Origin of the sequence: Kangiella koreensis DSM 16069, from assembly GCF_000024085.1 — a bacterium.
Taxonomy (GTDB): Bacteria; Pseudomonadota; Gammaproteobacteria; order Enterobacterales; family Kangiellaceae; genus Kangiella; species Kangiella koreensis.
In genome coordinates, this window is record NC_013166.1 from 2,305,573 (window position 1) to 2,363,243 (window position 57,671).

At 44.9% G+C, this 57,671-nt stretch carries 54 protein-coding genes (2 of these 54 only partly in view); 31 read left to right on the top strand and 23 right to left on the bottom strand.

Annotation, left to right across the window (positions count from 1 at the left end; all coding sequences use genetic code 11):
• A protein-coding gene (locus KKOR_RS10665) for a hypothetical protein (RefSeq protein WP_015781137.1) crosses the window boundary here: on the top strand, positions 1 to 291 show its 3' portion. Its footprint begins 24 nt before the window's first position; the window shows 291 of its 315 coding nt (coding positions 25–315); the start codon falls outside the window, past its left edge; its stop codon occupies positions 289 to 291.
• Positions 288 to 584, top strand: coding sequence for a DUF2970 domain-containing protein (locus KKOR_RS13480; protein ID WP_015781138.1), 297 nt, complete (start codon positions 288 to 290; stop codon positions 582 to 584). Before KKOR_RS10665 ends, KKOR_RS13480 begins: the two co-directional genes overlap by 4 nt.
• A 78-nt stretch (positions 585 to 662) precedes the next feature.
• Here KKOR_RS13480 and KKOR_RS10675 read toward each other — a convergent pair whose 3' ends face one another.
• The gene (locus KKOR_RS10675; RefSeq protein WP_015781139.1) at positions 663 to 1,496 is read right to left on the bottom strand and encodes a Dam family site-specific DNA-(adenine-N6)-methyltransferase; all 834 of its coding nucleotides are present in this window, start codon (positions 1,494 to 1,496) and stop codon (positions 663 to 665) included.
• A gap of 106 nt (positions 1,497 to 1,602) precedes the next feature.
• Between KKOR_RS10675 and KKOR_RS10680 the strand changes: the two genes are divergently transcribed.
• Positions 1,603 to 2,205: an alpha/beta fold hydrolase gene (locus tag KKOR_RS10680; protein WP_015781140.1), complete on the top strand. Its 603-nt coding sequence runs from the start codon at positions 1,603 to 1,605 to the stop codon at positions 2,203 to 2,205.
• Positions 2,206 to 2,212: 7 nt separating this feature from the next.
• Here KKOR_RS10680 and KKOR_RS10685 read toward each other — a convergent pair whose 3' ends face one another.
• Positions 2,213 to 2,593, bottom strand: coding sequence for a diacylglycerol kinase (locus KKOR_RS10685; protein ID WP_015781141.1), 381 nt, complete (start codon positions 2,591 to 2,593; stop codon positions 2,213 to 2,215).
• Between the two features lie 85 nt (positions 2,594 to 2,678).
• Here KKOR_RS10685 and KKOR_RS10690 point away from each other — a divergent pair, with 85 nt between their 5' ends.
• Positions 2,679 to 3,089 (top strand): hypothetical protein, encoded by a 411-nt coding sequence (locus KKOR_RS10690; protein WP_041296239.1) that lies wholly within the window; start codon positions 2,679 to 2,681, stop codon positions 3,087 to 3,089.
• Here the strand turns inward: KKOR_RS10690 and bioD are convergent.
• Positions 3,063 to 3,764 (bottom strand): dethiobiotin synthase, encoded by a 702-nt coding sequence (gene bioD / locus KKOR_RS10695; RefSeq protein ID WP_041296049.1) that lies wholly within the window; start codon positions 3,762 to 3,764, stop codon positions 3,063 to 3,065. The genes KKOR_RS10690 and bioD overlap by 27 nt on opposite strands.
• 111 nt (positions 3,765 to 3,875) lie before the next feature.
• On the opposite strand from bioD, the gene KKOR_RS10700 reads away from it, so the two are divergent.
• Positions 3,876 to 4,589, top strand: coding sequence for a hypothetical protein (locus KKOR_RS10700; RefSeq protein ID WP_228638843.1), 714 nt, complete (start codon positions 3,876 to 3,878; stop codon positions 4,587 to 4,589).
• A 29-nt stretch (positions 4,590 to 4,618) separates the two neighbouring features.
• Here KKOR_RS10700 and bioC read toward each other — a convergent pair whose 3' ends face one another.
• Genes bioC through bioB form a run of 4 tightly spaced genes read right to left on the bottom strand, consistent with a single transcriptional unit; the run spans position 4,619 to position 8,570 of the window.
• Positions 4,619 to 5,476, bottom strand: a complete 858-nt coding sequence (gene bioC, locus KKOR_RS10705) for a malonyl-ACP O-methyltransferase BioC (protein WP_015781145.1) — start codon at positions 5,474 to 5,476, stop codon at positions 4,619 to 4,621.
• Positions 5,469 to 6,245 (bottom strand): pimeloyl-ACP methyl ester esterase BioH, encoded by a 777-nt coding sequence (gene bioH / locus KKOR_RS10710; RefSeq protein WP_015781146.1) that lies wholly within the window; start codon positions 6,243 to 6,245, stop codon positions 5,469 to 5,471. Before bioH ends, bioC begins: the two co-directional genes overlap by 8 nt.
• A gap of 15 nt (positions 6,246 to 6,260) precedes the next feature.
• Positions 6,261 to 7,430 carry an 8-amino-7-oxononanoate synthase gene (gene bioF, locus KKOR_RS10715; protein WP_015781147.1) on the bottom strand — a complete coding sequence of 390 codons (1,170 nt, stop codon included), beginning with the start codon at positions 7,428 to 7,430 and terminating at the stop codon, positions 6,261 to 6,263.
• A 15-nt stretch (positions 7,431 to 7,445) separates the two neighbouring features.
• Complete coding sequence (bioB, locus tag KKOR_RS10720) at positions 7,446 to 8,570, bottom strand: biotin synthase BioB (protein WP_015781148.1); 1,125 nt, start codon at positions 8,568 to 8,570, stop codon at positions 7,446 to 7,448.
• 107 nt (positions 8,571 to 8,677) lie between these two features.
• Here bioB and KKOR_RS10725 point away from each other — a divergent pair, with 107 nt between their 5' ends.
• From KKOR_RS10725 to KKOR_RS10740, 4 genes are all read left to right on the top strand, one after another.
• Positions 8,678 to 9,385, top strand: coding sequence for a ComF family protein (locus tag KKOR_RS10725; RefSeq protein ID WP_015781149.1), 708 nt, complete (start codon positions 8,678 to 8,680; stop codon positions 9,383 to 9,385).
• Positions 9,386 to 9,524: 139 nt separating this feature from the next.
• Positions 9,525 to 10,079 carry a cytochrome b/b6 domain-containing protein gene (locus tag KKOR_RS10730; RefSeq protein WP_015781150.1) on the top strand — a complete coding sequence of 185 codons (555 nt, stop codon included), beginning with the start codon at positions 9,525 to 9,527 and terminating at the stop codon, positions 10,077 to 10,079.
• A gap of 97 nt (positions 10,080 to 10,176) precedes the next feature.
• On the top strand, positions 10,177 to 10,608 hold the full coding sequence (locus KKOR_RS10735; protein ID WP_015781151.1) for a BLUF domain-containing protein: 432 nt from the start codon (positions 10,177 to 10,179) through the stop codon (positions 10,606 to 10,608).
• Between the two features lie 138 nt (positions 10,609 to 10,746).
• The gene (locus KKOR_RS10740; RefSeq protein ID WP_015781152.1) at positions 10,747 to 12,075 is read left to right on the top strand and encodes an MATE family efflux transporter; all 1,329 of its coding nucleotides are present in this window, start codon (positions 10,747 to 10,749) and stop codon (positions 12,073 to 12,075) included.
• Between the two features lie 29 nt (positions 12,076 to 12,104).
• Here the strand turns inward: KKOR_RS10740 and KKOR_RS10745 are convergent, their stop codons facing one another.
• Positions 12,105 to 12,578, bottom strand: a complete 474-nt coding sequence (locus KKOR_RS10745; RefSeq protein ID WP_015781153.1) for a GNAT family N-acetyltransferase — start codon at positions 12,576 to 12,578, stop codon at positions 12,105 to 12,107.
• Positions 12,579 to 12,722: 144 nt separating this feature from the next.
• Here KKOR_RS10745 and KKOR_RS10750 point away from each other — a divergent pair, with 144 nt between their 5' ends.
• Positions 12,723 to 13,259: a hypothetical protein gene (locus tag KKOR_RS10750; protein ID WP_015781154.1), complete on the top strand. Its 537-nt coding sequence runs from the start codon at positions 12,723 to 12,725 to the stop codon at positions 13,257 to 13,259.
• Positions 13,260 to 13,400: 141 nt separating this feature from the next.
• Here the strand turns inward: KKOR_RS10750 and KKOR_RS10755 are convergent, their stop codons facing one another.
• A complete protein-coding gene (locus tag KKOR_RS10755) occupies positions 13,401 to 15,800 on the bottom strand; it encodes a zinc-dependent metalloprotease (RefSeq protein WP_015781155.1) in 2,400 nt (799 codons plus the stop codon).
• A 39-nt stretch (positions 15,801 to 15,839) separates the two neighbouring features.
• The gene (locus KKOR_RS10760) at positions 15,840 to 18,374 is read right to left on the bottom strand and encodes a M14 metallopeptidase family protein (protein ID WP_015781156.1); all 2,535 of its coding nucleotides are present in this window, start codon (positions 18,372 to 18,374) and stop codon (positions 15,840 to 15,842) included.
• Between the two features lie 116 nt (positions 18,375 to 18,490).
• On the opposite strand from KKOR_RS10760, the gene nfuA reads away from it, so the two are divergent.
• Positions 18,491 to 19,069, top strand: coding sequence for a Fe-S biogenesis protein NfuA (gene nfuA, locus KKOR_RS10765; RefSeq protein ID WP_015781157.1), 579 nt, complete (start codon positions 18,491 to 18,493; stop codon positions 19,067 to 19,069).
• Positions 19,070 to 19,171: 102 nt separating this feature from the next.
• On the opposite strand, the gene KKOR_RS10770 is transcribed toward nfuA, so the two are convergent.
• The 3 genes from KKOR_RS10770 to glnE are packed head-to-tail and all read right to left on the bottom strand — an operon-like array spanning position 19,172 to position 23,760.
• The gene (locus tag KKOR_RS10770; RefSeq protein WP_015781158.1) at positions 19,172 to 20,554 is read right to left on the bottom strand and encodes an aspartate kinase; all 1,383 of its coding nucleotides are present in this window, start codon (positions 20,552 to 20,554) and stop codon (positions 19,172 to 19,174) included.
• A 47-nt stretch (positions 20,555 to 20,601) separates the two neighbouring features.
• Complete coding sequence (locus KKOR_RS10775; RefSeq protein ID WP_015781159.1) at positions 20,602 to 20,835, bottom strand: zinc-finger domain-containing protein; 234 nt, start codon at positions 20,833 to 20,835, stop codon at positions 20,602 to 20,604.
• Positions 20,836 to 20,880: 45 nt separating this feature from the next.
• Positions 20,881 to 23,760, bottom strand: coding sequence for a bifunctional [glutamate--ammonia ligase]-adenylyl-L-tyrosine phosphorylase/[glutamate--ammonia-ligase] adenylyltransferase (gene glnE / locus KKOR_RS10780; protein WP_015781160.1), 2,880 nt, complete (start codon positions 23,758 to 23,760; stop codon positions 20,881 to 20,883).
• A gap of 177 nt (positions 23,761 to 23,937) precedes the next feature.
• Here glnE and KKOR_RS10785 point away from each other — a divergent pair, with 177 nt between their 5' ends.
• From KKOR_RS10785 to KKOR_RS10800, 4 genes are read left to right on the top strand one after another with little or no spacing between them, the layout of a single operon-like run.
• Positions 23,938 to 24,525, top strand: a complete 588-nt coding sequence (locus KKOR_RS10785; protein WP_015781161.1) for a LemA family protein — start codon at positions 23,938 to 23,940, stop codon at positions 24,523 to 24,525.
• 37 nt (positions 24,526 to 24,562) lie between these two features.
• Positions 24,563 to 26,497, top strand: a complete 1,935-nt coding sequence (locus tag KKOR_RS10790) for a M48 family metallopeptidase (protein ID WP_015781162.1) — start codon at positions 24,563 to 24,565, stop codon at positions 26,495 to 26,497.
• Between the two features lie 46 nt (positions 26,498 to 26,543).
• A complete protein-coding gene (locus tag KKOR_RS10795) occupies positions 26,544 to 26,777 on the top strand; it encodes a hypothetical protein (RefSeq protein WP_015781163.1) in 234 nt (77 codons plus the stop codon).
• A 7-nt stretch (positions 26,778 to 26,784) separates the two neighbouring features.
• On the top strand, positions 26,785 to 27,204 hold the full coding sequence (locus KKOR_RS10800; protein ID WP_015781164.1) for a hypothetical protein: 420 nt from the start codon (positions 26,785 to 26,787) through the stop codon (positions 27,202 to 27,204).
• A 112-nt stretch (positions 27,205 to 27,316) separates the two neighbouring features.
• Here KKOR_RS10800 and KKOR_RS10805 read toward each other — a convergent pair whose 3' ends face one another.
• Entirely contained in the window at positions 27,317 to 28,813 is a 1,497-nt protein-coding gene (locus KKOR_RS10805; RefSeq protein ID WP_015781165.1) for a CYTH and CHAD domain-containing protein, read from the bottom strand.
• A 151-nt stretch (positions 28,814 to 28,964) separates the two neighbouring features.
• On the opposite strand from KKOR_RS10805, the gene KKOR_RS10810 reads away from it, so the two are divergent.
• From KKOR_RS10810 to KKOR_RS10835, 6 genes are all read left to right on the top strand, one after another.
• Positions 28,965 to 29,639: a TIGR00153 family protein gene (locus tag KKOR_RS10810; RefSeq protein ID WP_015781166.1), complete on the top strand. Its 675-nt coding sequence runs from the start codon at positions 28,965 to 28,967 to the stop codon at positions 29,637 to 29,639.
• Between the two features lie 13 nt (positions 29,640 to 29,652).
• The gene (locus KKOR_RS10815; RefSeq protein WP_015781167.1) at positions 29,653 to 30,933 is read left to right on the top strand and encodes an inorganic phosphate transporter; all 1,281 of its coding nucleotides are present in this window, start codon (positions 29,653 to 29,655) and stop codon (positions 30,931 to 30,933) included.
• Positions 30,934 to 31,176: 243 nt separating this feature from the next.
• Positions 31,177 to 31,767, top strand: coding sequence for a TIGR04211 family SH3 domain-containing protein (locus KKOR_RS10820; RefSeq protein ID WP_015781168.1), 591 nt, complete (start codon positions 31,177 to 31,179; stop codon positions 31,765 to 31,767).
• A gap of 67 nt (positions 31,768 to 31,834) precedes the next feature.
• A complete protein-coding gene (gene putA / locus KKOR_RS10825) occupies positions 31,835 to 34,993 on the top strand; it encodes a bifunctional proline dehydrogenase/L-glutamate gamma-semialdehyde dehydrogenase PutA (protein ID WP_015781169.1) in 3,159 nt (1,052 codons plus the stop codon).
• A 136-nt stretch (positions 34,994 to 35,129) separates the two neighbouring features.
• Positions 35,130 to 36,569: a 16S rRNA (cytosine(1407)-C(5))-methyltransferase RsmF gene (rsmF, locus tag KKOR_RS10830; RefSeq protein ID WP_015781170.1), complete on the top strand. Its 1,440-nt coding sequence runs from the start codon at positions 35,130 to 35,132 to the stop codon at positions 36,567 to 36,569.
• Positions 36,570 to 36,604: 35 nt separating this feature from the next.
• Entirely contained in the window at positions 36,605 to 39,478 is a 2,874-nt protein-coding gene (locus tag KKOR_RS10835) for a M16 family metallopeptidase (protein ID WP_015781171.1), read from the top strand.
• On the opposite strand, the gene KKOR_RS10840 is transcribed toward KKOR_RS10835, so the two are convergent.
• Positions 39,468 to 40,214, bottom strand: coding sequence for a general secretion pathway protein GspB (locus KKOR_RS10840; protein ID WP_015781172.1), 747 nt, complete (start codon positions 40,212 to 40,214; stop codon positions 39,468 to 39,470). The two genes, KKOR_RS10835 and KKOR_RS10840, sit on opposite strands and share 11 nt — an antisense overlap.
• Positions 40,215 to 41,906 carry an ExeA family protein gene (locus KKOR_RS10845; protein WP_015781173.1) on the bottom strand — a complete coding sequence of 564 codons (1,692 nt, stop codon included), beginning with the start codon at positions 41,904 to 41,906 and terminating at the stop codon, positions 40,215 to 40,217. It abuts the gene before it with no gap.
• A gap of 108 nt (positions 41,907 to 42,014) precedes the next feature.
• Between KKOR_RS10845 and KKOR_RS10850 the strand changes: the two genes are divergently transcribed.
• Both KKOR_RS10850 and KKOR_RS10855 read left to right on the top strand, forming a co-directional pair.
• Positions 42,015 to 42,485, top strand: coding sequence for a DUF4124 domain-containing protein (locus KKOR_RS10850; RefSeq protein ID WP_015781174.1), 471 nt, complete (start codon positions 42,015 to 42,017; stop codon positions 42,483 to 42,485).
• Positions 42,486 to 42,536: 51 nt separating this feature from the next.
• Positions 42,537 to 43,772: a multifunctional CCA addition/repair protein gene (locus KKOR_RS10855; RefSeq protein ID WP_015781175.1), complete on the top strand. Its 1,236-nt coding sequence runs from the start codon at positions 42,537 to 42,539 to the stop codon at positions 43,770 to 43,772.
• Here KKOR_RS10855 and KKOR_RS10860 read toward each other — a convergent pair.
• The 6 genes from KKOR_RS10860 to folB form a co-directional block, all read right to left on the bottom strand.
• Positions 43,746 to 44,570: an undecaprenyl-diphosphate phosphatase gene (locus KKOR_RS10860; RefSeq protein ID WP_015781176.1), complete on the bottom strand. Its 825-nt coding sequence runs from the start codon at positions 44,568 to 44,570 to the stop codon at positions 43,746 to 43,748. The genes KKOR_RS10855 and KKOR_RS10860 overlap by 27 nt on opposite strands.
• 469 nt (positions 44,571 to 45,039) lie before the next feature.
• The gene (locus KKOR_RS10865) at positions 45,040 to 45,303 is read right to left on the bottom strand and encodes a hypothetical protein (RefSeq protein WP_015781177.1); all 264 of its coding nucleotides are present in this window, start codon (positions 45,301 to 45,303) and stop codon (positions 45,040 to 45,042) included.
• Positions 45,300 to 46,427 carry a class I SAM-dependent methyltransferase gene (locus tag KKOR_RS10870; protein WP_228638618.1) on the bottom strand — a complete coding sequence of 376 codons (1,128 nt, stop codon included), beginning with the start codon at positions 46,425 to 46,427 and terminating at the stop codon, positions 45,300 to 45,302. The genes KKOR_RS10865 and KKOR_RS10870 overlap by 4 nt, the downstream gene beginning before the upstream one ends.
• A 107-nt stretch (positions 46,428 to 46,534) precedes the next feature.
• Positions 46,535 to 47,251 (bottom strand): SDR family oxidoreductase, encoded by a 717-nt coding sequence (locus KKOR_RS10875; protein ID WP_015781179.1) that lies wholly within the window; start codon positions 47,249 to 47,251, stop codon positions 46,535 to 46,537.
• A gap of 6 nt (positions 47,252 to 47,257) precedes the next feature.
• Positions 47,258 to 47,761, bottom strand: a complete 504-nt coding sequence (gene folK / locus KKOR_RS10880) for a 2-amino-4-hydroxy-6-hydroxymethyldihydropteridine diphosphokinase (protein ID WP_015781180.1) — start codon at positions 47,759 to 47,761, stop codon at positions 47,258 to 47,260.
• Positions 47,762 to 47,764: 3 nt separating this feature from the next.
• Positions 47,765 to 48,118, bottom strand: coding sequence for a dihydroneopterin aldolase (gene folB / locus KKOR_RS10885; protein WP_015781181.1), 354 nt, complete (start codon positions 48,116 to 48,118; stop codon positions 47,765 to 47,767).
• Between the two features lie 237 nt (positions 48,119 to 48,355).
• Between folB and plsY the strand changes: the two genes are divergently transcribed.
• The 4 genes from plsY (at position 48,356) to KKOR_RS10910 (ending at position 52,805) form a co-directional block, all read left to right on the top strand.
• On the top strand, positions 48,356 to 48,946 hold the full coding sequence (plsY, locus tag KKOR_RS10890) for a glycerol-3-phosphate 1-O-acyltransferase PlsY (RefSeq protein ID WP_015781182.1): 591 nt from the start codon (positions 48,356 to 48,358) through the stop codon (positions 48,944 to 48,946).
• A 538-nt stretch (positions 48,947 to 49,484) separates the two neighbouring features.
• Positions 49,485 to 50,663 (top strand): multidrug effflux MFS transporter, encoded by a 1,179-nt coding sequence (locus KKOR_RS10900; protein WP_015781184.1) that lies wholly within the window; start codon positions 49,485 to 49,487, stop codon positions 50,661 to 50,663.
• Positions 50,664 to 50,979: 316 nt separating this feature from the next.
• Positions 50,980 to 52,257 (top strand): S41 family peptidase, encoded by a 1,278-nt coding sequence (locus KKOR_RS10905; protein WP_015781185.1) that lies wholly within the window; start codon positions 50,980 to 50,982, stop codon positions 52,255 to 52,257.
• A gap of 194 nt (positions 52,258 to 52,451) precedes the next feature.
• The gene (locus tag KKOR_RS10910; protein ID WP_015781186.1) at positions 52,452 to 52,805 is read left to right on the top strand and encodes a hypothetical protein; all 354 of its coding nucleotides are present in this window, start codon (positions 52,452 to 52,454) and stop codon (positions 52,803 to 52,805) included.
• Positions 52,806 to 52,830: 25 nt separating this feature from the next.
• Here the strand turns inward: KKOR_RS10910 and tsaD are convergent, their stop codons facing one another.
• Positions 52,831 to 53,853: a tRNA (adenosine(37)-N6)-threonylcarbamoyltransferase complex transferase subunit TsaD gene (gene tsaD, locus KKOR_RS10915; protein WP_015781187.1), complete on the bottom strand. Its 1,023-nt coding sequence runs from the start codon at positions 53,851 to 53,853 to the stop codon at positions 52,831 to 52,833.
• Between the two features lie 296 nt (positions 53,854 to 54,149).
• On the opposite strand from tsaD, the gene rpsU reads away from it, so the two are divergent.
• The 4 genes from rpsU to rpoD form a co-directional block, all read left to right on the top strand.
• Positions 54,150 to 54,365, top strand: coding sequence for a 30S ribosomal protein S21 (gene rpsU / locus KKOR_RS10920; protein WP_015781188.1), 216 nt, complete (start codon positions 54,150 to 54,152; stop codon positions 54,363 to 54,365).
• A 73-nt stretch (positions 54,366 to 54,438) separates the two neighbouring features.
• A complete protein-coding gene (locus KKOR_RS10925; RefSeq protein ID WP_015781189.1) occupies positions 54,439 to 54,885 on the top strand; it encodes a GatB/YqeY domain-containing protein in 447 nt (148 codons plus the stop codon).
• 441 nt (positions 54,886 to 55,326) lie between these two features.
• Positions 55,327 to 57,105, top strand: a complete 1,779-nt coding sequence (dnaG, locus tag KKOR_RS10930) for a DNA primase (RefSeq protein WP_015781190.1) — start codon at positions 55,327 to 55,329, stop codon at positions 57,103 to 57,105.
• A gap of 112 nt (positions 57,106 to 57,217) precedes the next feature.
• Positions 57,218 to 57,671, top strand: partial view of an RNA polymerase sigma factor RpoD gene (rpoD, locus tag KKOR_RS10935; RefSeq protein WP_015781191.1) — the beginning only. It continues 1,397 nt past the right edge of the window; only the first 454 of its 1,851 coding nucleotides appear in the window; its start codon is at positions 57,218 to 57,220; the stop codon falls past the right edge of the window.

A 57,671-nucleotide genomic window follows, 5' to 3' on the forward strand; every position in this document is an offset into this window, starting at 1 on the left:
AAATACATGACTGTATCAGTTTTTGTGGCGGGTTCTTTCCTGTCAGGTCAGGCTTTTGCTAATGCCCAAATGTGCTCAGATGTTCAATATTCTCCAACGGATGACACACAACTACACGTCCTTACACAACTTGATCCAGAATTGGTTCAACCAGCTCCACAGCAAGACACCAAAAAAGACGAAAAAAAACCCGAACAGTCCGTTAGCTGGTTTTCATGGCTAACAGAATCTCATACAATGCCAAGTCTGCATTTTATCGATATTCTAGAACTGTTTGGCGGTGACGAATGAGCGAGCAACACTCTAATACTCAACACAACCTTTCTGACAACACCAACAACAACACTAACGACGATTCTAACGACAACAAGCAGGAGCCAGCCAAAGACGGCACCGGTTTCTGGTCAACTGTGAAAAGTGTAGTTGGCGCCATGTTCGGGGTTCAATCCGAAGAGCAACGTCAAAAGGACTTTGAAAAAGGCAGCGCCTTAAACTTCATTATTGGCGGCATCGTATTCGTTATTGTTTTTATATTCACCATTCTGTACTTCGTGAATTCAGCACTGGAAAGCGCTGGACAGTAAATTAGTCCCTCATAGCAAGGGCTGAATACTACCAAGGGCGCACACACAGGTAGCGCCCCTCCCCACACCCAGTCGCATCTACTTCCGATAAACCACTATCAATTCCTGGGCATTGTTACGTCCCGCGCCATCGCAGGAGATAAAGCGTCGTACCGGGAAGGATTGCAGATCTTTGGCTTTGGCGTAGATAAGACGGGCAAAGTCGGTGTCATGATTGGAGATAACAACCGGTACGTCTCGTTTTGCTAGTTTCTTCGCTTCGAGTGCCAGCTCACGCTGATTGTCGAGCGAAAACTCCTGTTGGCTATAGCTGGTGAAGTTGGCGGTTAATGACCAGGGTAGATAAGGCGGATCACAATAAATGACATTGCCTTTTCGCGTATGTGCCATAGTTTTACTGAAGCTCTGGCAACGAAACTCTGCGCGCTTGGCCTTTTCAGCAAATAGCTCCATTTCTCGGGCGGGGAAATAGGGTTTCTTATAACGCCCAAAGGGTACGTTAAAACCACCCGAACGATTATAGCGACACAATCCGTTGTATCCGTGGCGATTGAAATACACGAATAAAGCGGCCCGCTCTTTTCCCGGCTTCAGTTGATTAAAGTGTTCGCGTAATTCGTAAAAAGTTTTCTGATTATTGTATTGGTCTGTGAAATATTGAGCGCAGTAATCGATAAAGGAGGTTTTACCTTTTTTCAGATGATTGAAAACATCGATCAAATCTGGATTTATATCAGCCAGTAAATAGCGGTCATAATCAGCATTGAGGAATAATGCACCGGAACCAGCAAAGGGTTCGATCAGTTTATTACCTTCAGGTAAAACTTTTAGAATTCGCGGCAATAATCGAAACTTGCCACCCGCCCACTTAAGGAAAGGTCTTTGATAGGAAGTGGGCTTTAGTACAGACATAATCGATTTTTATTCTTACAATTGCTGCCTAGTGTATCAAAACCGATCACGAATGAAAGTTAAAATTAAAATCCACCACTAGAGCCTGTCAACTCTAAGGATACTCATGACCCAAGTTCAATCTAAAGCCGTCTTTATATTTGCCCATGGTGCTGGCGCTGATTCCAACTCAGAGTTTATGCAAAGTATGGCTCGGCAAATAAGTCACCCTACCATTGAGGTAGTTCTGTTTGATTTCCCTTACATGATCAAACGCCAACAGACAGGTAAAAAGTCGCCACCGGATCGTATGCCAAAACTTATCGAAGCCTATCAGCAGCAGATTGCAGAGCATATGAAGGGACGCAAAGTCTTTATTGGCGGTAAATCTATGGGAGGGCGTGTAGCCAGTATGATTGCGGATGATGAGCAGGTTGATGGCTTGATCTGTATGGGTTATCCGTTTCACCCGCCGGGCAAACCAGAAAACCTAAGAACGGATCATCTGAAAGCTCTTAAAATACCGACCTTAATTCTTCAGGGTACGCGAGATCCATTTGGCAAGCCTGAAGAGGTGGCAACTTATGGATTATCTTCAAGTATTAATGTTCATTGGCTGGAAGATGGTAACCACAGTTTAGAAACTCTCAAGCGCTCTGAGATAACTACTGAGCAGAGCTGGCAACTCGCCGCTCAGCAAGCCCGGACGTTTATTATTGAACGGATTTAAAGGCGTCTTAGGTGAAGAAATTAAAGTAACAAATAGTGCCCCATACAATGCCGGTAAACAGTAGCGCAATAAAGACCATGGCGGAGCCAATATCTTTAGCGCGGCCAGATAACGGGTGCTGCTCTGAACCAATGCGATCAACCACTGCTTCAATCGCTGAATTCGCCAATTCGGCCATCAAAACTACGCCTAATGTTAATAACATAATAGCGATTTCGGCTGTGGTACCGCCAAGCACAAAAGCCAAAGGCACTAGAAGCACGGCTAGAGCCAGCTCCTGGCGGAACGCAGCTTCACCAAGCCAGGCGCCTTTAAGTCCTTGCCACGAATACTTGGTAGCATCAAGAATGCGAGGAATACCTGTCTTTCCGGGTTTCATTAATGACATTGTGACTGACTTAATAAATTGGGCTTATCCATTGATACTACTGTATGCTAACCTTTTGGGCAAACTGACAAAATTTGGCAACTTTATGAAAATCAGGCACTTAAAATACTTATCGATTCTATTTTTTGCACCACTCGTGGCTTGCTCGGATGCCCATAACGGCAATCATTCTGAGACTACCGATAAGCCAATGGCAGATTACCAACAACAAATTGAAGCCGCCATTGCCGATAAAAGCTGCAGCACTAATGACGACTGTGCTTTAGTGGAGATTGGCGCTAAACCTTGTGGAGGGCCTGAAACTTATGAGCCTTATTCAAAGCCAAATGTTGATGAAGTTAAACTTCAGAAAATAGCAGCAACTTACAAAAAGGAACGCCAGGATTACTTCAAAGAAAACCAGATCATGGGAATCTGTGTAGTCACTCCAAAGCCCCATGTCAGCTGTGTCAACAATCAGTGTGTAGCCTCAAAGCAAAATCTGCAGGTTCAATAAACCGCTGGCAGTATCGATATCAGCGTCTTGTAAATCCGAGCTCTCTTGAAACGGGATAACTCCAAGGCAAGGCGCTGAAATATTCTTTGTAAGCCAATCAAGATTCTGTTCACTACGGTTCATTTCGCCGTACACAAAATTAGCCACCCAGCCGCGTAGCTTCAAGCCACGACGCTCAATATCTCTGACTGTCAACATGGCGTGGTTAAGGCAGCCTAATTTCATACCCACCACTAAAATGACGTCCACCCCCTTCTGTTCAACCCAGTCAGCATAGGTTTCTGTGTCATTAAGTGGGGTTAACCAGCCGCCAGCACCCTCGATTAACAGGTACTCACTTTGTGGAAACTGGATCAGCCGATTGAGCTCAGAAATCGACAATTCAACACCGGCTTCTTGAGCCGCGATGTGCGGTGCAATAGCAGGTTCGAAAGTCAAAGGGTTGACCTCTTTATAACTAATTTGAGCAAAACCGGGGCTTCTTCGCGTTAAATCGAGGATTTTTTGCCCATCTTCATTAACCCACTGCCCTTCAATTAACTCCGCTCCGGAAGCAATCGGTTTCAGGCCAAAAACCTGCTTATCACAATGCAATATTGCATTGATAAGCGACTGAGTTATAAAGGTTTTTCCGACTTCGGTATCAGTGCCGGCGATGAATATTTTTTCTTTCATATTGTCCAATTTGTTACCCCTCGCACACAACATGCGATACAGCTTGAGCTATAATTCGATACAAAAGTGCTACATATTGGCGTAGCATATAATCATAGTCCACATTTATTGGTGACTTACTTGGCTGGCGATAACACTATCATACTGACATTGGCTATTGTAGCCTTGGCTGTTCTATTAGTAGCAGTTGTAACTGCTGCTTTAAAGCATGCTTTGGTTCGACAGCTTGAGTCTAAAAACGATGAACTCAAGAGAGTTCTCGAAGAAAACACTCGTAATATCGCTGGCAAAGCTCAACGCATTAAAGAGCTTGAGTCCACCCACCTAGATCTCAAAAACTCTCTACAAAGCTTATCTGAGCGTAATACAGCGCTTACTCAAGAGCATCGTGAGCTGAAAGGCAAGTACAAACAAACTCAAAGCTCATATGAGGAAGCCCAACAAAACTATCTCAACGCACTACAATCCATCTCTGATACCAAGCGAGAACTGGATGATGAAATGGACCAGCTACGAGAAGAATGTGATAGTCGTGTGCGTACCATTCGTCAGGATGCTCTGGAAGAAAAAGAGCGCTTTAAAGAAAGCCTTGGTTCAGAGTTCGAACACCTAAAGAAAAGCCATAAGCGCCTGGTTCAAGCGAATGCAACCCTAAGCCGTAATATCGATAATTTACGCGATGAGCGTGATTTCTATCGCACTGAATTTGAAACGTTACGTGACTTCCTGCACGAGGCTCAAAAGAAAAATGTGAAACAAACGCTCGAAGATAAACAAGAAGAACTGAAAGAAAAAATCGTTAACTTCGAAAACAAAAAAAACTAGCTCATTCTTTCAGTATCAACCGATTAATCCTAGCCTATTTCAACTGCGTAATCATGATAGCCCATCGCTGGGCTAACTTCAGTGCCAAACGCATGGCCATACACCAATTCGTAAGTCGCAGGCAATTGCCCATCATCTAATTTAAACTGTTGGTACTCTTGTTCCAGTTGACGCAGTTGACTCGGGCTGGTCAAGCCATGATTACGGCTCGAATCAATATTGTGTGCACCGATATTTTTTAAATCACGCATCAGCTCAACTGCTTTGTTGTAGCCAATGATCACCGGCTCACTATCCACTACAGGATCAGAAAGCCTGGCACTTAGCATTGCATCGCCAACGTGGTGCATATCAATAAAGTTATTCACATGCTGATAATCATTCACAGCCGCCCAACTATGCTTTAACTCATATAAAGTGTCAGGGCCCAAGGTAGTAAATAGTAATAATCCTTCCGGTTTTAAGACTCGGTTTAGTTCTTGAAATAATTGCGGTAGTTCATCAATCCACTGAAAAGTAAGGTTCGAAAAAACAAAGTCAAAACTATCACTTTCAAAAGGCAGTCTCAGTGCATCGGCGCATACGTATTCTTCTTGATCAGACTGAGCACAACAATACTCAATCATACCTGTAGCCAGATCAGCACCAGTCACTTTGGCTCCCGGATAACGCTTGCTCAGTTCACGGGTAAAGTAGCCGGTGCCACAACCTAAATCTAAAATATTTCGAGGCTGTAATTTAAAATACTGAAGACGCTCCAATAACCGCTCTCCGGCAACTTTCTGAAAAAAGGCTGCATCATCATAGGTTTTAGCCGCGCGGCTAAAAGAACGTGCAATATCATCTTTTGCAATCTGATTAATCTTTGGTTGCATAGTCTTACTCATGTAAAAACTCTTTCACGTCATTAACGAATAAGGGTTTGTGCGACAGGAATGGTGCGTGACTAGCCTTGGGATAAACCTTATGCTGGCTGTGTGGAATTAATTCAGCCACTTGTTCTGCCGTTTTAGCTGGCACTAAAGAATCCAATCTACCGTAAAGGCGCAACATGGGGACTTCAATTTTATTTAAATGCTCACGCAGGTCCACATCATTCAGTAATGCCAAACCACCACGCAAGGCTTTAGCGGCAGGTACGCCATGGATAAATACGGTATCTCTTAATCGACGAATATCATCCTTTTGCGTTTCGCTACCAATCGCCTGAATTGCCAGGAATCGAATAATGGTTCCTTGGTAATCTTCTTCCAGATAACGGCAGAAGCTATCCATAATGTTGGCTTTCATAGCGTGCTGCCAGTCATCCTGCTGAACAAAGCGTGGATTACTAGCCACCGTAATTAATTTGTTGATTCGGTCAGGCGATTCAATCGCAATATTGGTCGCAATCAGTCCGCCTAATGACCAGCCCAGATAGTGCGCATTTTCTGGGGCTACTTTGAGCACCTGCTCGGTCAATAAATTCAGCGTGTATGGATCGCCTGGGATGGGCGAGCGACCAAAGCCGGGTAAATCAATCATGTGTAATGTGAAATGCTCTGCCAAGTCATCAGCCAACATTTCCCAGATGCCTGAGTGCAAACCCCAGCCATGCAACAATACCAGATCGGGGCCCTGTCCTCTTGATTCAATATAAGGTTGTAACTTACTCACAGATCGCCTCTACCTTTAAGTCTTTTCATTCATCTGTTTAATCTGAAGCGCCAATTGCTCAAGCAAATAATCAATATCGTCAGTAGTGTGCTCAGCGGTTAGCGTCACGCGCAAACGCGCACTGTTTTCCGGTACTGTTGGTGGCCTGATGGCAACCAATAAAATGCCCGCTTCTTTTAACGCTCGGCTGATGGCCAACGTTTTGTCATTGCGTCCTATCAGCACTGGCTGAATAGCGGTTTGTGAAGGCATTAATGGAATATGGTATTCGCTGGCCAGCCTGCGGAAATAGTCGATATTTTTAGCCAGCTTTTCTCGCCGCCATGCTTCTTCTTGAATCAAGTTTAAACCTGCCCGATTGGCTGCGGCAACAGCTGCTGGCATCGCCGTGGTGTATATATAACTGCGGCCAAACTGAATCAAGCTTTCAATCAACAGTTCGCTACCTGCGACAAAAGCACCAAAGCCACCAAGCGCTTTACCAAAGGTCGCCATATAAATGTCAGCGGTTCCTTGCGTTAAACCAAAGTGTTCAAGACTACCCTTGCCTTGCTCGCCCAGCACACCAAAACCGTGCGCATCATCGATCATCAAAGATGCTTTATGTTTTTTGCAACTGTCAGCCAGCTCAGAAAGCTGTGCAATGTCACCATCCATGCTGAATACGCCATCCGTCACCACCAAACGGCTTTCGGCAGGCTGTTTCATTTGCCGCTCGAATGAGTCCATATCAGCATGAGCATAGCGCAGCATTTTCGCTGCACTGGCCATACCGCCATCAATTAGCGAAGCATGGTTAAGCTTGTCTTGAATAATCAGATCATTTTTATCCGGCAGACAGGTTAAGACACCATAGTTCGCCATATAGCCTGTGGAAAATAATAAAGCCCGCTCAAGGCCTAAAAATTCAGCAAGCTCTTCTTCCAGCGCATGATGCTGTTCGCTGTGACCAATAATCAAATGCGATGCGCCACTGCCAACGCCATACTGCTTCGCAGCTTTTTGCATCGCTTCGATTAATTTGGGATGGTTAGCCAGCCCCAGATAGTCATTGCTACTGAAGTTGAGATACTCTTTGCCTTCAGCCCGAATACGTACGCTTTGCGCCCCCTCAAGGGTCAAACGCTGACGCAACAAATCATGAGCTTTGCGTTGCTCGAGTCTGGCTTGCAGTTTTTGCCACATGGCAACGATTTCCTGCTAATGCGGTTTGGTCGCGTCGTAAAATAAAGGCTTAGCCGGTTGTTGTTCTTCAACTTTAGGTGTTTCTTCAGCCAGTGTTTCTTTGTCCAGCTTTTGTTGATCAAGCTCTTGTTGATCCAGTTCACGACGTTCTGGCTCGATACCTAAACGTTTAAATAACAACATATCCGCTTCCGCTTCTGGGTTAGCAGTCGTTAATAATTTCTCGCCATAGAAGATCGAGTTAGCCCCTGCCAGATAGCATAAAGTCTGAGTCTCTTCGTTCATATCTTCACGACCGGCAGAAAGACGCACATAAGACTGTGGCATCATGATGCGTGCAGTAGCAATCATGCGCACAAACTCAATCGAATCGAGTTTTTCGACGTCACCCAGTGGTGTGCCTTCAACTGCAACCAGCATATTGATCGGCACACTCTGCGGATGCTCAGGCATATTGGCCAGCTGTTGCAACAAGCCGTAACGGTCATTGGTTTCTTCACCCATACCAATAATGCCGCCGCTACACACATTGATTCCGGCATCACGAACATTCTGCAAGGTATCCAGACGGTTCTTATAGGTACGAGTGGTAATAATCTGTTGATAGTATTCAGGAGAGGTATCAAGGTTATGGTTATAGTAATCCAAACCCGCCTCGCCCAATTTCTGCGCCTGCTCATCGGTCAACATGCCCAGGGTGACACAGGTTTCCAGCCCCAGATCTTTGACCTGACGAACCATTTCCAGCACCACATCTAAATCTTTTTCACGTGGTGAACGCCAGGCTGCACCCATGCAAAAGCGGGTGGCACCGTTCTTCTTCGCTTGTTGCGCTTTGCTGATCACCTCTTCGACCGCCATTAACTGCTCTTTAGACAAGCCGGTATTGTAGTGGCCAGACTGTGGACAATAGGCGCAATCTTCGGGACAGGCGCCCGTTTTAATGCTCAATAATGTGCTGGTTTGCACCTGGTTTGGATTAAAGTGCTGACGATGGATGTTCTGTGCGGCAAACAATAAGTCATTGAAAGGCTGATTATAAATAGCCTCGATTTCCGCCAAGTCCCAGTCATGACGAACTTGACCGCTATTCAATTTTTCCAAACTGGTTAATGTCTGACCGTTTTTGTGATTGCTCATTGTTTTAAAAACCCTTATAGTCTATGGCTTCGCGCGCAGCAATATTCAGGAAGAATAGCGTGAAGTTTACGGTTTCATCACTCACTGTCAACCAAATAAAGGGAATTATGGTTTACAATCTATTTTCTATCGTTCGCGAGAATACCCCGCAATTCACCGGCAACTGCTCCCTATGTGGCTTAAACGCTGAACATTTAGGCTTTTGTGCCCCCTGTTTATCAGCCGTACAACGCCAAGGCCAATACTGCCAGCAGTGCGGTAATAGTCTGGGGAAACAACCTTTCGGCGCTACTTGTGGTCAATGCCTGAAAAAGCCACCACGCTACCAGAAGCTAATCGCTGCAACTCACTATGAATTTCCGGTTAGTCACGCCATCAGCGAAATGAAGTTCGAGAAACAACTGCATCATATTCGCAGTTTCAGTAATTTGTTGATTGAAGAAATCAATGACCACTATCAAGACAAAGAGCTACCTCAGGCTATTGTGCCGATCCCATTACATTCCAACCGACTACGCGAACGGGGTTTTAATCAGTCACAACTGATCGCCAAACATCTGACACGCAAATTGCAACTACCCTTGCTCGATCATGTCCTGTTGCGCGTCAAAGACACTCCACACCAGATTGGTCTTAAAGCCATCGAGCGCCGCAAAAACCTCAAGCGCGCCTTTGCCGTCAAGCAATCTATGCCAAGACACATTGCTCTCGTCGATGACGTAGTCACCACCGGCTCCACCATTCAAGAAGCTTCGAAGCAGTGCTTAAAGCATGGCGTGGAGCGAATTGATGTTTGGTGCCTTGCTAAGACATAGCTTTAAAACAGACAAATGCCTGTTCAGGACATTTGTCTGTAAACCCTTCTTGTGCTCGATCAAGCCACCTACACTTGTCCATTGTTATAGTCATGAGCAACTCCTAGATTAGAGTTATATTATTCAATGGAGCAATCTCATGAACACAGAAACTTACTCTCGTAGCTCTCAATTACTGCACTGGGGACTGGCTCTATTTGGTATTATTGCCTGGTTAACGGGTGAGAATGCGGATGATGGCTTTAATTCTAATGGCTTCCTACTCCATCTTTATCTAGGGTTGGCGGTTCTGACATTTATCCTGCTCCGATTTGGCGCCGGGATCTTAAGCAATGGAAAGCTCAGCTTTAGAGGCTGGACAATTTTTACCCGAGAACAATGGCGTCTAGCGGCACAAGATATCGGCCAACTGGTTCGCTTTAAATTACCTCACCGGAAGATGCATCAAGGCATCGCTGGACTGGTTCAATTTTCAGGGTTGTTGCTGTTTTTATGGATGGCAGCCTCCGGGACACTAATCTTCCTATTACAAAATAGCTCTGAAAGCACCCTCTTTGAGGCCATTGAAGAAGGCCACGAAGTTGGCGAAGTGCTGATTCCATTGTTTCTTATTTTGCATGTTGGTGCCGTTATAGTACACACCCTCGCTGGGGATCATGTCTGGAAAAGCATGGTCAAAAAGGACCACCCTTAAATCTTCACAATCTCTTCATCTGTGTCCAACTAAGGTTTGGTGGCAACTCGTTATATATAAACAAAACACTCAATCTTGAGGCCATGAGGAGAACATTATGCTTGTGCAATTAACCTATGCCAGCCGAATCAGTAAGGCGCTGGGTTCCGAGGACATTAAAAATATCCTAAAACATTCTCAAACCAATAATCAGGCAGATGGTGTTACCGGTGCATTATGCCTTTCGAGCGGTATATTCCTGCAAATTCTGGAAGGTGACCGCAATACCGTTAACCGCATCTACCACAAGATCCTGCAGGATTCGCGCCATAAAGATCCTGCGATTCTGGATTATCGTGAAATCACCGCACGCCAATTCAGTGAATGGTCGATGGGACTAATTACTCGCACTGACGATAATAAGCAGCTATTTCTAAAATATTCGTCCGATGCCAACTTCGACCCCTACAGTATGGGTGCTAAAACTTTAAGGGGCTTTTTCGATGAAGTCGTTGATAACGTGCGCTGGTTACGTAAGAACCCAGACTAAAGATTTAAAGCCTGCAGGGATGCAGCTTTGAAATTCACATATCACTCCCCCGCCTCTATTCAAAACAAGCCCTAGCCCTTTAAGCAATACCTGATACAATGCGCATCATTAGATTAGACTGCGCTCGGACACTCAATTTTGCTCAATAAAGACCGTTCACAACAAGTTCTGCAGATTTCATTGCCGATTGTCGGCGGCATGATTTCACAGAATATTCTGAATCTGGTCGACGCAGCAATGGTAGGCACTCAAGGCAGTGCCGCGATTGCGGCAGTGGGTATCGCAGGCTTTATCAACTTTATGGCGGTGGCCTTTTTTATTGGCTTTGCAGCAGGTGTTCAAGCCATGGTTTCGCGCCGCATGGGCGAAGGCCGACAAAGTGAAGCCGCCTATCCCCTCAACGCAGCTTTATTAATCATTGGTCTGATGGCTCTGCCGACCAGCATTATTTTATTCTTTCTTGCCCCAGATATACTGAGCTCACTCAATAACGATCCCGAGCTATTAGAAGAAGGCATCCCTTATTTGCAGGCACGTTTTGCTGGAATTTTAGCAATAGGTTTGAATTTCAGTTACCGCAGCTATTGGAGCGCCATTAAGCAAACCGGTTATTACCTTCGTACTTTGCTTGTCATGCACTCGCTGAACATCCTGCTTAATTACACTCTGATTTTCGGCAACTTTGGCATGCCTGAACTGGGAACATTAGGCGCAGGCATCGGCACCAGCATCTCCTTAGCGCTAGGCTCCGTTTATTACCATATTTTAGCGACTAAACACACCAAGCAATTTGGCTACATGGAACGTTTAGCGGCCTGGGCAACCATTAAGTCAATTTTCAGAATTTCATTTCCGTCTTCTATCCATCAATTATTCTTCGCCGGTGGCTTCACTGCCCTGTTCTGGATTATTGGTATGGTCGGGACACATCAGCTTGCTGCCGCTAACGCAATCACTAACGTCATGCTGGTGGCTATTTTGCCCTGTATTGCGCTGGGCATTGGTGCGGCGACTCTGGTCGGCCAGGCGCTAGGAAGACAGGATCCAAAGGATGCTTATTTGTGGGGGTGGGATGTGGCCAAGATGGCTTTAATCTTCGCCATCAGTCTTGCAACACTATTCTTTATATTTACTGACCCGATTATGAGTATATTCCTGAAGGAACAGACTGCGCTTGAGATTGCGCACTGGCCCTTCAAGCTCTCAGCCGGAATCATCATTATTGATGCGATGGGATTAGTGTTTATGAATGCACTGAATGGCGCAGGTTACACCAAGCCACCAATGTACGTTTCTCTATTGTCACAGTGGTTGCTTTTCTTGCCGGTAGCCTGGTTACTCGGCCCCTATTTGGGGTTTGGTTTGTTAACCATCTGGTTTGCCTACGCTGCCTATCGGATTCTGCAAACTGGAGCTTTCATCTGGCTATGGCAACGCAGGAGCTGGGCCAATACTATTGTCGATTAAAAACTGGCTTAATGAACAGCCTTAAAACGCTATTTCAGCATTTTCGAGGCAATGTCCTGCTCATCAATCCGTAAGAAGTAATAATCGTATTTAAAATCTTTTTCAAATCCAAATTCACGATATATTTTATGCAGCCGATGATTCTCTTTACGGGTGGTTACTTCAATTCGAATGGCATTCGTTTCTTCGCATAAATCTTTTGCGGCACTGAGCAAAGCTTCTGCAGTTTGCTTGCGACCTGTCCCACCGAATACATAAAAATCATTTAATGTCCAAATGGGTGCAAGTCCAATACTGGAATAAGATGGATACAGTTGAGCAAAACCAGTCAGCTCATCACCCTCATAAGAAATGAAAATCACTGAAGTTTCTTGTTCCAACATTTGTCGCAAGAACTGCTCAATTTTTTGTGGTTCAGAGGGTTGTTTATAGCGTTGGCGGTAACTATCAAAAGCAGGTACCAGATTGTCTAAGTCTTTGATTTCACATGTCTTGATGTTCAAAGCAGTATCCTTATGCGATTTTTCTCAGGTATTCAGTAACAATTCAGTTTACAAGCGGTAAAGTTGTGACTAATGAACGTTATTGAGCCTTGAGCGCCCAATATCAATTCAGTTGGTATTATAGTGAATCCTAAGGAGTTATCCATGAATAAAATGATAACCACAGCACTGATCATGACATTGGGCCTGGGTCTGTCTCAAGTTGGTTTTGCCAAAGAGCACAAAGGTCCACAATCGAATAATGCACGCAGCAATGCTGTCGAAAAGCGTCATGACTCAAACCGATTTGAACAAAACCACAATCGTGACAACCGTTTAGAGCATCGTCGTGACGACCGTCGCGATGACCGCTGGCGCGATCACCGCCGTGATGATCGTAGAGACAATCATCGCCACAGTGACTCACGTGGACATGACCGACACTACGGCTCACATGACCGCTATCGTGATAATTACCACCCAAGACCAAAGCACCCACATTATCGTGTGTACCATGACCGTTATTACCCACAATACAGAAGCTACCCAACAACAGTGTATTACTTAGGTCAGGACTGGTACTACTATGGCGGTTATTACCACCCTTATCCACGCGGCCATATCCATACCCATTATTGCCACCATCGCTATTGGGAACCGATTGCTGTAGGCATCATCTTAGGTAGCGTACTCGGCTGGTAAAATGCTTTCCCCCTGATCCTGGGCACGTTTAACACACTACCCCTTAGTGTTAATGTCCCTCTCTCCTGAGCCCAGGATCAGTTTTTATCCACAAAAAAAGCGAGCATTGAGCTCGCTTTTTTTATGATTCCGATAAATACATTAAGACCCAATCGGTGAACCCGGTGGAATCGGTAAACTTTGTGCCTCTTCATTGGGTACAAAGTCACCATTTAAATATTGAACCACTAAATCTTTGAGCCATGCATAACGCACTGAGTTACGCTTTGACTGGGTTGTCAGCCAACCATCCAATTTACCTATCTCATGATGAAGATGTGCTCGCACTTCCGGTGATGCATTCTTGTCCGATGCTGCCGTGAGTAGCTGCATAACGGTCAGGTAATCCACTCGCTGCTGAATTAAGCCATTTAATCCCGCCTGCTCCGGACTGCGCAAAGTTGTGGTTAACAATTGAGTCACCACTTCTTCAACACCAGGCAACTCAGCCGCTTGCCCTTTTTGTTGCAATAAGCGCGCTAGCCTTTCAGGGTTCAACAATAACTGTAAGGTATGTTTAGCTGAAGCCTCAGCCATTGATACCGGATCAAGAGTTAAACCAGTATAACCATTAAAGCTTTCACGATTTTTGTAATAACCATATGCTTTAGGAGGAATCACTTGTAGCACTGAGTCAGGGAGCATCAACTGTTCAACCGCCAAAGTTGAGAGCAAAACACCAATCGCCTGTTTTTGTAGACCTTCTTCCACTGGACGAACTGGACGATAAGTATCGCCTTTAACGCTGTATTCATAATTAACACCTCCCACCAGCTTCACTGCAGCTTCCACTTGGTAGCGGTGGAATAAGTAAAGTGGTACTAAAGTTTCAGCTAACTCAGAATAAGGTGTGCCATCTGCCAAATTATTATGCCCGAACTTTCCTAAAGCAACTTCTCGTACCTCTAGTACTCGTGCCAATTCTGCGGCTGGGTTTTGCCCATTGTCCCAAAGATGAGCTGATGGATTAGCGCCACTGGCAGGTCTTGCATCAGGGTCTGAAATAAACATCAGCCCTTTCGCGCTGGAGTCTCTAACAATTTTACGCAGCGCTTCAACTTCCTGTTCAGGTTCGAGTTCATTGCCGAATTCAGTATAGCCATAACGTACCGCTTCAATGTCCCACTTACCAATTCCTTCGGCATAAGCACCTTTCAAACTAACCTTGTCTCCATTAAGTGTTACCAACGGATGAGGATAATCCATTACCGAGGCTCGATTGCTCGGGCTTGCAGCAAAGTTGTGCGCAATCCCTAAAGTATGACCCACTTCGTGAGCGGACAACTGACGAATACGGGCTAACGCCATATCCATAGCAGCTTGTTTGTCGCCCTCTTTGCCATAGACGCCAGTCAATGCATTGGCGATCAACAAGTCCTGTCTAACGCGTAGCGAACCCAGAGTCACATGACCTTTAATAATTTCGCCAGTGCGTGGATCAGACATCGCCATACCGTAAGACCAGCCACGAGTTGCACGGTGCACCCATTGAATCACGTTGTAACGCACATCCATCGGATCGGCATCTGCAGGCAGGTCACGAACTTCATAAGCACCTTCCAGCCCAATCGCAGCAAAGGCTTGCTCCCACCAACGAGCACCATCTAACAATGCTGTTCGAACAGGCTCTGGCGCACCAGGGTCAAGATAATAAACAATTGGCTTAATCTTACCGTCTTTATCACGCTCTAAACGATGACGATAAATTAGCTTCTTTTCAATCGGCTGCTCAATTGGCGAGGCATAATCGGCGTAGGTTAATTCAAAGAAACCACTTTTCGGATGAAACACACGAGGCTGATACTTATCGTCTGGCAATGCCACAAAAGACACGTGCTGGTGAACAGTAATAGCATCAGGAGTCGGCACCACCTGTTTGATAAAGTTGCCCGCACCCGAACCCTTAAAGGTTAAGACACTTTCAAACAGAGTATTTTTGGGGAAGTTTTTAACTTTTTCGGCCACTAATGCTGAGCGGCTGGAATCAACGCTAAAGCTGCCTTGATCGGTTGCCTTCAAACGCTCGCTGACACCATGTAAATCCTGTTGTAAGAATGCGGTTAAGTCGATCAGGTAACGGTTACCAGAACGAGCATCAATTTCAAAACCATGCAACACCGAGCTGGCAAATGCCTCATTAACCGAATTCTTTTCAGCTGGATTATCAGTATCAGCGCGATAGCGAGTATTCAGGTGTTTTAGAAAGACCTTATTACCATAGCGCTCAAACTGCACCAGGCGCGATTCTCCAAGCTGTCCACGATCCAGCCCAATATCGTTAGAACCAATACCAAACGGCAAACCCGTATACATGATAAATGGCTGTTCAAACTTACTGACTTCAAGCCAGACTTTACCTTCGCTTGTACTCAGGTAATACGGCATAAAGCCATTAACACGACGGCTTTTGTTTTCAATTTCAGACCAGCTTGCCGCATTAGCGGTTATCATCACCGCCAATAAACAAACTCCCCCAATCAGACCTTGAACAGCTTTTAACATGGGCTTATTCCCTACCTAAAAAAACGTTTAATTAAATTCTTATAGCGCCTTATTAAAATACAAGCTATTGATGTACGGGCGCATTGAGCCTAACCAGTATCCCCGGAAATTCGGATTATCACTAAACATTATGATACTGCCACGACCGAACCTCTGAGCCAAGATTGCTGGCGTATTTTTGATGCGCTCAACATTGGTTTGTGACGAATACCCCGCAATCAGCGGACTTTCGGTATAAGTTGCCACTGTCACAAAATCTTTGCTCGCTGGTTTGAACACCATGGTACCGGCTTTAGTGAAAGCCAACTGATCCAATTCCAGACCAAAAGCCAGCGGATGGCTCAGATCCAGATCAGCCTCATAGATGGCACCACCGATAATATGTTCAGCATGGGCATCATCACGTTCAGAGAATGGCCGGCTCTGATTTTCTGATGACTCAGGCTCAAGCAACTCAAAGTCCACCAAGCCCTGTTCTATCAACCATTGGTTGGCGCCACGCGAAGCCACAATAGTACCGCCCTTGCGCAACCAAATCTTAATATAGTCCAGCTCATCTTCTTCAAGAGCAGGATATCGACCACTGACCATCAGCAAATGGGTATAACCTGCTAAATCCATCTTGCCAAGATCTTCAGCGTATTGCATAGAAACCGGCAACTCAAGGCGTGTATCCAGCAAATGCCAGACCTCACCCGCCTCATAAGAATAAACACCATCTCCAATCAGCAGTAAAGGCTTAGGCATCTCCAGATCACTCACATTCGGGCTACCTAAATCAGCGCCCTGTCCGCTATAGCCCGAGTCTACACCGTAAACTGTTAGGCCCAAATCTGACAGATGAGCGTTCACTTGCTTAATTAGTGCATTGCGCTCACTTTGATCGGCAGGTAATGGCACCATAACAGTGCCCGCCATAAAATCTCGCGCTTCTCCATTTACTGGTAAGCGCGAACCTTTCTCTAATAACTTAACATCAACCTTATTGCTTAACAGTCGCGTCAACGCCGTTGCCGACTGAAAGCTTTGCCACTCAATCAGTAAAGCCACAGGATTGTCACTACCCATGTATTCACTGGAAGCATTGAGCTCAAACTCTTCCAGCGGTAAACGCTGCAACTCATCTTTATTTAAATGATGATAATCAAAGTTAAAGGCTAACGGGAATGTCCAGGCAGACACATCATAAAAAGTGTTATCAGTAAACTCAGTACGCGTTTCGAACATGGCTTTAATCAGACCATATTGCTGTTGCTTAAAGTTCACCACATAGGACGTTTTCGCAGGCCATTCTTTGTTGGCTAATTTACGAGGTCCTGCTAATTGCTGCACTTCAATTTGATGGCTACTGAGAATACGTAAAAACTCTTTGATACGACCCTGGTCATTAGAACTGAAGATCACGCCTTTTTCTGAGTCGCGACTAGCCTTTTCTGGCCACTGATTAAAAAAGTCTTTTTGATATTCAAGTAGCTCATTGCCTAGTTCAAGTCCAGCCTGCAAAGTTGAAAATGAGGTTGCGACCTGATTGCGAATCGAGAACGGAAAACTGACATCACCATTTACCGATTCCTGCACATGACCGCGCGAACTGGCCTGCTCGAAGAGAATACCAATACCACCGTTAATATCCGGGAAAGTTGAACCTTTGCCATAATAGAAATCATCAAAGCTTTCCTGGCTATAATAGCGCGAACCTATCGCATCTAATGCCTTGGCATGGAAGCGACCAATTTTTTCGGTCAGCTCGAAGTTTAATTCCGAAGTTAAAGGGTTTTGACGAGTTGGCACACCAGGCTGGAAGAAGTAAGTAGCGTTAGTACCCATCTCATGGAAATCACCGACAATATGAGGACGCCATTCATAAAAGTGCTTTACTCGCGCCTGGCTTTCAGGGTGTTGCAACAACAACCAGTCACGATTCAAATCAAACCAATAATGGTTGGTGCGCCCCATTGGCCAAGCTTCGTTATGCTCAATGGATTCAGAATCTGCCACCAACTGCTTACCTTTAAAGCGATTGGCCCAGCCCGAAAAACGGCCCATGCCATCTGGATTGAGCATCGGATCAATCATCACAATAGTGTTGGACAATAACTCCTGAATCCACTCTTCATTAGATGCAGCCAAACGATAGGCCACCAATAAAGCTGCATTAGTGCCGCTCGGCTCATTACCATGCACCGAATAACCTAGCCAGACAATCGCCGGACCCTGATAGTCAGTTAGATTCTTGCGTTGCTGTTTAATCTCATCCAGGCGGGCTAGATTCTCAGGCGAAGAAATGTAAGCAGTGATCAGGGGACGATTTTCATGACTACGCCCTATTTCATTAAGACTGACACGATCAGAGCTTTCCGCCAACGCTTTAAAGACAGAGACCGATTGATCGGGGCGAACATGCCATTCACCCACTGGATTGCCTAAAACCTGATTCGGCGTTATGACATCCTGTTTGAAATCAATCTCCTGATTAAAATAATACTCAAAAGAGGTGTTACTTTCCTGAGAGAGCCCAATAGTAGGAAAGCCAGCGAAAATGGTAAAAAAAGCAGCAAGCAGTAATTGTTTCATAAGACTGAGTTTTTCGTGGTTTTCTCCATTCTATAGGTTGTAAATTTAGCTGCAAGCCCAATCATAGGTTATAATAGAACCCATCAAAGCAACATGCTGAGGCATTGAACGTTATTATGATTACTATTTCAGAAGCTGCTCAAGAGCATTTTCGCCGTTTATTAGCCGGTCAGGAAGAGCCTGATACCGGCATTCGTGTATTTGTGGTTAACCCAGGCACCAGCCATGCTGAGTGCGGTGTGTCGTATTGTCCACCTGACGCCATTGAAGATACCGACACAGAATTAAAGTTTGACGGCTTTTCAGCCTTTATTGACGAAGATAGCGCTCCATATCTGGATGAAGCTGAAATCGACTACTCGAAAGAACAAACCGGTGGTCAGTTAACGCTGAAAGCACCCAACGCCAAGGCGCGTAAAGTTGATGATGATGCACCAGCTACAGACCGTATCCGTTATTACCTGGAATCCGAAATCAACCCAGAGCTTGCCAACCACGGCGGACAGGTATCACTGGTTGAATTCACCCAAAGCGGTATCGCCGTTCTACAATTCGGTGGTGGTTGCCAAGGTTGCGGCATGGTCGACGTCACCTTAAAAGAAGGTATCGAGAAAACCCTGATCGAACGTGTTCCAGAAGTCAAAGGCGTTAAAGACGTCACCGAACACGCAGAAGGTGAAAATCCGTATTACTAAATCAGTAATAGATCATCATTAAAAGAAAAGGCGCTTTAAGCGCCTTTTTTTGTATTTACCTGTTGTAGGGTACCCCAACAATATCTCTTCTTGTCATTTATATTACTTAATCAAATTATCATGCAGCAATTGCAAAACTTTTAACGCATCATCATCATTTACAAGAAAGGATAAATGATGATCGCCGGTGGCGTGACTTAACAGTAGCCATTGCTCTGGAAGGTCTGCATCGATTTGCAATAAGTGCCATAGTGCCTGACTGGCTTCGCAACCGATTAGCGTAAGCATGGCGCTGTGCGAAGTAAAAACACTGCGGCATACTTCGGCCAGTTTTTCAGAGAGTTTTTGTAGGATAGAATCTGAATAAATACTATTGTTAGTTTCTATCGCCATCACTAAAGAGTTTTTGGTAGAGGCCATTAACTCACTACTTAAACCAAATTCATTAATAATACCGAATACTTTTTGCAGAGTATCCGGCTGTTGCCCGCGACGCCCTAATAACAAGGTAATAATCGGAATTTGCTGTTTGAGCGCTATCGCTTTAACCCATTTCGAAGGCTGATAGTCGTTGGTGATAATTGTTCCCGCTTCATCGGGTTGATGGGTATTGCGAATTTCGATGGGGATATTGTAGGCCATGACTGCGCTTAAACATCTTGGGTGCAGTACTTTTGCGCCAGCTTCGGCCATATCAAAGGCTTCGTTATAACTTATAGCGCTCAACTTTTTAGCACTGGTGATTTTGTTTGGATCGGTACTAAACATTCCTGCCACGTCAGTCCAGATTTCGAGCTTGTCAGCTTGCAACAAAGCAGCAAAATAAGCAGCTGAAGTATCCGAGCCCTCACGTCCCAGCAATACAGTCTGGCCATCGTCGTTAGCAGCAATAAAACCCTGACTTAACACAACATCAGCTTCGCTTGCCCATTGATTTGCTAATTCATGACTTGGTCTAGGATGACAAACAGCATTTAAAAAACGGTCATTGATATTTTGATGCTGGCCGGACTCCGAGGTTAATACTTGACGGGCATCCAACCACTGAACCCCATGCTCCTCTCCCAACACTTTGCGCAGAAATTCTGCCCCCAATACAGAAGATAATAACTCACCATGCGATACTACCTGAGCTCTATCCATGGCGGTTAGCTGTTCTTTATGACGTATATCGGCGATAGCAATTTGAAGAGAATCAAACCAGGGATCCAACAAAGTAGCATCAACTTCCAACTCATGCGCCATCGCTTTGTGTTTATTCAACAGATGATGCAATGCATCCTCGCTATCATCGGTTACTGCTAACCGGGCAATCGCTTCCAACTCATTGGTAACGTTTCTAAATGCCGAGTGGATGACAGCAACTTTTTTTCCATCCTTAATATTACTTTTTACAATCGAGGCGATGTTATCCCAATCCGTTTGACTGGACACACTGGATCCACCAAATTTTAATACCACCCATGAATGTGTTTGATTTGTCATGATTTAACCAATAATTTGTATAATACGAGTGAATTGAAGGGATGATTCTATGACTTCGCTAATTGAAAACGGTTGCCACAATAAGGACAGCTGGCACGGCCTTCTTCATCAAATGCCATAAAGACTCGTGGATGCTGATTCCATAAAGTTTGCTCGGGCATTGGACAAGACACTGGCATATCACTAGCGCTGACCGTGAACACTGCCGCTTGTTCAGGCTCAGCAACATCGTTATTGACTGTTTGCTTCTCTGTCGCTTGCTTGGCCACCTGCTTGCTCATAACCGGCTCCTTTGCTTCATTATTTTCTTCGCTTAACTTCTATGTTCATTCTACATCGCTGTGTTGAAAAGTCGATTGCCAGACCTCAACAATTGCCTGCCTCTGTTCGGTCAGCTCATCTTTTGAAAGTAATGCTGGTTGGTTTTGCAGTGCTCTCGAATTCGAGATATCCCTGAGTAGCCGATAGTTTTCCATCATACAATCGCGAGTGCTTTTATCGAGTAGATCTTTCTCGGCTAACAGCTGCAACCAATCCACATTGTTGAACGGTAACTCTTCAACCGAGCATTGCTCCAGCAGTGACTTTGAATATTTTAAAGCCCAGTACTGCACTAAAAATTCTATATCAACCAGGCCACCGTTACCTTGCTTAATATCCCAAAGTCGGCTGTCCGTTTTATCAAGATTGTCGCGCATCTTTTTGCGCATAGTTATAACATCCTGACCGAGCTGTTCGCGTTTATCACAACTCAGTACTTTTTTCCGCAACTCCAAATAATGATCTTTCAGACTGGTATCGCCAGCAACAGGCCGCGCTCGTACTAATGCCTGATGCTCCCAGGTCCAGGCCTCATTCATCTGATACTTGTCAAAGGCATCAATATGACTGACCAGCATTCCCGAGCGGCCCGATGGACGCAAGCGTGTATCTACCTCATACATAATACCTTGCTGGGTACGGGTTCCCAGGTAATGCACCAACCGCTGCGCCAGTCGAGTATAAAATTGATGCAATTCCAACGGCTTACCCTTCTCTCCGAGTATCTGCGTCATGGCATCAGGTTCTCCCTGATATAAAAACACCAGATCAAGATCCGAACCATAACCCAGCTCATCCCCACCGAGTTTGCCGTAACCAAGCACTAAAAAGTCAGTCACTAATTCGCCTGCATCCTGCCTTGGCTTTCCGTGTTTGCTGGTTACCTCATTCCAGGCCAGCTGCAACAAATATTCCATGATGACTTCGGCAAGATCAGTCAGCTGTTGAGACACTTCTCTTATATCAAAACGACGCGTCAAATCCCCCGCTGCAATTTTAAATTGACTTGATTGCTTGAAACGACTCAAAGCCAACAACTGCTCTTCAGTTTGATTCATTTCAATACGCATCATGGCTTGCTGTAACTGGTTCGCCAAGTTCTCTTTAGTTAGCTGCTTGCCAAAATTACTGGGAAACAATAACTCATCCAGTAGCGATGGATAAATAGATAACTGTTGTGCCAACCAGCTTGAGCGTGAAACTAATTGAACCAGGAACTCCAAAACCGGAATGTTTTCAGCCAACATTTCAAAATAAGCCGTTCGGCGACCAATCCCCTGTAGAACTTCAAGACACCGCGATATGGTTTTGTTGGAATCTTTCTGACGGCCGGCCTGAATTACCAGGTGTGGTAGTAGTTGCTCAATTCGTGCAAAACCGCGCAAACCAATTTTTCGCTCTGAAAACTCCTGTCGGAAATTCTGTAACTCTTCCAAGGTTTGATCTGATAAAGAATACTGCTGTAAGACCTCACTCTGGCGCTCGCTATCCAGCTGACCTTGCACTAATTTTTTCAGAACCGGCACTTCATCATTGTGATCATGTTCTTCTTTGGGATCATGAAATAATCCCTTAAAGAAGCGTGCAACTAACTGCTGATGTTCTGCTAAGTCAGTTTCGACTGTTGCCCAATCCTCATAGCCCAGTAAAAGAGCAATTTTCTGTTGCTCAGCTTTGCTATCCGGTAAGTCTTGCGTTTGCTTATCTGCATGAATTTGCAAGCTGTTTTCCAGCTTTCGTAAAAACTCATAAGCACTTTTCAGACCACCAGCATCTTCTGCTTTAAGTAAACCTTGTTGCACTAATGCTTCGAGAGCCTGCCACCAATTTTTGGCTTGCAACTGAGGGTGACGGCCACCACTGATAAGCTGTAAACTCTGTACAATAAATTCCAGTTCGCGAATACCGCCATCACCTAATTTAATATTGTTTTGCGCATCTTTTCGTTGCAGTTCAATGGTGATTTTTTGCTTTAACTGACGGATGGATTCGAGCACACTAAAATCAATATAACGTCTAAAACTAAAAGGCCGGATAATATTCGCTAACTGCTCACGAAAATGAGGATGCGCCTGGAGAACGCGCGCCTTGATCATGGCAAAACGTTCCCATTCACGACCTTGTTCCAGATAATAATCCTGCAACGCATTAAAGTTAGCCACCAAGGCCCCACTTTGCCCATAAGGTCGTAACCGCATATCCACCCGATAAACAAAACCATCCGCCGTATTATCCGATAACAAGCTAATCAGTTTTTGCCCATGACGCATAAAAAACATCTGATTCTCAACCGACTTGCGCTGCCCTTCACCAATCCGCGTTTCGCCCTCTTCCGGATAGCCGAAAATCAGGTCCACATCCGATGAAAAGTTCAGCTCCTCGCCGCCCAGTTTCCCCATCGCCAATACCAGCAAATGTTGCTCTTCACCATCGCTGGATACTGGCATGCCGTATTGCTGAAAGGTTTGGTGATAACTCCAATCTTGCGCACAATTGATTAGCTGTTCAGCCAGAACCGATTGTAGATAACAGATTTGTCGAATCGGCAGCTGTTGCAGAATATCGGCCACTGCAATGTGCATCGACCAATAGTGACGTTGACGACGCAAGAACTGCTTTACCTCGTATTCTGGCCAGGCCAGATCCAACTTTTGTTGAATACTCAAAATATTGTCTGACAAGTGACTCAAATCGGCCGCCAAAGCCTCTACTAACCACTGCGGCTGTCGTTTTGCCCAGTGATAGAGGTAATCGCTGCCACATAAAACTCTTGCCACCTGCTCCATATCCCCTGCATAAGCCGTGCCCAGAGCCTCGAGCCACTGTGAGGTTCGCTGTTCTGCTTCAGCTTGTAAGGCTTCTGGAATAGGTGTTATCTGCATCATGAATGACTCGACTTTTGTTGTGGTAACTAGCTTTAAGCCCGATTATGCTATCGTATTTGGGGGGTTTTAAGCTATTGATGTTGTACGATTTATTACATTTTAATGCAAACTAATAATTTATCCGCCAGACAAACATTGATAGGATAGGCTGATAACAATGAATAAGGAGCATCTTAAATGGGTACCATCATCACTTTAGTCATCATCGTTGCGTTAATCCTGTTTGTGGTAGGGATCTACAACAAGCTGGTCAATCTGCGCAATCGCTTCAAAAACGCATACGCGCAAATTGATGTGCAGCTTAACCGCCGTTATGACTTAATCCCCAATCTGGTTGAAACTGCTAAAGGCTATATGAAGCATGAGCGCGAAACGCTAGAAGGCGTTATCAATGCGCGTAATACCGCTGTTTCAGCAAATCAGGCAGCTGCCGATCACCCAGAAGATCCAAATGCCATCAAGAACCTTAATCAGGCAGAAGGTCAACTTACTGGTGCATTAGGCCGTTTATTTGCCTTGTCGGAAAACTACCCAGACCTGAAGGCCAATCAAAACATGGCTCAATTGATGGAAGAGTTAAGTACCACCGAGAACAAAATTGCTTTTGCACGCCAGGCTTATAACGATGCCGTCATGCAATACAACACCTATCGCGAGCAAGTCCCTAATAACTTTATTGCCAATCCATTTGGTTTCCAGGAAGCCGAGTTGTTTGAAGTTGAAGATGAGCAGGTTAGAGAAGCTGTTAAAGTATCTTTTGACTAAACCTCAGTTTTTCATCAACCGATAAGCAATAACAAGAATGGACTTTTTTGAACATCAAGAAGTAGCCAGGAAGAAAACCCGGCTACTGGTTTTCTACTTTCTGATGGCTGTAATTTTAATCGTTGCAGCCCTCAATTTTATTGGCTTCATGCTAATCAAATCACAAACTTCCCCCGACAATCCTTTCTCAATCAGCGACTGGTTTCAGCATTCATGGTTTTATGCCGTGACTCTTGGCACCCTTTTGTTGATCTTGTTAGGTTCCTTGTTCCGCTGGTTACAACTCAGCGCGGGCGGAAAAGCAGTGGCCTCTATGGTCAAAGCGCGCGAGATCTTGCCGGATACCAATGACCTTTTGGAACGCAGACTGCTCAATGTGGTTGAAGAAATGTCGATCGCCTCTGGCACATCCGTACCCACCGTGTATGTGATGGATGAAGAAGAAACGATTAACGCCTTTGTGGCAGGACTCGAAGCCAGCGACACGGTACTGGTCGTTACCAAAGGCGCTTTGGAAAACCTGACTCGCCAGGAACTGCAAGGCGTGGTCGCTCATGAATACAGCCATATCTTTAATTCCGATATGCGCATCAATGTACGCTTAATCGCGATACTGGCGGGTATTTTGCTACTCGGTCAGGCGGGATATTTTGTCATGCGCTATATCCGTTATGGCAACATCCGTAGCAGCAAAGAAAGCGGCGGTGCTGTGGTAGCGGTATTCGTTATCGGTATATCGCTGTTCATTATTGGCTATATTGGCCTATTCTTTGGTCGCTTAATCAAAGCCGCCATATCACGACAGAGAGAATATCTCGCTGACGCGTCCGCCGTTCAGTATGCACGAGACAATGAAGGTCTGGCTGGCGCTTTTATCAAGATTAAACAGCAAGGGTCATTGCTGAAAAATTCTCATGCTGAAGAAACCAGCCACATGTGTATTTCAGAACCTATCAAGCTCAACTTAAATAGCCTTGCTTCGCACCCACCGATAGAAAAAAGACTCACCGCCATCATGCCAGGCTGGCGCAACCTTGCGCAGCAAATCGAAGAGCAACAACTGCGTAAAATGGCTGAGCAACAAGAGCAAGCAGACATTGAGCTAGAAGAAGAACAACCACAAGGCACAGATTTTGGCTTCGGTGCCATCATTGACACTATCGGGCAACCGACGACCTTGCATCAACATGCCGCTGGCGCTTTATTGTTAGGACTGCCTGAAATTATTCGCCAGGCCGCCCATAGCCAACATGCAAGTTATAAAGCAACACATCTGGTGTTAGCCCTGCTACTTAGCGACGACCATCAAGTATCTGAGTCAGTATTAAATCTAATAGCCGAGAAAACCAGTCAGCAGGAAGCGGATCAGGTTTTAGAATTGGCCCAGCATATCAATAACGATCAACGCCATTTACGGTTAACCATACTGGATATTTCAATTCCAAGCCTGCGTCGACTCGGTGCAAAAGAGCGCAAAGAATTTTTAAGCTTATTACGAGAAGCCATTCATCTGGATAGCCATATTTCAGAATTTGAGTATGTACTCTACGCCATACTGCAAAAGAACCTCAGCGATACCAAACAGCCACCCAGCAACAGCATCAAAAGCTTCAACGGAGTGGCTAACGACATTCAGGTTATCCTTTCCGCAACGGTACACAGCACTGGCCAAAGTGATGAAGAGAAAACAAAACTCTACTCGAAGCTGGTTCAGCCCTTTGTTAAAGAGCCACAAGAACTGCTTGAAAAGACCTTTGATGCCGAATCATTCCACCAGTCTCTAAAGCGCCTCAATCAATTAACACCGATGCTTAAAAAGCCTTTGATTCAAGCTCTCGAAGACGCCGTTACACATGATGGCAAAGTTAATCCTCGTGAAATTGAATTACTGCGCGCCATCGCTGAATGTTTGAACTGCCCCATTCCACCGGTTTTGGAACAGGCGCAGGAGAAATTGGTAAAAGATAGTTAGTTATAAAAATAGCGCTATCTTCATTATTGGAAAATAAAGGCACACTATGAATGGGTTGATAGGAATTAGTATTGTTATCATTGGATTACCTTACTTTATCTTAGGATTTATTGCTTATTCTAATAGAAAATCTACCAGTTCTAAATTTGAAGCAGCGGGACCATGGTGGGCTTTATATCCAAAGAATTATAATGAGTTTGGAAAATCACTTTCTCTATGGGGAAGGCTATTATTGGTTTTAGCTTTGCTTATTAATATTTATTTGTTTATTGATAGGTGAAATCACAATGAATAACCTGAGAATATCCATAGCTTTTCTTTTTTCCATTTTCATACTAAGTTGTGAGCAAAAAAGTGCTGATGATATTTTGAAAGAAAAAATAATTGGGACATGGAGCGCTAGTTACCCAGCAAGGCATAGTAATGATATAAGTGCGTACGGAGAAGGTACTTATTATGCTGATGGTACTTTTAGGGGCTGGAATAAAATATCTTTCCCTGATGGCACCATAAAGGAAAAGTTCTATTCTGAGTCATGGGAAATAAAAGATCGTAAGCTAATTTTAAGACCTGAGAAGATACATGACTCACCAGAGATGAATAGTGTCATTGTTGACTACATTGAGTCTATAGATCATCAGACTATGATTCTGATCAATAAAAAAGGTGAAAAACTGATAAGGAAAAAAGTTGCTAGCAATAACTAAGAATTCCTTCGATTTGTTTTAACCCCCAAAGCAAATCCTAATAATTGATTTAATTGTCACTGGATACCGCGGTACCCTAAGTAGGCAGTCCTTTAAATCGCGGTATAACAAGCTAATTCCAATACGGATTTTCTTCCAGCGCTCTGGTGCGCATGGTGACCAGTGCATCAAGAATATCTTTCTCGGTGCGTTCGAGGCGTTCATCAACACGGTCTTCTGTTTTCAGTGCCCTTCGGATAAATTCGAGCTGCTTGAAGAGCTCAATGCTGGCCACGAGGTCAACCCATCTTTGACGATAGGCTTTGCGTTTTTTGTTTTCAAACAGACTGCCAAAGAATAAGCCAATATCGAGGGTTCGATACATTCTAGGTAGGTAAGCCAGGTAGTCGTTTTCGGTGAGTTCTTCTTTGCCTGTTAAATGACGCTTGATATCAAATAACTGATGCTGAAGCTGGCGAATGGCAAATGGGTAAATTTCTTTTTTCAGTCGTTGGCCACCACCTTCTTTAAAGGCCAGTCGCCATTCTTTGAGATACAACCAGCGTGAGAAATGAAGTAGTTTCAGGTTGTATGAAGACGATTTAAGGTATTCGACAAATTGAGAGCTTTCTCGCTTAAAGGCTTTACGCAAACCTTGTTCGAAACCTTCTAACTCAGAATAGTTAAATCCATACAGTTTACCGTTATTGAGCCAGTTAATTTCTTGCGCGACTTTTAACAGCTTGGCAAAGTTTTTAGTAATTTCCCTCCAGTCACTTCGTAAACTGCTTAAGGCATGGCGCGGTATCATGGGCGCGAACACTGAGTACATGTGTTGCATGAACATCAAAGCACGATTGAGTTGCATCACATTATCAATGGTCACTTCGCGTTTCATTTGCTTGATGTAGTGTTGCCAATGTCCAAGTCCTTTATGGGCAATAGTTTCAAAAGCGGCTTCAGCAGTCGACTTGGCGGTTAGTTCTACGACTCTAAGTTGCCTTAAATAAGGCGATGGTTTTAGCGACAAGCTATAACCGCGCTCGGCTTTGCTTTCACTATCCAGCACTAGTCCAAACTTTTCTATTAATTCCTGGCATAACGTAAATAAAGCGGCTGGCTCACCTTCTTTCAATTCAAGCTCAACTTCACAAATATCTTGTTTGATATCTTTATAACGGATTGAGCCAATATCCAGCGCGATTTCTATCTGACTTTCACCTTCGGTGACAAAAATCTGACGTCTTAAAAAATCGGTATTGAAGGCTGGTTTAACGGGGCCATCTTCTTCTTCGGCTTCTTCAAGCAAGATCATAAGATAGGGCTCGACCACCGCCTGCAAGTCTAATTCTTTAGAAGGGAGCTCAATTTCAGATTCGTTGCGTTGAAACAGGCCGCCGACTACTCGACCAGCAGACTTTACCGATTGGATGTATTTATCGCCGTCTTGGCGAATTCTGAGCCCGATTTCCATCTCTCTGAGTTTGTGATTCTCTGTGTCGTAATAAGTATTGGCAAGCTGCTTGTCCTGCCAACCACCAGCCTCTGAGAACCGACTACTAACCCATTGTTTTATATCACTAATCTTGTCGGGCGTCGCTATTAGTTTTATTTCTATTTCGATCGACATGCCTTAATTTCTACTCAGTTTGGTTTGAGTCATTCAACGCAGTTTACAGCGCGAACCGGAAATTGCCAATCGTTAAGTCTGGTATGCAAGTGCTGGCATGCTTATAATGTGCACCTTTACTTGTTGGCCCAAATAATCCATTGGGGGATATATGGCTAATTCGATTCTTGATCTTTTTGCATCATCACCTATTCGCCCTATGCAAGACCATATGGCGAAAGTTCATGAGTGTGCCTCTGAACTGAAAAACTTCTTTAAAGCCACTATCGAAGGCAACTGGGAGCAAGCTGATCAGCTTAAAACTCGTATTCGCGAGCTTGAAAATGAAGCGGATGATTTAAAGCACGATTTGCGCATGCACTTGCCGAAAGGCCTTTTCCTTCCGGTAGCGCGTACCGACCTTCTCGCTCTTCTGAGCAAACAAGACAAAATTGCCAATATCGCGCGGGATATATCAGGCTTGGTCTTTGGCCGTAAAATGCAATTCCCAGCTAGCGTTAATGAAGACTTAATGGGGTTGATTCAGCGTTCAATCGACGCATCGGCACAAGCTTTTAAAGCAATCAATGAGTTAGATGAATTATTGGCAACCGGCTTTAGAGGCCGCGAAGCCAGTCTAGTTGAGGAAATGATCGATCAACTGGATATGATTGAAAACGATACAGACGATTTACAACGCGAGTTGTTGTTCAAAATTTTTGAACAGGAAAACGAACTGCCCCCTGTACAGGTCATGTTTATGTATAAGGTAGTACAACAAATCGGTGATTTAGCTGACAGCGCTCAAAGCGTCGGTTCGCGCCTTGAAATGATGATAGCTCGATAAACCGGGGGGAGTCGTGGATTTCATATTACAAAACGCAGATACCTTTATCTGGATAGCGGTAGCATTTGGTTTTTTAATGGCTTTTGGTGTTGGTGCCAATGATGTAGCCAACGCCATGGGAACATCGGTTGGTGCTAAAGCATTAACCCTTAAACAAGCTATTTTCGTTGCTGCCATATTCGAATTTGCCGGTGCTTATCTAGCCGGTGGTCAGGTCACACAGACCATTCGCAAGGGAATTATTGATTCAGCTTATTTTGAAGGCACGCCGGAACTCTTAATTTTTGGCATGATGGCGGCCCTGCTGGCTGCTGGTGTATGGCTGGTTCTTGCTTCTAAATTCGGTTGGCCAGTTTCAACCACCCACTCTATCATCGGTGCCATCGTTGGTTTTGCGGCAGTTGGTGTTAGCGTTGACGCAGTTAGCTGGGGCAAAGTGGGTTCGATCGTCGGTAGTTGGGTTATCACCCCTTTCATTGCTGGTGCTATCGCCTTCCTGATTGTCATGAGCGTGCAAAAACTGATACTTAACCGTTCCAATCCATTTGCAATGGCCAAACGCTACGTTCCGTTCTACATGTTCTTAACTGGCTTTGTGATGGCGTTAGTAACCATCATGAAAGGTCTAAAGCACATTTTTCAGGACCATGATATTAACTTGAGCATGACCGAAACCTACCTTATAGCTATTGGTTTCGGAGCTTTGATTGCTGTTATTGGCGCTCTAGTTATCAGTCGAATTAAAGTAGAAGAGGAAGCTGATAAAGACTACCACTTCTACAGCGTTGAAAAAGTATTCACGGTACTGATGATCGTGACCGCCTGTGGCATGGCATTTGCCCACGGTTCCAATGACGTTGCTAACGCGATTGGCCCATTGGCTGCGATTGTCAGCGTGATTCAAAACGGTGGCGATATTGGTGCCAAAGCAGTAGTTGACCCAAGAATCCTGCTGGTAGGTGCGATTGGTATCGTAATCGGTTTGATTGTATTGGGTAGCCGCGTTATGGCCACCATCGGCCAAAAGATTACTCACTTAACGCCAAGCCGTGGTTTTGCTGCTGAGTTAGCAGCTGCTTCAACGGTCATTATTGCCAGTGGTGCAGGCCTGCCGATTTCAACCACGCAGACTTTGGTTGGTGCCGTTTTAGGGGTGGGTATGGCACGCGGTATTGCGGCATTGAATCTCGGCGTTGTTCGTAACATTCTCGTATCATGGGTTGTTACCTTGCCAGCCGGCGCAATATTGTCAGTGATATTCTTCTTTATCTTTAAGGCACTATTCAGCTTTTAATCCCTAAAATAGCTTGAATAAGTGCAACTAATTAGCCCCTTTGTGGGCTAATTAACACTTAATAACAAACGGTTTTAAGCCTTCTAAATCAGTAGCTTAAAGCCGTTTTTTTATACCTGACAAGCCCACCTAAAGCAATATGCCAATTAGTCTTAACGACAACCCTTCCCCCATTCTTTGACCTGCTATATACTTGCCCCTTTATTTACGATTAAGCTCAAAATTTAACCGTTAGGATTGATTATGTTTCGTCTACTTTTAGTGTTTTTACTGCTGACCACAAACCAGTTTGCACAAGCAGCTGATCCAGCTCAAAACACTGACACCGAAAGCCAGTACTATGTGTCCGATGAAATTGGAGTCATCATGCGCAGCGGTCCGACCAATCGCTATCGCGTTACTGGTCGCCTGGTTGCCGGAACACCTATTGAAGTTTTGGCCTCGGATACTGCTAACGAGAGTAGCCAGGTTCGCACAGCTGATGGCGACGAAGGCTGGATTCAATCCCAATATGTCACCGATCAGCCAACTGTTCGCGCCTTATATGCTGAGCTACAAACTGAGCATGAGGCGCTAAAACAAGAGTTGGCTCAAACCAAGCAGCAAGTTGCTGACAAACAGAATGTGATTACGCTCAATGATCAGCTGCAACAACAGGTTTCCGAACTGCAAAATGAATCGGATACCTTGCGCCAACAAAACGAACTGTTGAAAGGTCGTTTTCACAAAGATGTTTTTTATGCAGGTGCTTTTGTCCTGCTAGTGGGCATGCTAATCAGCTGGGTTCTATCCCGCTTTAGCATGAAACGCCGTCAGCGCTCCGGTTGGCGTTGACGTTTTTAGGTTGTACTTTAGGTTCTGTTGAACTTAGCCAGTACATTGTTATTAGGTAATTGCCGTAATGTTTAAAGCCAGTCAAATCCTGTCAGATTCTTATCAGCAACTCTCGCTGAGCGAGTGGCAGGAAATTATCACCCAAAACTACTCTGTCGATGAGTCGAGCTACTTACAGGAACTGTTAGAGCTCGCTACCCCTGACGACAAAACCGTCAATATCATTACCCACCAGGCTGCACAGCTGGTCGAAGAAATCCGACAAAGTAGCAAGTCGCGGGAAGGTGTCGAAGCCTTTTTGCAACAATACAGCCTGAGTACCAAGGAAGGTGTGATTCTAATGTGTCTGGCGGAAGCGCTGTTGCGTATTCCTGATGCCAATGTTGCCAATGCACTTATTCGTGACAAACTTAGCGCTGCTGAGTGGAAAAAGCATACTGGTCAAAGTGAATCTCTTCTGGTCAATGCTTCGACCTGGGGCTTGATGTTGACCGGTAAAATCGTTGACGTTGATCAGGACGGTGACGGTAAGCCTGATACCTTGTTAAAAGGGTTGATTGCCAAATTTGGTGAGCCCGTGATTCGCCAGGCAATGAATCAGGCAATGCGTTTAATGGGGCGTCAATTTGTACTGGGTCGTAGCATTAAAGAAGCCATGAAGCGTGGTGTTAAAAGCGTTGAGAAAGGCTATACCCATTCTTTCGATATGTTAGGTGAAGCAGCTTATACTGCTCATGATGCGCACCGTTATTACGAAGCCTACAGCAAAGCAATTCAAGAGATTGGCCAGATAAAAGTTAAAGAAGGTCAGTTAGCACCCAGTATCTCGATCAAATTATCAGCACTTCACCCACGTTATGAAGTTGGTCAAAAAGATCGTGTCATGACGGAAATGGTTGATACGCTGTTAAAGCTCGTTAAGCAGGCGCGTGATTTAGATGTCGCCGTGACGATTGATGCTGAAGAAGCGGATCGCCTTGAGTTGTCTCTGGATATTTTCGAAGCACTCTATACGTCGGAAATTTGCCAGGATTGGGCTGGTTTAGGCATGGTGATTCAAGCCTATTCCAAGCGCGCCCTGCCAGCTTTAGGGTGGCTAGATGCATTGTCTCGCAAACATGGTCGTCGTATTCCTCTTCGCCTGGTCAAAGGCGCATATTGGGATTCTGAGATCAAATGGTCACAACAGGCCGGTTTGAGTAACTATCCGGTATTTACCCGCAAAGCAGGTACAGATGTGTCTTACTTGGCTTGTGCGCGTTTTATCATGAGTACTCAGGACAGTTTCTACCCGCAGTTTGCCACTCACAACGCGCAAACTGTTTTTAGCATTATGGAAATGGCGGACCAACGTCGTGACTTTGAATTCCAGCGCTTACACGGCATGGGTGAGATTCTGTATGACAAGGTATTAGAGCGCTATCCCGGTTTGAAATGCCGTATCTACGCGCCGGTAGGCAACCACAAAGAATTGCTGCCTTATCTGGTGCGTCGCCTATTGGAAAATGGTGCCAATACCTCTTTCGTCCACCAGTTGGTCGATAAAGCGACTCCGGTGATGAGCCTGGTAGAACATCCCTGTCTTGTTCTCAAGCGTTATCCAACCTTGCACAATGACCGGATTCCATTGCCGCCCCATATTTATGGTCCTGACCGCGTTAACTCAGCAGGTACTAATCTCCACATTAACAGCCAGATCGAGCCTTTTATGCAAAACGTACAACAGTATTTAGACAATCAATGGCACGCCAAGCCCATTATTGATGGTAAAGAACTTACCACTAACGAAGAAGCCGTCTTCTGCCCGTATGACAATGCGCATCAGATCGGCACGGTCCACAAAGTCAGCGAAGAGATGGCACTTGATGCCTTAACTATCGCGCAAAAAAACTTTATCGCCTGGGACATGACGCCAGTTGAGCAGCGCGCGCAGATCCTCGAGAAAATAGCAGATGTGTTTGAAGAAAACGAAGCTGAACTGATTGCATTGTGTAGTCGCGATGGCGGTAAAACCATGCAGGACGGTATTGATGAAGTTCGCGAAGCAGTGGATTTTTGCCGCTTTTACGCCAACAACGCACGTAAAGATTTCGGCCAGGAAATTACTCTGCCTGGACCGACCGGCGAAAGCAATCACCTCTACCTTCAAGGTCGCGGCGTGTTTGCCTGTATCAGCCCATGGAACTTCCCATTAGCCATCTTCACGGGTCAGGTAGTAGCTGCCCTGGTTGCTGGTAATACCGTTCTGGCAAAACCTGCTGACCAAACCACATTGGTGGCTTATCGCGCGGTTCAATTGATGCACAAAGCTGGCGTTCCAACCAGCGTATTACAATTTGTGCCTTGTCGTGGCTCTACTTTTGGCAACCTTATTTTGTCTGACATTCGCGTTGCAGGCGTTTGCTTCACTGGTTCAACCTCAACCGCACAAATCATCAACCGTACATTAGCTACACGCGATGGCATGCTATCGCCGCTAATTGCTGAAACTGGTGGTCAAAACGCCATGATCGTGGACAGCTCAGCGTTGCCAGAGCAAGTGGTTGCCGACGTTATTCAGTCAGCTTTCACCAGCGCCGGTCAACGTTGTTCAGCACTACGTGTGCTTTATGTACAGGAAGATGTTGCTGATCGCATTCTGGAAGTGCTTTCCGGTGCTATGCAGGAGTTGAAACTGGGCGACCCGACTGACTTGTCTACTGACATTGGGCCAGTAATCGACGCGGTTTCGCGGGAAGAGTTAGCAGGCCATGTTGAACAGTTACGCGCAACAGGTAACTTAATTGCTGAGACGCCAATGCCTGCAGGTCTTGAAAAAGGCTGCTACTTAGCTCCAACAGCATTCTTTATCAATCATATCAACGATTTGACTCAAGAGTGGTTTGGTCCGATTTTGCATGTCATTAAATACAAAGCGAAAGATCTGGATAAGGTCATTGACCAGATTAATGGTTATGGCTTTGGTTTGACGCTCGGCATTCATTCACGCAACGAAAGCACCGCCACTTACATTGATAAGCGTGCCCGTGTCGGTAACGTCTATATCAACCGTAATATGATTGGTGCTACTGTTGGCGTGCAGCCGTTTGGTGGTCAAGGTCTATCCGGAACCGGCCCGAAAGCAGGCGGTCCATTCTATCTGCACCGTTTTGCTACCGAGCATACGCGCACCAATAACACCGCAGCGATAGGCGGTAATGCTACCTTGCTGTCGTTAGGCGATTAGTTCAATTCAAGGTAAACTTAAAGGGCATCGGGGCTATTAACACTCCCGGTGCCCTTTTTTATTGCCCCTTATTTTTAATGATTCTTTTTTATGATTACGTTTAAATATTACGTCTAATGAATATGACCACGCCTCTATGAAAAATATCTCACCAGACTTTATTGCTCACATCAGTCAGCAGCTTAACGATCCCGATGCGTTACAAGCATTGCTGGATTACAGCCAGAAGCCATTGCGCAAAAGTATTCGCATTAACCCGTTAAGAGCCAATAAAGAAGTGGTGGTCAACGAATGGCAACAAGCTGGTTATAAACTGGATCCTATACCCTGGTGTGATGATGGCTTCTGGATTGATGAAACGTATAAACCGCTGGCAGATGGTTTTGGTAAATTACTGCCACATTTGGCTGGCCAGTTTTATATTCAGGAGTCGAGCTCTATGCTGCCCGTCAGCGCCTTGTTTGCCGCTCATCCTGACCCAACGATGGTACTGGATGTGGCGGCGGCTCCTGGCTCAAAAACCACTCAGATTTCTGCAGCCATGAACAATGACGGACTAGTTGTTGCCAATGAACTATCCTCTTCCAGACTCAAAGTTCTGTACGCCAACCTGGAGCGTACAGGAGTCAGCAATACCATCCTGTGCCACCATGATGGTCGTCAGTTCGGCGAAGCAACCAAGCAAACCTTTGATGCGATCTTGCTGGATGCTCCCTGCGGTGGAGAAGGCACAGTACGTAAAGATCCTGAGGCATTAAGCAACTGGTCATTAGCTAGCGTTTTAAGCATCTCTGAGTTGCAGAAAGAACTGATTATGAGTGCTTTCAATGCACTCAAGCCTGGTGGCACTCTGGTTTATTCCACCTGCACCCTATCCAAAGAAGAAAACCAGTTGGTGTGTCAGCACTTGCTGGATACCCATTCAAACAGCGTAGAAATTTTTCCGCTAAATGCACTGTTTGCAGGTGCTGATAAAGTTGCCACTCCCGAAGGCTATTTGCACCTATACCCACATCTTTTCGATAGCGAAGGCTTCTTTGTCGCCTGCTTTAAGAAAAAACCAACGCCCGTTACCGATAAATTTAATCATGATAGCGCGCTTAGCTCTCGCTTCCCCTTCTCTCCTTTAACCAACAAGGAATATCAAGAACTTGAGCACCACTGCGCTGCTCTGGGCTGGTCTTTAGAGCCACATAAAAAGCAACTGTGGAAACGCGATAACGAAATATGGTACTTCCCACAAGGTATTGAAAAGCTGATTGGCAAGCTACGCATGAGTCGAATTGGTGTTAAACTGGCTGAAAGCCACCGTAGTGGCTATCGCCTGCAACACCAGGCCGCCACTACTTTTGGCCATGAATTCAAACAACAAGTTTATGAACTCAATAGCCAACAAGCGGTCGAGTATTATCAAGGGCGTGATATTAGTATTGAGAAATCTGATAGCCTGACAAAAGGCGAAGTGGCAGTTCTTTATCAGGGCACTGTGATTGGCCTGGCTAAAAATCTGGGCAATAAATTAAAAAACTCTTTGCCTCGAAATTTAGTGCAAGACAATCCTTTTGCCACACTTTAATACTGCCAGCATTGATATAAATTGTGGAACATTTAATGAAACAAGTAATGACCTACTTAGCGAAATATAAGACCCTCGTCTTTTTATGTGGTTTGAGCTTTTTAGCTGCTTGCCAGACCTTAACGCCCACAGAAAAGACCAACCAGCTTCCGCTTTCGCCGGAAGTTACCAGTGGTAAGTTGGACAATGGTATTACCTACTATATTCACCCAAACCGTAAGCCCAAAGAACGTGCTTATATCACCCTGTTGCTTAACGTCGGCTCATTGCAGGAACAAGATCGCGAACGCGGTGCTGCTCACTTTGTTGAACATATGGCGTTTAATGGTTCGACCCACTTTAATAAAAACGACCTGGTGACTACGCTTGAAAGTTTGGGAATGACCTTTGGCTCAGACATCAACGCCTTCACCGGATTCGATAACACCCGCTATCACTTAGAAATCCCAACTGACGATCCCGAGAACTGGTCTACGGTTTCGTTAATTCTTGATGACTGGATCACCGGTATCAAATTTGAGCCGGAAGATGTTGAGCAAGAACGCAAAGTTATTCTCTCCGAGAAACGTGCTCGTAAAGGGTTGGGGGAACGGTTATCTGAAGTGTTAAACCCTATCAATTATGGCGATGCTCGCCATGCTGACAGAATGCCAATTGGTATTGATGAAGCACTGACATCAATGTCAGCAGAAGACCTTAAAGCTTTCCATCAGAAGTGGTATCAACCGCATAATATGGCTCTTATCATCACCGGTGATGTTCAGCCCGATAATGCCATCAAGTTATTCAATAACACTATTGGTCAGATTAAGCCATCCAATGACCTCAAACCTCAGGAATATTTGATTCCCGGGCAAATTGAGCCGGCTTATGCAGTCTTAACTGATCAGGAAATCTTGAGCCGTTCTATCAATGTGCGCTACCAAACTCATAGCGTGACTCTCGATAATTTTGATTCACTGCGTTACCGGCTGCTAAATCAGATGATTATCAGCCTCTTTAATAACCGAATGTATGAGCTGTCAGATGGCGCAGAGAAGCCCTTCGAAGGAGCTAGCTTAGGCTATTCACAGTTAGGTAATGACAAGTTACTGTTTAACTTTTCAGTGACGCCAAAAGATGGTTCTTTTGAGCAAAGTTATCAGCGTCTTTTTGAAGAAATTAAACGTGTTGAGCAACATGGCTTCCTTACCAGCGAACTTGAGCGCTATCGCAAGGAAGTATTAAACAGTAGTTTATTAGCCGTTGAAGATATGGACTCTATCCATTCCCGGAATCTGTCTGACCGTTACATGTCTCATTTCTTATATGGCGAACATTATTTTTCAACTATCCAGCGCCATGTCTTGCTGGAAACAATTCTACCCACCATTAGCGCCGAAGAAGTCTCTGCACATTTTGATCGTCTGCTGGCCAGTAACCTTCACTCAATTATTGTCTATGCACCAGAACAAGAAAAACCTGATGCTGATTTAGAAGAAAAACTTTTCGCAGCGCTCAATAAAGAAATTGAACTGGCAAGCTACTCTGAGTCTGACTTAGCCGATCCCCTAATGGCTACACTACCCGAGAAAGGCCATATTATTGATAAAACTGATATTAAAGCTGTTGATGCCATTGACTATCGGTTGAGTAATGGTGCACGGGTTATTATTCGCCCGAGTGACCTTTCAAATACCGAAGTATTCCTGTCAGCATACGCGCCTGGCGGCTATTCCCTTGCCACCCTCGAGCAACAACGCTCGGCTATGGAATCAGCAAAACTAGTGGCAGCCTCAGGCATCGGTAATTACTCAAGAACTGATTTAGGAAAAAAACTATACGATAAAACCGTTCAATTGCAATTGAACATCGGGCGTTACTATTCCCAGCTAAGCTCTAGCAGCGCCCCCAAAGATTTGGAGCTAATGTTGCAGTTAGCCCATTTATATTTTACCGAGCCAAAGATTGACGCCGATGTCGTAGATAATTATCGTGAGTCGGTTATTCAATATCAAAAAAATAGGCTGAATGATCCTGAGCAAAAATATGCTGACGAACTTCACCGGCTAATGACAGATAATCACCCAAGATCGCAACCTTGGTCCGTTGAAGAAGCACGGAAAATTGATCGTGAGATTGCGTTGAACTTTTACAAAGATCGTTTCCAAAAAGCCAATAATTTTACCTTTGTTATTGTCGGCAATATTAAACCAACAGAGGTAGAGCCTCTCATCGAACAATACATTGCCAGCCTACCTGCAGATGAGAATAAGGAAACATGGCAGGATGAAAATATCCGTACTGTCCAGCGCGATATTCATTTTGCACGAGACACCGCGCTAGATGAAAAAACGAAAGTCTTTTTAAACTACCATAAGCCAATTGATCAGTATATTTCTGAAACTCGATTCCGTTTGGGCCTTTATGAAGAAATTCTACAACAGGAACTACAGGCAAAATTAAGAGAAGAACTTGGTGAAGTGTATTCGATTGGGGTTGGTGCCGGCGTTGATCGTTATCCAACGGAATGGTTTAACCTATCCATCAGTTTTAATGCGGAGCCAGGTCGCGAGCAATTACTGATAGATACCATTCAGGAAGTCATTCAGCAGACTTTATCCGAACCGCTTCCACAGGATAAGCTTGACACAATCAAACAGCAGCGCCGTATGTCATTTACTGAAGGGCAACAGAGTAATCACTTCTGGCTGGGACAAATTATGTTGTATGAGCGCGAGGATATTGATTACTCATACTTCACCAATTATATGTCGCGCTTAGAGGCTGTGAGCACAAAGCAAATTCAAGATACGGCTAATATGCTTTTCGAAGATAGTTATCTGATTACCAGTATTATGCGCCCGAAAGATGATGCCGATATGGCCAACAAGGATGAACAAGAAACTGAACGGGCCGTTACGGATTAACATCAGTCAATCCAGGGACAATCACTTGTTGTCCCTGGTAATTAACCAATAAATCATTCTCCATAATATCCTCTACCACCATCCCCTTTGAAATGGTATCGCCAATGCTATAAGCCTTACCATTAAGCATAACAAACCTATCTTCAGGCTCGGTAGCAAATATATGGGTGGTATAAATTAGGGTTGGCCAATGCTCATGATCAATGGCTGCTAGAAATACTGGTTTGTTACTACTCTTGCTGGCTTGACTAACCTGTATTTGTTGCTGGGTTTCGGCTTGCTCCAAAACTTCAGTTACTGGGCGTCGACTGACTGCTTCGATCACTGGTTTTGCACTTTGCTGAACCACTGGCTGCTGAACTTCAAGCGGAGCTTTTTTGACAACCAAGCCTGTAGTCTCCGAACCATTAATCAACTCAACAGATTTATCATCAGCGCTATTATTTTTCACCACAGCTTCAGCAGTCTCAGTTGTCGCTAATACTTCTTGCGGCGAGCTATCTTGCTGATGGTTTATCAGCATGTCAGCTTTTATGTCATTCGGTGCTGGCTTTAAAAGTAACCATATAACTACTGCAAACAAAACGACAATAACGGCGAATATAGGCAACAACCAGCGCTTACTGTCATTGTCATCAATAAATGCTGTATGCTGATGTTCGCTGTTGAGGCTTGGTACCTCACCATCTTTCTGACCTGCCTCAGTTTTTTTGATTGCGTCAAGAATATAAGACATCTAGTTGCCCGCCTGTAAACTGTCTGATAAAAGTTTAGGGATACTGGGTTCAGCTAAATTATTAATAACCATAATCGAATGCTTGCCTAAAATGCCATCCGATACTAAGCCGTGTTCCATTTGGAATAGCGACAACCAATCTGACACCTGTTCTGAAAAAATATTACCGGGTTTAATAACAAGACCTTCATTCCTTTCAATAAAACTCGTTAACCAACTGACCGCACTACCACGACCACCGACTCCAATTGGCTCATTAAAGCCTGGTGGCTTTTTCCAGAATAATCGGTATTCACCAGTCCAAAGTGGGTTTAATTTTTTTCGTTCAATAGTCACCTGATTTTCACCAAACTGCATGACCACCGCTTGATCGTGAATGCTAATTAGGGTTCCCCAAAAATCACCACCTTGCACTGTTGAGAACTTTAAATTTGCCGGACGATTGAGCTGACCTAAAAACTTCCAGTCTGTCATACCTTGATCGCAACCTAATCCATAAGTCACTGACAAACTACAGGCATCGACCGATTGAAATGGTGAGTAGGAAATTCCCCATAAAGCCAGCAAGTTCTGGCTAGCAATAACACCACTGCGATCCCAACTTTGCTCTCCCCAGAAATCTTCTGCTAATTCACTAGGACTTTTTTTAATTTCAATTTTGGGGAGCTCTTGCTCAATGCTTTTGAAACTAGAGTCATTTATAGCAGCAACGGAGTTTGATTCTAAATTTTGATTCTCCGTAGGCTTAACCATGGTTTGCTCCACGGTTTTATCAAACAAACCAAAAGACCATGCAGCAACTCCAAGGGTGAGCCCAACGACTAATACCGGAACAGCCCATTTCCAATGCTGGGTTACTGGTGCCGCTGGTGGGTAATCAGTTTTATGACCCAGCACCTCTTCAACGGCTTTATTCACGGTCCGTGTATCCACATGATGCAAGTTATCCGCAAAAGCTCCCAGCATAGCTCTGTCACTAATCACATTGATCAGTCGAGGTATGCCGCCACTGGCTTTGTGAATCAGTTTCATCGCTTTAGATTTAAATACAGGACGCATAACACCAGCGATTCGCAACCGATGCTCAAGGTACGATTTAGTTTCATTAAGGGATAAGGGACGAAGGTGATAACGGGCTGTAATTCGTTGAGCTAACTGACGCAGCTCTTTCTTAGCCAGCAATTCTTGTAACTCGGGCTGGCCAATCAATATAATTTGCAGCAGTTTTTTCTGGTTGGTTTCAAGATTGGTCAATAAGCGTATCTGCTCCAACACTTCCACGCTTAAATTCTGCGCCTCATCAATCATCAGTACGGTATTTAAACCTTGCTCATGATTATCCAGCAGGCGACGGCTCAGGAGATCAGTAAAGGTCTTTAGGCTCGACTCTTTGGCATCATAGCCAATACCCAGCTCATCACACATAGTGGCCATTAGCTCGATGGCATTCAGCTTTGGATTGAGAATGTAGGCAAGTCGTACATTGCCAGGAAGCTGTTCCAGCAAACAACGGCAGACCGTTGTTTTTCCGGTACCCACTTCGCCAGTTAACAGCACAAAGCCGCCTCCAGCGCCAATCCCATATAACAGGTGCGCCAAAGCATCACGATGGCGCTCGCTCATGAATAAGTAGCGAGGGTCCGGTGCGATGGTAAACGGTGTTTCTTTTAATCCGAAGAAATCGTTGTACATATTGGCTCTATTTCCCAAAGTTCCTTATTGAATATTGTATAGTTATTGTGCTTTGCATATTATGACCCATTATTTATAACCTCTCAATCTAAGGGATAGCGTGTGAAGATGCACGGACTTTTACTAACATTTACTTTGATTATTATGCTCTCCTTCACGGCGGCAAGTCAGGCCTTTGAAGGTAAAATTTATAAATGGACTGATAAGAATGGCAAAATCCACTTCTCGGATAAACCGCCTAAAGATCAATCGATTAAAGCTGAAGAGCAAAAGATAGACTCCAGTAAACTGACTGTTACCAGCATGCCCCGCTCCCAGAAGCAAACTAATCTTTCATCTGCAGAGTGTCAGGCAGCCACTGATAACCTGAAACAGACTGAACCACTTTACCGCGGTGAGCTGGTGGAAAAACTAGCCCAAAAGCAAATTAATGATGAACAATTTGCTCAAGGACTAGCCAAGCTGGATAACCTGAGAAAAATTACCAGCCCCGATAGTTGTAAAAATGCGCAACCTGAAGACCGAGCTTTGTTAAACTGTCTGGCACAGAACAAAGATGCGAGAAGCTGTATAAAATAGCAATACAAAAACGATACAGGACAACTAAACAAACACACTCATAAGGTCAGTATGCAAATCTATTTGGTTGGTGGCGCAGTTAGAGACAAACTCTTAGGACTTGACGTTGTTGATCACGACCATGTGGTGGTCGGAGCGACGCCGGAGCAAATGCTGGCTAAAGGTTATAAAGAAGTTGGTAAAGACTTCCCGGTCTTTCTTCATCCCAAAACTGGCGAGGAGTACGCTTTAGCCAGAACTGAGCGTAAGTCCGGCAAAGGCTATAAGGGCTTCAGTGTCGATTTCTCATCCGACATTACCTTAGAACAAGACCTGATTCGACGCGACCTGACCATCAATGCCATGGCGCAAGATGAACAGGGCAATCTTATTGACCCCCATAATGGGCAACAAGATCTGCATGACAAAATCCTACGCCACGTTTCCCCCGCTTTCGCCGAAGATCCTTTACGTGTTCTGCGTGTGGCACGTTTTGCCGCTCGCTTTGCACATCTGGGTTTTATTGTTGCCGATGAAACTTTTGCTTTAATGCAAGAGCTCTCCTATGGCGATGAATTAAAGCACCTGACACCAGAGAGAGTCTGGGCAGAAACCGAAAAGGCACTGGCCTCGGAGTCACCCCAGGTCTATTTTGACGTACTTCATCAATGCGGGGCACTGGCAGTCTTGATGCCTGAAATGGATTGCCTGTGGGGAATCCCGAATCCTGAGAAATGGCATCCAGAAATTGATACCGGTATTCACACCTTGATGGTTATTGAGCAGGCAGCGAAAAAAACCACTGACTTGCGAGTCCGTTTTGCTGCCGCCGTGCATGACTTAGGCAAAGGAGCCACGCCACGAGACCAGTTGCCGCAACACCGCGGACATGAAGAGTCAGGCGTTCCGATTATAAAGAAACTCTGTAAACGCCTAAAGATTCCTAAAGTCTATGAACAGTTGGCGACACAAGTATCTCGCTATCATCTGCATAGCCATAAAATGTTTGAGCTACGCCCCAGTACCGTCTTGAAAATGCTGAAAGGCTTGAGTGCTTATCGCAATCCTGATTTTTTAGAGGCTTTTATTCTAACCTGTGAAGCGGACTTTAACGGCCGATTGGGCAATGAAGATAAGCCTTATCCGCAAGGTGATTTGCTAAAACAATCCTTTAAGGTATCTGAAACCATTGATGTGCAGTTGTTAATTGAGAAAGGATACGAAGGAGCCAAGCTCGGCGAAGCAATCGACCGAGCAAGGCTCAAGGCTATTAAAGATCACTTAGCCCATAAATACGATAGCGAATAAAACCACACCCAGAATCAGGCGATACCAGACGAATGGCATAAAGCCAATTTTCTCAAGCCACTTCAAGAACAGGTGAATACAGGCAAAAGCACTCAGTGCCGAAACCACAATACCTAAAATCAAAAAGTCCCAGTCAAATTTTGCGCCTTCCTGAGCAAGCTGAATACCTTTCAAACCACCTGGCAAAACAATGGCCGGAATCGACAACAGAAATGAATAACGGGCAGCAGCTGTACGAGAGAAACCTAGTAAAGCAGCAGCGGTCATGGTAATCCCTGAGCGCGATGTTCCCGGAATAAGCGCCAATGCCTGTGCACCACCAATGGCAAAAATATCACGCCAGCGAAGTTGATACTCATCCTTAAACTGCTCAGCAGTTTTTCCTTTGTATTGACGCTCGGCGTACCACAACAGCAAACCAAAAATAATGGTTGTAATCGCGATCACATAAACCTCACGCAAATACAAATCCACAATATCAAAAGCTTCAAGGAATAAACCAAACAAACCCACCGGAATCGTGCCGAAAATAACCGCCCAGGCCAAACGCGAATTTGGAGTCGGCTTACCGCCCAACACCGCCTTAAACCAGGCACTAATCATCTCCGCCACTTCCTTACGGAAATAAACCAGCACCGCGGTCAGAGTCCCTACATGCACCGCCACATCAAATGCCAATCCCTGATCCTGCCACTGCAAAACCTTCGACGTTAGAATCAAATGCGCCGAACTCGAAATCGGCAGAAACTCAGTCAAACCCTGAATTAATGCTAAAAATAATGCTTGAAGCCAATCCATATTGTTTTCCGGTTAATGTTTTAAACTATGTCTGAAATATTTCACTTTATTAATAGTATATATTTTCTATATTACCCTTTTCTTTGCTCGTCCAAAGAAAAGGGTGAAAAGAAAAGACGCCCCAATCGTTAGGTGCTACGCACTCCCCTCACTCATCAAAGCTATTAACGCGCCGCCAATATGTAACGTCCTGTTCCAAATTGGCTAAATTGGGCGTCCTGCCCAATTTACGCTATAGCTTTTCTTCACTCGGCTAACTCCAGGGGTAATTGGAGCTGCCTGCAAGGACAGTAGAAATAATTTTATTTAGTTAACTAGATTGAAATAAAACAAGAGCTATTTTGCTGAGGAATTTTGTTCTTAGACGCGGCGGAGGGAAAAGGATAAAAAAGGAGTTTATTTAAATAAATGACTTTTTTAACTTTTTTACTCCAACAAAGTATAAGAACAAAATAACCAGCAATTTTATTTACTTCGTTAAGCCAACATAAAACCCGTACAACATCACCTGAATAAAAATCAAGAACCAGAACCAGGCTCCGAAGCCGACGGCTTTGGTGGCGAAGGTATCGAGTTTTTTACTTTTCCAAACCAGGATCGTAGAAACGATAGCAGAATTAATGACGGCAATTAACGCCAGCCAGTACCAATTGTCTTTGCTGTTGGCTGCGAATGCCAACTGTGGCAATACCAGTAGCGCGATAGCAAAGAATGCTTTAGTGATGATATTCATAGTCGGTGTAATTTATTGCTCAATGCAAAACCTTGTAGTTGAACGGGGCAGTTCTTGGCGGCGATAAGGACTTTACAGTTTTCGCCCATCTCGTCAGGCATCAGCAGTTTCTTAAGTTGCTGGCTGATTTTAACCTGCGCCATTGTATCAGATCCGAGGGTTTCGGCTAGTTTTGCTGCTTCTCTTTCGATGCCACTGGACATGAGGAATAGGGCTTGCTCGCAGTAACCGACAATCTCAGCTCCCAATTTATGAGCAGCATAAGCTATCTGGCTAAAGTTTACCGATGCGCTAATGTCCTGCAGTCCCGGTAACAGCAGGGCGTCATTATGTTTGTGCTGGCGATAGTAACATTGCAAAGTCCCTTGAGTTCTTTGCGGTGCATAATATTCGTCTGCGCTGTAGCCATAATCGACCAGAATAATGGCGCCTTTGGTTAAACATTCAACCAATCCCCCTAACCAAAACTCCGTCTGTAAATGTTGTTCTGTGGTATAGCCATGTGGCCATTGCCTCACATAAGGATTAGTTTCCAGCATTGGCCCCGTATCCTGCCAGCGGAGTCTAAATCCTGAGTCATCAAGTTTAACCTGGGCTTTTTGCAGGCTAGATTTTTGCTTTCGCACCAAATCGATCGGCAGTGCATCAGCCACTTCGTTAGCAAAAATTACGCCCGAAAATTCATTGGGTAAATGATCAAGCCATTTAAAGCGATTAGCAAGATGGGGGATTTTCAGCTCAATAGCTTGTCTTTGCCGCTGCTTTAAATCTGCAGAAACTTCAAGAATATAATATTGCTCAGGCAAGTTGCCCTGCACTTCAAGCTCTTTCACCAACTCGACGGCAAAAGTTCCTGTGCCAGCTCCAAGTTCCAAAACATTGGCAGCGCTTTGTTCGAAAATACTGATAAAGCTTTGTGCAAACGTCTTAGCAAACAGTGGCGAGAATTCGGGTGCAGTTACAAAATCACCGCCTTCACCGAGTTTGTGACTGCCGGCGCTGTAATAACCTAAGCCCGGCTCATAGAGCGCATGATGCATAAATTGACTAAAAGGAATCGCGCCAGCTTTTTCTATTTCGCCGGCAATAGTCTGACTTAACTTATAACTCACTTTTCCCTGCATACCGCTCACCCAGGGAACTTTAAGGCCCTGGCATTGCTGCGTTAGCCAGTCAAAATAGGTTGGATAATCCTTTAAAAAATGCACCATAACTTTTTAAGTATTTTTTGTTAGAGGAATTCACCACCATCAACTGGCATAACTGTCCCAGTGATAAATGATTGTTTGAGTAAAAACGAAACACCGTCTGCAATTGCCTGGGGGTTGCCGGTTCGCTTGAGCGGAATCTGCTCGGCCATCCGCGTGAAATGGTCCTCATCGGCTCCCTGCGGAGGCAATATAGCACCTAGCGCTAACCCATTCACTTGAATGTCTGGTGCCAATTCTCGCGCCAACGACTCAGTCAAATGCCAGAGTCCAGCTTTCGACAGGCGATAAACGATATGGTCACCGGCGGGATGATTAATACGAGCATCGAGAATATTGATAATATGGGCCTGCTGAGGTTTGCTTGCCGCAAAGGCCTGGCTTAATAACAGTGGTGCACGCAAGTTAAGATTCATCACCTGCTCCCAGTGAGACAAGTCATCGGCCATAGTATCCTGCTCAGGGAAAATCGCAGCGCTGTTAATTAAAACGGTTAAATCACCCAATTCTGAAGCTTGGCTAATAATCTCTGCACAAGTGTCAGGATTGGACAGATCAGCCTGAATCAGTTTCACCGAACCACCCAAAGCTTTTATTTCGTTAGCCGTTTTCTGGGCTTTATCTGCCGAATGATTATAGTGAAGCGCAATGGCATAACCCTGCTTAGCCAGCTCTAGTGAAATAGCTCGCCCTACTCGAATGGCACCGCCTGTAACGATTGCAACTTTCTGCTGACTCATGAATGCTTACCTTTGTTTCTGTTGCCAATCGAACTGAATTGGCCACAACTTTTGTTGTTCTTTCTTATCAAAAGCCTGCCATAATTTTTGGTAGCTTCGTTGTTCGATAGGATGCTTGCGTTCGGGCTCGATCTCAGCCAAGGGTTGCAACACAAATGCGTGATATAGAATCTCGCCACGCGGTAAACGAATCGGCTGTTCGCAAACCACCTCGTCATATGATAATAAATCGATATCCAGGGCACGGTCGCTAAACTTTTCTCCGTCTCTGCGTCGTCCCGCTTCTTTCTCAATAGCTTTAAAGACCTGCTCGACCTGCGCAATGGTCATTTGAGTTTCGGCTTTAGCAACCAGATTTAAAAAATTATCGCCCTCAAAACCTACCGCTTCACTTTCATAGACTTTCGACAGTTTTAAATGGCTAAACATTTCATCAAGGCGCTGCATGCCAAAACGTATCTGCCTTGCCGCATCTTGATTACTGCCGATACTGATAAAAATGGTGGCCATGGGTTATCTATTGCCGCGCTCTATGATGACGCCCACATTCTTTGAGCCACGAACTGCGCCGGGTTTGCTTAACTTTAGTTTCAGCCAAGGCACATTAAATTCGTTGCGTACAATCTCAGCAATACGCTCAGCCAGCGTTTCCACCAACTGGAATTCTGACTCTTCGACAAATGCAATTATTCGCTTGGCGACAGACTTATAATCAAGACACTTATCAATCGTATCTTCCTGTGCCGCAGGCTGAATATCGTGCGCCATTTCCAGATCAATGCTGATGGTTTGACGAATTTGTCGCTCCCAGTCATAAATGCCAATGACTGTATCTACTTTTAAGTCTTCAATAAAAACGATGTCCACAGGCGACTCTTGATGTGCTTTTAAAATTTGATGTGGGCCATAGGATAGCAAATAAAGAGCCATTTGATTACACAAATCAAAGACTTTCCCATGACCTGATTAAAAAATAACAGTATCCTATAACAAATCCGCTGGCGTTTTGGTTTTCACCTAAACGTTTGTTAATAAGATGGAGTTTATTTCGTTAATGTCAGGTTTGGTTGTAATCAAAAACTGCGCAAAGGATAAGGGTTAACCATGGAATGGCAGCTTGCTGGGCTTTGGGTGCTTGCCTACTTAACCGGCTCGATTTCGAGTGCGGTGATTGTTTGTCGCATTATGAGATTGCCAGATCCTAGAGAATTCGGCTCACACAACCCTGGTGCAACCAATGTTTTGCGGTTGGGAGGTAAGAAAGCCGCTGCTTTCACTTTGGTTGGTGACATGCTCAAGGCCATCATCCCAATCCTGATTGGTTATGCTCTCGAATTACACACCCGAAACCTTGGCTGGGTTGGCTTCATGGCATTTATCGGTCACCTTTACCCGATCTATTTTCGCTTTCGTGGTGGTAAAGGCATGGCCACCTATTTCGGTGCCTTGGTAGCCTTATCACCCTTATTATTGGCTTACTGTGTTATCACCTGGCTGGTCACTGCATTTTTTACTCGCTATGCGTCGCTTGCATCCATACTATCCAGTTTTGCAGTTGCCGCCTTTGGCTTTTATCTGGATCATAGGTATTTTTTCCCGCTGTTTGCCATGTTCCTGTTCATAACCGTCAGACATCACCGTAACATTCGCAACCTATGGAATGGCATCGAGCGTAAAATTACTGATAAAAAATAATGCTATAAGCAAACTGAAATGAAATTAAAAACAGATATTTATTCAGGCCACAAGATATATCGAAAAGGTGATCAATTGCCATGGGTGAAGGTGTATGGTCTATTTATAATTGTTGTATTCGCTATTCTGCCAGTTATCTTCAATGAGACCTATATCCAAAGGGATATAAACTTAACCTATTTCCTATTTTTGGGAGGCTTTTTTCCCCTAATTTATTTGCTGTACTACCGCTCAGTGTTTGGTAGAGACGCAATTCTCTGGATATTCATAAACAGTATTCTTGGCATATTGGGTACATTTGCAGAACTAAACTGGCTACTAAAATATTTTTACGAGAAAGAGGTTTCCGACTTTCCTTTTTACTATCATATAGTTCCTGCAATTCACTATATCTTACTAACTTATGTTCTAAGGCAGGCAATTATCGACACTTTTCACGCAAGGGATAATGACAAGAGACTTTTTTACGTCAATATTCTTTATGTCGTACTTAGCATCTTAATATACTCCTCACTCTATTTTATTAATTAACGTTCCTATGAGCCAAACACGCATATCTCAATTGCTTCCCCTGCTCGCCTCGATGGTGGCGATTACGCCATTGGCCATTGATATGTATCTGCCGGCAATGCCCATCATCGCTAAAGAATTAGGTACATCATCGAGTGCAATTCAGGTGTCCTTGAGTTTATATCTGGCGGGGTATGCCTTGGGAATGATGATGTTTGGGCCCATCGCGGATCGGATTGGTCGGCGTAAAGTAGCTTTAGTGGGCTTGCTTGGCTTTATCGCAACTTCATTATTGCTCGCGTTTTCTGAGTCAATAAATCAGTTCCTCAGTCTTCGCTTTCTTCAAGCAGCCTTTGGTAGCGGTGCGACCGTAGTTGTGCCCGGTATTATCCGTGACCTCTATAAAGAACACACAGCCAAAGGCTTATCCTACGTCAGCTTGATTATGATGGTTGCGCCGATGATTGCGCCCGGGATTGGCAGCGTCATATTGGAGCTGTCGGTATGGCGAACGATATTCCTGAGCCTAGCCGGCTATGCGATTCTGATTCTGCTGCTAGTGCTATGGAAACTACCGCATGGGTTACCTTTGCGCTCCGACCGTAACTGGTTGCATGAATTTGCCAGCAACTACAAACTCGTATTTAGCCACCCAGCCTCCAGGCTCAATATCATCAGCTCGATGATGGGTTCCTTTGGCTTTTTCTGCTATATCACCACCATATCATTCGTTTATATCGAGTATTTTGGCGTCACCGAAGGTAAGTTCAGTATTTTGTTCGGTGCTAATGTTGTGGCATTAATGATGACCAACATTATCAACACCCGCACGGTTGAACGCGCTGGTTCTGCAAGAATGCTGATGATTGGAACTATAACGGCCAATATCTTTGCTTTATGCCTGGTTCTGGTCACTGTTTTTGGCTGGCCATTGTATTGGACTGTTGGTGCTTTATTCCCTCTGATTGGCTCGCTGGCATTGATAACTGTCAACTCAGATGGGCTGATTCTGAACCAGTTTCCCCAACAAACCGGCACCGCAACCGCAGTAATTGGCACCTTACGCTTCGGCAGCGGCGCCCTTGCGGGGCCGGCTTTAGGCCTATTATTCGATGGTACACCGCTTAATTTCGCTATTTTAATGTTCACATCGGTTCTGATTGTACTAATAGTGCAACTGATAAGACACCGTCTACAACTAACCTAACCTCTTGTTTTTAAAATAACAGCCCCCCAATTTTGTGACCAAATCACTTGCTGGCACAGGTTTTACATTTGATCAGCAAAGTTCATTTGAAATTCACGTCAGATTGATGCTTATATGGTTAAATATTAAGCGATTTTCTAACAAGGAGAAGAGATTTCCGAGAAAGGTGTCAAATTTTTTTACATTTATGGAGCGGAACTAGTTGTAAAAAATCCTGACAGGTATATTATAGACATCACTGAGATGTAAAAAATCCTGACAGTTTTGGTAAATGATACAACTTCTTCAATTAGATAGCCGACCAGGAGGGTCCAGAATGAAGATTTTCAGCAAAAAAGCAATGTCACTACTTATAGCCCTACCCTTATTTGCGGCTATTACTTCTTTCTCTGCAGCTGCGGTTAGTCAGACAGATGCCGAGAAATGGAGCCAGGACATTGATGCCTACTGGAGAACTCTTGAAGAAAAGCATATCGACCTGTATCACCAGCTGACTTATAAAGATTTCGAACGTGAAATCAACTCTATCAAAAGCCAACTTCCCTCGTTATCTCATGAAGAGATCGTTATTGAGCTGATGCGTCTGACCCACAAAGTCGGCGACGGCCACACCACTATTCCTTTATGGGATCAGAAGTACCAAAAATTCCCGCTGGAACTCAAAGTCATCAACAATGAAGTTCTGGTAACAGGCTCATCCAATGAGTACGCTAATTTAATCGGCAACGAGTTGGTTGCTATTAATGGCACTCCCATTAAACGCATTTATGAACTCTTTGCTGAAGTAGTCCCGTTTGCAGAAAACGACTATTCCACACCCATCCGTGTTGCCCAATATATGATGACTGCCGAGCTATTACGTGGCTTTGATATCATCAATGATGAAAAAGATGTTGAGTTCACCTTTAAAAACCTTGAACAAAATTTCAAGTATCACCTATCGGCCAGCCAAAATACGCAAATCACTCAGCGCATAAACTTCAAACAAAAGTTGCCGTTCAAACCTTATGGTGGTGTTGATGATGATCTTTGGTACGGTGCTGCCGACAAAGGTAAAACGGTTTACGTCAACTTCGAGAAATACAGCTCGATGACTAAAATGGATGAGATGTCAGCCGAACTATTACGCTTCGTCAATCACTACAAAACCGAAAACATCATTATTGATTTACGCGGTAATGAAGGTGGCGACTTCTTTATAGGACTTAAGCTAGCACAGGTGTTAGTACTCGCTAACAGCATTAACTGGAAGTCAGGCGTTTACGTCATGATCGATAATGAAACCTACTCAGCGGCTATGTCGAACGCTTCCCAGTATGCGCAACTGTTGAATGCAACCCTGGTTGGTCAGCCTACCGGTTCAAAGCCTACTGGCTATCAGGACATGTGGCAGTTCAGCTTGCCAAACTCAGGCCTCATCGTGACTTATTCGAAAAGAATGTACCGCTTTAAAGACGGAGACAAGGAAGCAATCTTCCCTGATGTTGCGATTGAACTGACTGCTGAAGATTATATGCGTGCCAATGATAAGAGCTTGCAATGGGTGATTAAAGATATCAACACTCGTAAAACTCATACACTTGTTCAGAAATAGGTTTAGCTGCAAAACCAATTAATAAAAGAGATTATCTGCCCCTGATGCTCTACCACTAGATATTCCGACTCATACGAGTCGGTTTTTTTAGTGGATAACACAATTAAAATAAAAGCGACATAACAACATAACAAACTTGCGATAAAACATAACAGCAAGAGAGCAGTAATAACATATAGCAACGGAGAAATAGCATGAAAGCTTTAGGAAGGCTTGCGCTTGTAGGAATAATAACTATAGAAATACTAATCACAGGAACAACCATAGGCTGCCAACAACAGACTATTGAGCCTCGTATTGACACCAGCAATCAACAGGTATTTAACAAAAGTCTCAATCAAGTGCGTTCACAACTAGATGCAGAATGTATCGAACAATTTGATAGAGCGATAAACTATGCTCTACACACCTACCAGCTGCAAAAGCAATACAGCTTGCTACCTACCAGCAACCCTCTCAATGGGCTTAATGCCGAAGAAGTTTTAAAGCTCCCCACCAAAAACCAAGAACATAGCCCAAGAAGAATTCGCAACTGGACTAGCATTTAGAAATAAAATAGCTTAATTCAATCTTCTAACTCAAGTCAGCGATCGGCCAGCGTGGCTGCGCGCGAATGACCGGCTCTTCGAATTGTCCCTGCTGGTTGAGGATCGCCTGATAACGACAATACCCGGCATAAGCAATCATGGCACCATTGTCGGTACAGAACTGTGGACGAGGGTAATAGGCCTTGCCGCCTTTGCTTTCCAGCAAATCGGAAAGCTTTTGGCGCAAAGCAATGTTAGCACTCACTCCGCCCGAAACAACCAGATACTTGTGGTTAGTTTGCTCCAGAGCTCGTCGACACTTAATATAAATGGTATCAACTACTGCTTCCTGAAAGGCATACGCAATATCGGCCATATCCTGTTCCGACTTATCAGAACCACGATAGAGGTTGGCCACCGCCGTTTTTAAGCCACTGAAGCTGAAGTCCAGTCCGGGCCGGTCAGTCATAGGACGGGGCAGTTTATAAATGCCAGGGCGCCCCTTTTCCGCAAGCTTCGCCAGCGCAGGGCCGCCAGGATAACCTAAGCCCATAATCTTGGCGGTTTTATCAAACGCTTCGCCCGCTGCATCATCGATCGACTCACCTAAGATGGTGTATTGGCCCAAGGCTTGCACATCCACTAATAAGGTATGCCCACCTGACACCAGCAAGGCGACAAAGGGGAAGTCAGGTTTCTCATCTTCCAGCATCGGCGCCAATAAATGCCCTTCCATGTGATGAATACCAATCGCCGGAACATCCCATGCATAAGCTAAACTGCGGCCAATGCCGACACCGACAAATAGCGCACCAATCAAGCCAGGACCTTTGGTATAGGCAATCGCGTCAATATCATGCTGAGTACAGCCCGCTTCAGCCATGACCTTTTTAATCAATGGGATCGTTTTACGTACATGGTCGCGCGAAGCCAATTCCGGCACCACACCACCATACTCGGCATGTAACTTGACCTGACTGTATAACGCATCCGCAATAATGCCCCGCTCGCTATCATAAATAGCAATGCCGGTTTCATCGCAAGAAGTTTCAATACCCAGTATTTTCATCAAGTTACAACCTTATAATCAGCGTTTAGTTATGGCGCTAACGGAGCTATGAGCCAGCCCGTCATCAAGCAAGGGGCAATTTTAATGGACTTTATCAGATATAGCGAGAGTCACAATAGATTCCCGCGCTCAACTAATTCCGCTTTAAATCAATATTTAATGGCATTCTCTTTGCTTTTTGATCAAAAAATGATTAAAATTTGCGCCCTCTTGGTGATTCTCACGTCTCGCCAATTGTAACGTACTGATTTTATTTACTTTTTAATAAACTACATTTTAAGGTTAGGTGATTTTTAATGCCAAGCGTAAGAGTAAAAGATAACGAGCCTTTTGACGTTGCATTACGTCGCTTCAAGCGCTCATGCGAAAAAGCAGGTATTTTGGCGGAAGTTCGTAAGCGTGAATACTACGAGAAGCCAACATCTGTACGCAAGCGTGAAAAAGCAGCGGCAGTAAAGCGTGCAGCGAAAAAAGTATCTCGCGAAAACGCTCGTCGCATCCGCTTGTATTAATAGTTGTTTTAGGCTTTTTCCTGGATTTGCTCCGGGTCAAAGCCTAAATTCTATTAGCTATAAGGATTAACACATGTCTGCTCTCAATGATCGAATCAAAGAAGCCATGAAAGATGCCATGCGCGCCAAAGAAAAGGCTCGCCTGTCAACAATACGTTTAGTCCTGTCTGCTATTAAGCAAGTTGAAGTCGATACCCGTACTGAGCTAGACGACACCGCTATCCTTGCCATTTTAGATAAAATGGTTAAACAGCGTCGTGAGTCTATCAAGCAGTATGAAGATGCTGGCCGCCAAGAACTGGCCGACGTCGAACAAGCCGAAATAGAAGTTCTTCAAGAATTCCTTCCAAAGCCATTAACTGATGACGAAATTGCCGATCTTATCGATCAGGCCATCAGCAGCACTGGCGCAGAATCTATTAAAGACATGGGCAAAGTAATGGGCATTCTAAAGCCACAATTACAAGGCCGTGCCGACATGGGACAAGTCAGCGGAAAAATCAAAAGCCGTCTGGGATAATTTTTCCCTGCTTATTCTTGTTCCGTCATACCGTGGCTTGACCACGGTATCCAGTGACTTTTACCACCCCTGCAATAATGTTTTCGCTACTCAGCGAGTTACTTTTCTTGCGTGGTCAAGAAAAGTAACCAAAAGAAGACCACCCGTATATTGAGGCCACGCTTCGCGTGACTCCCTTCGCCACCCCCAAAATACTTAACGCACCAGAATTTACATCACATCCCTGTGCTGAAAATTCTTATCAAAATCATCCAAGATTTTGATTGCTATATTTTGTACATGGCTTAGCTCAATATAAAAGGGATTATTGGTGCTATTTGCCACTATCGACTCTTTCATTAACCCCATCAAACGAAGAACTATTCGAATTCGCAGACTATGTTAAAACCAGTAGCTCTGCTATGATTGCCCAATTAAGCCTTACCTAATTATAAGTACTCAATGGGCCTGATCCCGCAACACTTTATACACGAATTATTAGCTCGGGTTGATATTGTCGACCTGATTGATTCGCGTGTGCCTTTGAAAAAAACCGGGGCTAACTATAAAGCCTGCTGTCCTTTCCATGGCGAGAAAACCCCTTCTTTTACAGTCAGTCAGGACAAGCAGTTCTATCACTGTTTCGGTTGTGGCCTGCACGGTAATGCGATTGGTTTCTTGATGGAATATGACCGCCTGGAATTCCCCGATGCGGTGGAAGAACTGGCTGCCATGATGGGCATGGAAGTGCCGCGCGAAGAAACGGTGTCCAACAAACCTAAAGTCGACACATCGCTCTATGACCTGATGGAAAAAGTCGCCAATTACTACCAAAAGCAGCTAAAAAACAATAAAGCCGCGATAGACTACCTGAAAAGCCGTGGTTTAAGCGGTGAAATCGCCAAGCAGTTCGCTATTGGCTATGTGCCGGGGGAGTGGCGCAATCTGGAAACCGTGTTCCCCAAATTACAGCAGGATAAGAAGCTGCAGCAGCAATTGGTCGATTGCGGCATGCTGATCCGCAAAGATAAATCACTGTATGACCGCTTCCGCGATCGCATCATGTTCCCCATTAAAGATAAACGAGGTCGGGTGATTGCTTTTGGTGGCCGCGTCATGGGCCAGGGCGAACCCAAGTACCTCAATTCACCTGAAACCCCAATATTTCATAAGAGTAATGAACTCTATGGCTTGTATCAGGCACGCCAGGCCAATCGTAAGCTCAGTCGCTTGCTTATCGTCGAAGGCTATATGGATGTTGTAGCGCTTGCTCAATTCGACATTAATTATGCGGTCGCCACGCTGGGTACCGCCACCACCAGCAGTCACCTGCAACAGCTTTTCCGTGCGGCTCGCGAGCTGGTGCTGTGCTTCGATGGTGATAGAGCTGGCCGTGATGCCGCGCTACGCGCACTCGAGCATGGCCTGAGTCAAATGCGCGAAGGGCGTGAAATCCGCCTGATGTTCCTGCCCGATGGCGAAGATCCGGATTCGATGGTCCGCAAAGTAGGCAAAGAGCAATTTGAACAGATGATTGGTGAAGCTACGCCATTATTCGAGTTTATCCTCGAACACCTGTCTTCTCAGGTCGATTTGGGCTCCGTTTCGGGACGCGGGCAGCTGGTGCATCTGGCTAAACCCTATCTCGATAAAATCACAGACCCGATATATCACGAGTTTTTCAGCAGTGCTCTGGCCGAAAAAGCCAATCTATCCGAGAGCAAACTGGCCGCCATTATTGAGGCTCCAACTCAGCCACAACACCCGCGGAAACCGGAAAAAAGCACACCACAGAGCCCGAAAGCCAACAAAACGCTGCAACTGGCTATCACCCTGCTGCTACAACAGCCGAGCCTGGCATTAGCCATTAATAATTACGGTTGGCTGCAGACATTGCCCGATAAAGGCTCAAAACTTTTGCACCAATTACTTGAAATTATTCATAAAACCCCCAAGATCAATACAAGTATGCTGCTTGAGCACTGGCGCGACAATACCAAGCTGTATGATCGCCTGGCCAGCTTAGCCATGAGCGAGCGCGAAGAGCGCATCCAAGGTAATGAGCAGCAGGAACTACAAGATTGTATTAATCGCCTCTTATTGCACGCCCGTAAGATTCGGGTGGACTATTTGCAACATAAAGCGGCAGAACAAGGTCTAACCAATCAGGAAAAGTCCGAATACCGGCAATTACTATTGCTGGCCAAACAAAGCTCCAACAGTAATAGCGCCAATAAGTAGCGCTTGCTGTAACGGGGGCAAATTCTGTATAATTCGCGGTTCGCTATGCGCAAGCCGTCGCTTGGTTTTTGACTCGCAAAATATCTTGCGGGCCCTACAAAGGTTATTCTAGATGTCAGAGAATTCGCAACAGTCACAGTTAAAGTTACTTATCGCTCGCGGTAAAGAGCAGGGTTACCTCACTTATGCCGAAGTGAATGACCACTTACCACCGGATATCGTTGATCCCGAGCAAATCGAAGACATTATTCGCATGATCAATGACATGGGCATTCAGGTTTATGAAACCACTCCTGATGCTGATGAGTTATTGATGAATGACGAATCGGTAACCGATGAAGAAGCCGCTGAAGAGGCTGCAGCTGCATTGGCCAGCGTAGACAGTGAATTCGGTCGTACCACTGACCCAGTTCGTATGTACATGCGTGAAATGGGTAGTGTTGAGCTACTGACTCGCGAAGGCGAGATTGATATCGCAAAACGCATCGAAGAAGGCATTCGCCAGGTTCTAGGCGCTATCGCCAACTATCCTGACACCATCCGAATTCTATTAGAAGAATTCGCGC

Bases quoted from the DNA above. Each gene is read 5' to 3' on its own strand.
- KKOR_RS13480 (WP_015781138.1), top strand. From the start codon at position 288: ATGAGCGAGCAACACTCTAATACTCAACACAACCTTTCTGACAACACC.
- KKOR_RS10675 (WP_015781139.1), bottom strand. From the start codon at position 1,496: ATGTCTGTACTAAAGCCCACTTCCTATCAAAGACCTTTCCTTAAGTGG.
- KKOR_RS10680 (WP_015781140.1), top strand. From the start codon at position 1,603: ATGACCCAAGTTCAATCTAAAGCCGTCTTTATATTTGCCCATGGTGCT.
- KKOR_RS10685 (WP_015781141.1), bottom strand. From the start codon at position 2,593: ATGTCATTAATGAAACCCGGAAAGACAGGTATTCCTCGCATTCTTGAT.
- KKOR_RS10690 (WP_041296239.1), top strand. From the start codon at position 2,679: ATGAAAATCAGGCACTTAAAATACTTATCGATTCTATTTTTTGCACCA.
- bioD (WP_041296049.1), bottom strand. From the start codon at position 3,764: ATGAAAGAAAAAATATTCATCGCCGGCACTGATACCGAAGTCGGAAAA.
- bioC (WP_015781145.1), bottom strand. From the start codon at position 5,476: ATGAGTAAGACTATGCAACCAAAGATTAATCAGATTGCAAAAGATGAT.
- bioF (WP_015781147.1), bottom strand. From the start codon at position 7,430: ATGTGGCAAAAACTGCAAGCCAGACTCGAGCAACGCAAAGCTCATGAT.
- bioB (WP_015781148.1), bottom strand. From the start codon at position 8,570: ATGAGCAATCACAAAAACGGTCAGACATTAACCAGTTTGGAAAAATTG.
- KKOR_RS10725 (WP_015781149.1), top strand. From the start codon at position 8,678: ATGGTTTACAATCTATTTTCTATCGTTCGCGAGAATACCCCGCAATTC.
- KKOR_RS10730 (WP_015781150.1), top strand. From the start codon at position 9,525: ATGAACACAGAAACTTACTCTCGTAGCTCTCAATTACTGCACTGGGGA.
- KKOR_RS10735 (WP_015781151.1), top strand. From the start codon at position 10,177: ATGCTTGTGCAATTAACCTATGCCAGCCGAATCAGTAAGGCGCTGGGT.
- KKOR_RS10750 (WP_015781154.1), top strand. From the start codon at position 12,723: ATGAATAAAATGATAACCACAGCACTGATCATGACATTGGGCCTGGGT.
- KKOR_RS10755 (WP_015781155.1), bottom strand. From the start codon at position 15,800: ATGTTAAAAGCTGTTCAAGGTCTGATTGGGGGAGTTTGTTTATTGGCG.
- KKOR_RS10760 (WP_015781156.1), bottom strand. From the start codon at position 18,374: ATGAAACAATTACTGCTTGCTGCTTTTTTTACCATTTTCGCTGGCTTT.
- nfuA (WP_015781157.1), top strand. From the start codon at position 18,491: ATGATTACTATTTCAGAAGCTGCTCAAGAGCATTTTCGCCGTTTATTA.
- KKOR_RS10770 (WP_015781158.1), bottom strand. From the start codon at position 20,554: ATGACAAATCAAACACATTCATGGGTGGTATTAAAATTTGGTGGATCC.
- KKOR_RS10775 (WP_015781159.1), bottom strand. From the start codon at position 20,835: ATGAGCAAGCAGGTGGCCAAGCAAGCGACAGAGAAGCAAACAGTCAAT.
- glnE (WP_015781160.1), bottom strand. From the start codon at position 23,760: ATGATGCAGATAACACCTATTCCAGAAGCCTTACAAGCTGAAGCAGAA.
- KKOR_RS10785 (WP_015781161.1), top strand. From the start codon at position 23,938: ATGGGTACCATCATCACTTTAGTCATCATCGTTGCGTTAATCCTGTTT.
- KKOR_RS10790 (WP_015781162.1), top strand. From the start codon at position 24,563: ATGGACTTTTTTGAACATCAAGAAGTAGCCAGGAAGAAAACCCGGCTA.
- KKOR_RS10795 (WP_015781163.1), top strand. From the start codon at position 26,544: ATGAATGGGTTGATAGGAATTAGTATTGTTATCATTGGATTACCTTAC.
- KKOR_RS10800 (WP_015781164.1), top strand. From the start codon at position 26,785: ATGAATAACCTGAGAATATCCATAGCTTTTCTTTTTTCCATTTTCATA.
- KKOR_RS10805 (WP_015781165.1), bottom strand. From the start codon at position 28,813: ATGTCGATCGAAATAGAAATAAAACTAATAGCGACGCCCGACAAGATT.
- KKOR_RS10810 (WP_015781166.1), top strand. From the start codon at position 28,965: ATGGCTAATTCGATTCTTGATCTTTTTGCATCATCACCTATTCGCCCT.
- KKOR_RS10820 (WP_015781168.1), top strand. From the start codon at position 31,177: ATGTTTCGTCTACTTTTAGTGTTTTTACTGCTGACCACAAACCAGTTT.
- putA (WP_015781169.1), top strand. From the start codon at position 31,835: ATGTTTAAAGCCAGTCAAATCCTGTCAGATTCTTATCAGCAACTCTCG.
- rsmF (WP_015781170.1), top strand. From the start codon at position 35,130: ATGAAAAATATCTCACCAGACTTTATTGCTCACATCAGTCAGCAGCTT.
- KKOR_RS10835 (WP_015781171.1), top strand. From the start codon at position 36,605: ATGAAACAAGTAATGACCTACTTAGCGAAATATAAGACCCTCGTCTTT.
- KKOR_RS10840 (WP_015781172.1), bottom strand. From the start codon at position 40,214: ATGTCTTATATTCTTGACGCAATCAAAAAAACTGAGGCAGGTCAGAAA.
- KKOR_RS10845 (WP_015781173.1), bottom strand. From the start codon at position 41,906: ATGTACAACGATTTCTTCGGATTAAAAGAAACACCGTTTACCATCGCA.
- KKOR_RS10850 (WP_015781174.1), top strand. From the start codon at position 42,015: ATGCACGGACTTTTACTAACATTTACTTTGATTATTATGCTCTCCTTC.
- KKOR_RS10855 (WP_015781175.1), top strand. From the start codon at position 42,537: ATGCAAATCTATTTGGTTGGTGGCGCAGTTAGAGACAAACTCTTAGGA.
- KKOR_RS10860 (WP_015781176.1), bottom strand. From the start codon at position 44,570: ATGGATTGGCTTCAAGCATTATTTTTAGCATTAATTCAGGGTTTGACT.
- KKOR_RS10865 (WP_015781177.1), bottom strand. From the start codon at position 45,303: ATGAATATCATCACTAAAGCATTCTTTGCTATCGCGCTACTGGTATTG.
- KKOR_RS10870 (WP_228638618.1), bottom strand. From the start codon at position 46,427: ATGCAGGGAAAAGTGAGTTATAAGTTAAGTCAGACTATTGCCGGCGAA.
- KKOR_RS10875 (WP_015781179.1), bottom strand. From the start codon at position 47,251: ATGAGTCAGCAGAAAGTTGCAATCGTTACAGGCGGTGCCATTCGAGTA.
- folK (WP_015781180.1), bottom strand. From the start codon at position 47,761: ATGGCCACCATTTTTATCAGTATCGGCAGTAATCAAGATGCGGCAAGG.
- plsY (WP_015781182.1), top strand. From the start codon at position 48,356: ATGGAATGGCAGCTTGCTGGGCTTTGGGTGCTTGCCTACTTAACCGGC.
- KKOR_RS10900 (WP_015781184.1), top strand. From the start codon at position 49,485: ATGAGCCAAACACGCATATCTCAATTGCTTCCCCTGCTCGCCTCGATG.
- KKOR_RS10905 (WP_015781185.1), top strand. From the start codon at position 50,980: ATGAAGATTTTCAGCAAAAAAGCAATGTCACTACTTATAGCCCTACCC.
- KKOR_RS10910 (WP_015781186.1), top strand. From the start codon at position 52,452: ATGAAAGCTTTAGGAAGGCTTGCGCTTGTAGGAATAATAACTATAGAA.
- tsaD (WP_015781187.1), bottom strand. From the start codon at position 53,853: ATGAAAATACTGGGTATTGAAACTTCTTGCGATGAAACCGGCATTGCT.
- rpsU (WP_015781188.1), top strand. From the start codon at position 54,150: ATGCCAAGCGTAAGAGTAAAAGATAACGAGCCTTTTGACGTTGCATTA.
- KKOR_RS10925 (WP_015781189.1), top strand. From the start codon at position 54,439: ATGTCTGCTCTCAATGATCGAATCAAAGAAGCCATGAAAGATGCCATG.
- dnaG (WP_015781190.1), top strand. From the start codon at position 55,327: ATGGGCCTGATCCCGCAACACTTTATACACGAATTATTAGCTCGGGTT.